Annotated in this window: 36 protein-coding genes and 2 tRNA genes (1 of these 38 cut by a window edge); 25 read left to right on the top strand and 13 right to left on the bottom strand. The window is 40.2% G+C overall.

Annotated elements, in window-relative coordinates:
• Window positions 1–222 precede the first annotated feature (222 nt).
• From AB657_RS01435 to AB657_RS01410, 5 genes are all read right to left on the bottom strand, one after another.
• Window positions 223–1101 carry a pirin family protein gene (locus AB657_RS01435; protein WP_047244873.1) on the bottom strand — a complete coding sequence of 293 codons (879 nt, stop codon included), beginning with the start codon at window positions 1099–1101 and terminating at the stop codon, window positions 223–225.
• Between the two features lie 68 nt (window positions 1102–1169).
• Window positions 1170–1763, bottom strand: coding sequence for a Crp/Fnr family transcriptional regulator (locus tag AB657_RS01430; RefSeq protein ID WP_047244872.1), 594 nt, complete (start codon window positions 1761–1763; stop codon window positions 1170–1172).
• A gap of 144 nt (window positions 1764–1907) precedes the next feature.
• Window positions 1908–3767 (bottom strand): feruloyl-CoA synthase, encoded by a 1860-nt coding sequence (locus tag AB657_RS01425; protein WP_052958592.1) that lies wholly within the window; start codon window positions 3765–3767, stop codon window positions 1908–1910.
• 234 nt (window positions 3768–4001) lie between these two features.
• Window positions 4002–5801, bottom strand: a complete 1800-nt coding sequence (locus AB657_RS01415; protein WP_047244870.1) for a ribonucleoside-diphosphate reductase subunit alpha — start codon at window positions 5799–5801, stop codon at window positions 4002–4004.
• Window positions 5802–7076 (bottom strand): ribonucleotide-diphosphate reductase subunit beta, encoded by a 1275-nt coding sequence (locus AB657_RS01410; RefSeq protein ID WP_047244869.1) that lies wholly within the window; start codon window positions 7074–7076, stop codon window positions 5802–5804.
• 484 nt (window positions 7077–7560) lie between these two features.
• Between AB657_RS01410 and AB657_RS01405 the strand changes: the two genes are divergently transcribed.
• The 22 genes from AB657_RS01405 to AB657_RS01300 all read left to right on the top strand — a co-directional run bounded on the left by AB657_RS01405 (window position 7561) and on the right by AB657_RS01300 (window position 39477).
• Complete coding sequence (locus AB657_RS01405; protein ID WP_047244868.1) at window positions 7561–8031, top strand: hypothetical protein; 471 nt, start codon at window positions 7561–7563, stop codon at window positions 8029–8031.
• Window positions 8032–8077: 46 nt separating this feature from the next.
• On the top strand, window positions 8078–8887 hold the full coding sequence (locus AB657_RS01400; protein ID WP_047244867.1) for a universal stress protein: 810 nt from the start codon (window positions 8078–8080) through the stop codon (window positions 8885–8887).
• A gap of 72 nt (window positions 8888–8959) precedes the next feature.
• The gene (locus tag AB657_RS01395) at window positions 8960–9178 is read left to right on the top strand and encodes a hypothetical protein (protein WP_047244866.1); all 219 of its coding nucleotides are present in this window, start codon (window positions 8960–8962) and stop codon (window positions 9176–9178) included.
• A gap of 291 nt (window positions 9179–9469) precedes the next feature.
• The gene (locus tag AB657_RS01390) at window positions 9470–9817 is read left to right on the top strand and encodes a carboxymuconolactone decarboxylase family protein (RefSeq protein ID WP_047244865.1); all 348 of its coding nucleotides are present in this window, start codon (window positions 9470–9472) and stop codon (window positions 9815–9817) included.
• A gap of 1 nt (window position 9818) precedes the next feature.
• Window positions 9819–11804, top strand: a complete 1986-nt coding sequence (gene ftsH / locus AB657_RS01385; RefSeq protein WP_084696359.1) for an ATP-dependent zinc metalloprotease FtsH — start codon at window positions 9819–9821, stop codon at window positions 11802–11804.
• 62 nt (window positions 11805–11866) lie between these two features.
• Window positions 11867–12241 carry a hypothetical protein gene (locus AB657_RS01380; RefSeq protein WP_047247720.1) on the top strand — a complete coding sequence of 125 codons (375 nt, stop codon included), beginning with the start codon at window positions 11867–11869 and terminating at the stop codon, window positions 12239–12241.
• Between the two features lie 14 nt (window positions 12242–12255).
• A complete protein-coding gene (locus AB657_RS01375; RefSeq protein WP_047244864.1) occupies window positions 12256–13938 on the top strand; it encodes an ABC1 kinase family protein in 1683 nt (560 codons plus the stop codon).
• A 29-nt stretch (window positions 13939–13967) separates the two neighbouring features.
• Window positions 13968–15239 (top strand): MgtC/SapB family protein, encoded by a 1272-nt coding sequence (locus AB657_RS01370; protein WP_047244863.1) that lies wholly within the window; start codon window positions 13968–13970, stop codon window positions 15237–15239.
• Between the two features lie 183 nt (window positions 15240–15422).
• Window positions 15423–15899: a Dps family protein gene (locus AB657_RS01365; RefSeq protein WP_047244862.1), complete on the top strand. Its 477-nt coding sequence runs from the start codon at window positions 15423–15425 to the stop codon at window positions 15897–15899.
• A 66-nt stretch (window positions 15900–15965) separates the two neighbouring features.
• The gene (locus AB657_RS01360; RefSeq protein WP_047244861.1) at window positions 15966–16862 is read left to right on the top strand and encodes a 3-hydroxyacyl-CoA dehydrogenase; all 897 of its coding nucleotides are present in this window, start codon (window positions 15966–15968) and stop codon (window positions 16860–16862) included.
• A 127-nt stretch (window positions 16863–16989) separates the two neighbouring features.
• On the top strand, window positions 16990–17562 hold the full coding sequence (locus AB657_RS01355) for an HdeD family acid-resistance protein (protein WP_047244860.1): 573 nt from the start codon (window positions 16990–16992) through the stop codon (window positions 17560–17562).
• Window positions 17563–17598: 36 nt separating this feature from the next.
• Entirely contained in the window at window positions 17599–18237 is a 639-nt protein-coding gene (locus tag AB657_RS01350; protein WP_047244859.1) for a DUF2238 domain-containing protein, read from the top strand.
• Between the two features lie 220 nt (window positions 18238–18457).
• Entirely contained in the window at window positions 18458–21733 is a 3276-nt protein-coding gene (locus AB657_RS01345; RefSeq protein ID WP_047244858.1) for a WD40/YVTN/BNR-like repeat-containing protein, read from the top strand.
• A 73-nt stretch (window positions 21734–21806) separates the two neighbouring features.
• Window positions 21807–22889, top strand: coding sequence for an adenylate/guanylate cyclase domain-containing protein (locus AB657_RS01340; RefSeq protein WP_047244857.1), 1083 nt, complete (start codon window positions 21807–21809; stop codon window positions 22887–22889).
• A gap of 779 nt (window positions 22890–23668) precedes the next feature.
• A complete protein-coding gene (locus AB657_RS01335; protein WP_084696358.1) occupies window positions 23669–25108 on the top strand; it encodes a TolC family protein in 1440 nt (479 codons plus the stop codon).
• A gap of 9 nt (window positions 25109–25117) precedes the next feature.
• A complete protein-coding gene (locus AB657_RS01330) occupies window positions 25118–28279 on the top strand; it encodes an efflux RND transporter permease subunit (protein WP_047244856.1) in 3162 nt (1053 codons plus the stop codon).
• Window positions 28280–28283: 4 nt separating this feature from the next.
• Entirely contained in the window at window positions 28284–29405 is a 1122-nt protein-coding gene (locus AB657_RS01325) for an efflux RND transporter periplasmic adaptor subunit (RefSeq protein ID WP_047244855.1), read from the top strand.
• A gap of 444 nt (window positions 29406–29849) precedes the next feature.
• A complete protein-coding gene (locus AB657_RS01320; RefSeq protein WP_047247718.1) occupies window positions 29850–32657 on the top strand; it encodes a helix-turn-helix and ligand-binding sensor domain-containing protein in 2808 nt (935 codons plus the stop codon).
• Window positions 32658–32954: 297 nt separating this feature from the next.
• Window positions 32955–36029 carry a SusC/RagA family TonB-linked outer membrane protein gene (locus tag AB657_RS01315; protein ID WP_047244854.1) on the top strand — a complete coding sequence of 1025 codons (3075 nt, stop codon included), beginning with the start codon at window positions 32955–32957 and terminating at the stop codon, window positions 36027–36029.
• Between the two features lie 11 nt (window positions 36030–36040).
• Window positions 36041–37645: a RagB/SusD family nutrient uptake outer membrane protein gene (locus AB657_RS01310; protein ID WP_047244853.1), complete on the top strand. Its 1605-nt coding sequence runs from the start codon at window positions 36041–36043 to the stop codon at window positions 37643–37645.
• 101 nt (window positions 37646–37746) lie between these two features.
• A complete protein-coding gene (locus AB657_RS01305; RefSeq protein WP_047244852.1) occupies window positions 37747–38538 on the top strand; it encodes a glycerophosphodiester phosphodiesterase in 792 nt (263 codons plus the stop codon).
• Window positions 38539–38598: 60 nt separating this feature from the next.
• Window positions 38599–39477: a glycoside hydrolase family 16 protein gene (locus tag AB657_RS01300; RefSeq protein ID WP_084696357.1), complete on the top strand. Its 879-nt coding sequence runs from the start codon at window positions 38599–38601 to the stop codon at window positions 39475–39477.
• 165 nt (window positions 39478–39642) lie between these two features.
• Here AB657_RS01300 and AB657_RS01295 read toward each other — a convergent pair whose 3' ends face one another.
• The 4 genes from AB657_RS01295 to AB657_RS01280 all read right to left on the bottom strand — a co-directional run bounded on the left by AB657_RS01295 (window position 39643) and on the right by AB657_RS01280 (window position 50468).
• A complete protein-coding gene (locus AB657_RS01295; protein ID WP_198146852.1) occupies window positions 39643–41439 on the bottom strand; it encodes a DUF3472 domain-containing protein in 1797 nt (598 codons plus the stop codon).
• A gap of 24 nt (window positions 41440–41463) precedes the next feature.
• Window positions 41464–43113 carry a RagB/SusD family nutrient uptake outer membrane protein gene (locus AB657_RS01290; RefSeq protein WP_047244851.1) on the bottom strand — a complete coding sequence of 550 codons (1650 nt, stop codon included), beginning with the start codon at window positions 43111–43113 and terminating at the stop codon, window positions 41464–41466.
• A 17-nt stretch (window positions 43114–43130) separates the two neighbouring features.
• Window positions 43131–46073, bottom strand: a complete 2943-nt coding sequence (locus AB657_RS01285; RefSeq protein WP_084696456.1) for a SusC/RagA family TonB-linked outer membrane protein — start codon at window positions 46071–46073, stop codon at window positions 43131–43133.
• Window positions 46074–46379: 306 nt separating this feature from the next.
• Window positions 46380–50468 (bottom strand): hybrid sensor histidine kinase/response regulator transcription factor, encoded by a 4089-nt coding sequence (locus tag AB657_RS01280; protein ID WP_157491536.1) that lies wholly within the window; start codon window positions 50466–50468, stop codon window positions 46380–46382.
• A 346-nt stretch (window positions 50469–50814) separates the two neighbouring features.
• On the opposite strand from AB657_RS01280, the gene AB657_RS01275 reads away from it, so the two are divergent.
• Window positions 50815–52182: a Gfo/Idh/MocA family protein gene (locus tag AB657_RS01275; protein WP_047244849.1), complete on the top strand. Its 1368-nt coding sequence runs from the start codon at window positions 50815–50817 to the stop codon at window positions 52180–52182.
• A gap of 376 nt (window positions 52183–52558) precedes the next feature.
• On the opposite strand, the gene AB657_RS01270 is transcribed toward AB657_RS01275, so the two are convergent.
• The 3 genes from AB657_RS01270 to AB657_RS01260 form a co-directional block, all read right to left on the bottom strand.
• Window positions 52559–52633 (bottom strand) — tRNA-Pro (locus AB657_RS01270).
• A gap of 31 nt (window positions 52634–52664) precedes the next feature.
• Window positions 52665–52748: transfer RNA gene (locus AB657_RS01265), tRNA-Ser, on the bottom strand.
• Window positions 52749–52859: 111 nt separating this feature from the next.
• On the bottom strand, window positions 52860–54932 hold the full coding sequence (locus tag AB657_RS01260; protein WP_232304824.1) for an HD family phosphohydrolase: 2073 nt from the start codon (window positions 54930–54932) through the stop codon (window positions 52860–52862).
• A 97-nt stretch (window positions 54933–55029) separates the two neighbouring features.
• Between AB657_RS01260 and AB657_RS01255 the strand changes: the two genes are divergently transcribed.
• Window positions 55030–56205 (top strand): acetyl-CoA C-acyltransferase, encoded by a 1176-nt coding sequence (locus AB657_RS01255; RefSeq protein WP_047244848.1) that lies wholly within the window; start codon window positions 55030–55032, stop codon window positions 56203–56205.
• A 17-nt stretch (window positions 56206–56222) separates the two neighbouring features.
• Window positions 56223–56972, top strand: a complete 750-nt coding sequence (locus tag AB657_RS01250) for a C40 family peptidase (RefSeq protein WP_047244847.1) — start codon at window positions 56223–56225, stop codon at window positions 56970–56972.
• 59 nt (window positions 56973–57031) lie between these two features.
• On the opposite strand, the gene AB657_RS01245 is transcribed toward AB657_RS01250, so the two are convergent.
• Window positions 57032–57671: the 3' portion of a tetratricopeptide repeat protein gene (locus AB657_RS01245; RefSeq protein ID WP_047244846.1), read on the bottom strand. 623 nt of this gene lie beyond the right edge of the window; 640 of the gene's 1263 nt are visible here — the last part of the coding sequence; the start codon falls outside the window, past its right edge; the stop codon is at window positions 57032–57034.

The following is a 57671-nucleotide window of genomic DNA, read 5'->3' as shown; positions in this document are numbered from 1 at the left end:
TTGAAAGCAACAACACCCGTATTACTGTTCTTAAAAACATAAGTTCAATATTCATACATAGTTCCGAACAAAAGAACGATTCAAAGAAATCCAAAATATTGCCCAATGCTATCCCACAAAAAAAAGCGCAGGTCTTGATCTCTCAAAAACCTACGCATTTCTATTTTACTTAGCAGCCCTTCCCTTACGGTAACAGCCTGTTTGCCATACCCTTTTTTATCATTAATCTTCTAAATAGCCAAATTTGCCATTATTAAAATCTTCAAAAGCTTCTTTCAACTCTTCACGTGTATTCATCACAAAAGGGCCGTGGGCCGCTATGGGTTCATTTAGGGGTGCACCGCTCAACACCAATACCACCGCTGTATCGCTTGCCTCTATTTTAAAAGTTTCTCCATCGTTGGCCATAAGGGCCATATGGTCCGTGGGGACCTCTTCTTCACCATTGATCATAATATCGCCTTCCAATACCAGCAAAGCGGTGTTATAATGGACCGGAAAGCTAAAAGTAGCTTTGCCTCCTTTGTTCAACTTGGCATTGAACATATGGATCGGGGTAAAGGTAGCGGCCACCCCTTTTGTATCTTCAAAAGCACCCGCAATTACCTCTATATGTCCCGCATTGTTCGCCAATTGATGGCGGGCAATATCGCTATTTTTGATCGCTTGGTACTTTGGGGCACTCATCTTATCCTTTTTGGGTAGGTTTACCCATAACTGTACCATCTGAAAGTCTCCTCCGGTCTTGCTCCATTCCTCTTCATGGTATTCTTTGTGCAATACCCCACTTGCCGCAGTCATCCACTGTACGTCCCCTTCTCCGATCACACCGCCTCCTCCACTACTGTCGTGGTGTGCCACCCTACCTTTATAGGCGATGGTAACCGTCTCGAACCCCCTGTGAGGGTGTACCCCTACTCCTTTGGGTGTGGGGGAAGGTGGAAATTTATAGGTGGCATTATAATCCAATAGTATAAACGGATTCATCCGTTGCATATCCATCCGATACCCGCTCGGAATAAAATTATGTACCCTAAAACCATCACCTACAAAATGAGGTTCTCTTGGGGCCGCAACCAATTCTACTGTTCTAGTTTTCATATCCTTATCATTTTATACCCCAAAAATACGGTACAACTTTTGGGTATGCATTGATGTATGATAAGAAGCTACCGCTTACTGTTTTTACGGGCCAATTCTTTGCGTACCCTGCTTAAGCTTTCGGGGGTAATGCCCAAATATGACGCTATCATTGCCTGCGGAACCCTTAAGAGTATATCGGGGTACATGGCCACGAACTGTAAATAACGGTCTTCGGCAACGGCACTCAACAATAGATTTATACGATGCTGCTGTTGCCGTATGTGATTGTGGAGCAATCTATTATTAAATTCGGTGAATTTGGGAATTTTCTGTGATAGCCGCTGTATAAAGTCATCGTCTATCAGCACCACATGACTGTCTTCCAAGGCCTGTATATAATAAGCCGAAGGTTGGTTGAAATAGGCACTTTCACGATCGGTCACAAACCAATTTTCGGGTGCAAAGGATAAAATATGCTCCTTGCCACGCTCATCAATGGAATATTGGCGCAACAACCCCTTTTCAACAAAGAACGTATGCCTGCAATGCTCTCCCTTTTGCAATAGAAAGGTCTCTTTATTTACCTGCATTACCCTGCAATTGGCCACCAACGAGTCTATTTCTTCCTCGTCTACATCTAGGTTAGAGGTCAAAAATGTCTTTAGGTGAAGACCGTTCATGTGAATAGTTATATTTTTTTGTTACCAGGCCTATAAAACGCCGTTCGTTGTCGCTATTAAAAATAGGTATTTTATAGTTGTACTACCCTAGTTGCCTATCGCCCTTGTACCTATGGACGAATAATATATTAATGATCCGGCCGATCAGTGTTGGGCCTCCAACACACCCGGCAACAGCGTTTCACTATATATTTTCTCTACATATACCTTTCTATGGGTTAAAATGGAGGCTTGGTTTATAGAACCTTTGTCCGTCACCTCGCCCTTATCGGTAGATAGTTCAAAATCGGCAAATAACGCGCGTTTTATCTTGGTAGAGCTTCCGGTACTATTTTTGCCCATAGTATCCAGCAATTGTTGTAAAAATATTTCTATCTCTTTGCAACAGATCAGTTTCTCCAACGGCAGCTCCTCACCATTATTGACCAATTTTTTACAGCCATGGAAATCGGGAATCAATATGGCACCCAGGTAATCTTTACCGTGGCCGGTGATCACGGCATCTTTAATAACCCCTTGGCCCATGGTAATGAGATGAGACCTTAAAATGCCCACGTTTACCCATGTGCCCGTGCTCAGTTTAAAATTTTCGGTAATTCTGCCGTTAAAGAGCAATCCTGCATTGGCGTCGGCATCATCTACAAATTTTAGGGCATCCCCGGTTTTATAAAATCCCTCTTCATCAAAGGCAGCATTGGTGGCTTCATGGTTTCTCCAATAACCGGGCGTTAAATTACCGCCCTTGAACCTTGCTTCGTACTTATCGCCGTGGGGAACCAGCTTTAGATCTAAACCGGGAACGGGAACATCCAAGGCCCCTGACATGCTCTGGTACCGTATATTGAACATCACCGACGGACTTGCCTCGGTCATTCCATACCCCGAGGAAATAAGGACCTTTTTTCCAGTGGTCATCACGGCCAATTCATCTAACCTGTCCCATACATGCTGCTCCATACTGGCTCCGCCATAAAAAAGCATTTTCAATCTTGAGAAGAACAGTTCCCTGAGTTCCGTATCTTCCTGTAAATGTGGTAATAGCTCTTCAAAACCTTTAGGTACATTGAAGTAAACCGTTGGCGCAAAATCCTTTAGGTTTTTTATAGTCTCTTTAACCCCTTGCGGTGTTGGATTGCCTTCATCTATGTACAACGTACCCCCATTGTGAAGTACCAATCCAAAATTATGGTTGCCGCCAAAGGTATGGTTCCATGGTAGCCAATCTATTAACTGCAGGCCGCCATCCTTAAAAAAGGGAAATATTTGGGTAATCTGCTGCCAGTTGGTGGTAATATTGCCATGGGTGTTTATTACCCCTTTGGGAAGCCCCGTAGACCCCGAGGTAAACAGAATTTTTGCAATGGTATCCTTTCCGATTTTCTTGTTCGCGGCCTCTACATCTTTAGAGACCGGGGTGTCTAAAATAGTTTCGAAGCTGGTGGCACCCGGTAAGGTATTGCTTACGGTTATTAATGGTATAGTTGGTGTTACGGCTTGTATCGCTTTTTCAAAAACAGCCCCGTCCTGCACAAAAATAAGACCTGGGGTCAGCTTTTTTATACAATGTGACAGCTTCTCGTAACTAGTAGATTTTAATGCATATGCCGGACTGATAGGTGCATACGGTATACCCACATGCATGGCCGCCATAGACAATAGCGCGTGTTCTATACTGTTACCGGAAAGTATGGCAATGGGCCGCTCTACAGAGGCATTGCCCTGTAATATATATTGTGCCAAGTGTTGTACTTTTTCCCAAGCTTCGGCATAGGTCAGTTTTTCCCAGGTACCGTCTTTTCCCCTTTGTGCCAAAAACACCGTTTTTGGTGTTTTCTCTGCCCAATACCTTAAACGGTCGGTCATTTTTATTGGGTATGGCTCCAACGCCTCTTTGCATCTTAGGTACACGGTGCCCTCACCATCGACCTTTTTTTCTATAGCTATAGAAATGGTAGGTACCGGTACATAAGGCGTCTCCAACGCTGTTGGTCTATGCTCTTCCATGGGTTTTATTTATCGGACAAAACAATACTTCCTTTTCTATTTTGGCAATCTTTGCCATTTTCATCTTCCGCCAAAAGGGTACCGCTGCTCCAATTTTCTTAAAATACGACTTCGGCTTTTTTTGATAAATACTTTGCAGGACTAAATTTAATGGAATATTTAGTTTTTTGACCACTAATAGAAAAAAGTCCGGCGAAATGCCGGACTTTCTAATTACTCTTCCTCTTTTAGCGATTAAGCTTCGCAGCTTGCACAATCTTTCTTTTGCTTGAATTTTTGTGCAGCATTCATACTGTGTTGGTAGTAAAGTGATTTTAATCCCAACTTCCATGCGGTTACGTGGATCTTATTGATCTCTTTTACCGGCATGTCCGGATGTATGATAATATTTACGGACTGACCTTGGTCTATGTGGTTTTGCCTGTTGGCCGCCTGATAGACAATATCCATTTGGTCTATTTCAGAGTAGGTCTTAAATACCTCTTTCTCTTCATCCGTTAAGAAATCCAAGTGCTGTACAGAACCGTCAAAATCACGGATACTTCTCCATACCTCGGTGGTATTCTTTCCTTTTTTCTCTAAAAGCTCTTCCAAATAAGGGTTTCTGATCGTTGTTTTCACTTTGGCGATATCCTTTACATAGGTGTTGGACCAAATTGGCTCAATACCCTGTGATACCTGCCCTAAGATAAACGCCGATGATGTGGTCGGTGCAATGGCGTTCAACGTAGCATTGCGTCTGCCATATCCTTTTAAAACTTCTGGCTCCCCGAACCTTTTCGCCAAATCTTCGGAAGCACTGTATGATTTTTCCTTTATTGTCTTAAATATTTCACTGTTCAGGTTATAGGCTTCCTGACTGTCAAATGGCAACATTTTTGACTGTAGTAATGAGTGCCATCCCAAAACACCCAATCCTAATGCACGGTTGTCTTTCGCAAAGTTATAGGCGCGCTCCATGAACAAGAAGGTCTGACGGTCTTCGCGACTGTCCGAATCACGGTAGGCCTCCAATTTCTCACAGAATTCGGTAATTACGGCATCCAAGAAGAAAACCATGGTCTCAACGGCATCGGTATCTTTCCATTTATCGTAGTGCAATAGGTTTACGGAAGATAATACACATACGAACGACCAGTTGTCGTTGGATGGCAACATAATTTCCGTACAAAGGTTACTTGCATATATCGGAAGGTCCTTATCTCTATAAACATCGGCAGCACCGTTGTTGGCATTGTCCTTAAAGAAGATATATGGGTATCCCATTTCTCCCCTACGTTGCAATATCTTGGCCCAGATAGATCTCTTTTTAACATCACCGTCCACCATTTCCTGCATCCATTCATTGGTTACGGTTACACCGTGGGTAAGTTCTTGTATCGGGTTACCTTCGGTACCTATTTCCAAGAATTCCTCAATATCCGGATGTTCTACAGGTAAGTATGGCGAAAAACGTCCACGACGTACAGACCCTTGGCTTACGACATCTACCATAGACTCAAAAAGCTGCATAATGTGCACGGCACCCGATGCCTGACCGTTGTTTTTTACCTCGGCACCACGGTGTCTTATCTTACCAAAATACCCAGAGGTACCGCCACCAAGTTTAGACATCATACCAACTTCTGATTGGGTGTACAGAATGTTCCCCATATCATCGTCTATATGCGACCCAAAACAGCTTATGGGCAATCCTCTTTCTTTTCCAAAATTGGACCAGACAGGTGAAGCCAATGAGTAGAAACCTTCGCTCATATAACCATAAAACTTGTCTGAAAATCCTGGAATTTTTAAAATCTGCTCCGCCCTATTTGCGATTTCACGAATACGCTCCTCTGGGGTAACCCCTTTTGTAAGGTATCCTGAGGCCAAGAAATTACGGCTATGGTCGTTTAACCATTTAAAGCCTTGTTCTTCTTTCTCGCTGGCCAAGTTTTTAAGGGCTTCCTTTCTTGCTTGTACTAGTTGTTCAGAACCATTCAATACGGTTTCTTCCTGTAATTTGTTCTCTAAGTTTAATTTTGAATCGTTCATTTAAAATAAGTCGTCGCTGGTTATACTTTGTGTTCTTTTACTATAATTGATAGAGCGTTTTACGAAGAAATCGCCATGTTTTGTTCCGATGATTTCGTCATCAAACCATTCGGTCTGGGCCAATAGCCCCTCGTCTACTTCGAATATCTTATCGATACCTATACTGTTCAACGAATCGTTGAATCTCTTTTTAATAAATTCTTTCACCAATACTTTTGGCAAGAAGTCGAGTTCGCCTGCCTCAAATATCCAATCTATTATATCGCTCTCGGAAGAAAAGGCCTCTTTGCACATACCTTGGATCATGTTATGGTATTCCGCATCGAACCAATCCGGGTTTTCATCTTTTATAATATTGATGATGTCGATACCAAAATCACCATGGATCTGCTCTTCTTTTGAAGTCGCCTCCACCACATTGGAAATACCCTTCAACATATTCTTGTACTTGTTGAAAGCCATAATGATTAAGAACTGCGAAAACAACGATACGTGCTCTATAAACAAAGAGAACAATAAAATAGATTCCGAATATTCTTGATTGTCTTCACTCTTAGCATTCTTAAGGGCCGTTTCCAAATAATGCACCCTTTTCATTATAACAGGTTTCTTCTTTAAGGTCTTAAACTCTTCGTTCAGCCCCAATATCTCCAACAAGTGCGAGTACGCATCGTGGTGTCTTACCTCGCTTTCCGCAAAGGTGGCGCCTACAGAACCTATTTCTGGTTTTGGCATCTTATGGTAGATGTCTCCCCAAAAGCTTTTTACCGCTACTTCTATTTGCGAAATGGCCAACATCGTATTTTTGATGGCACTACGCTCTACATCGGTAAGGCGGGTCTTAAAGTCCTGTATATCACTGGTAAAATTAAATTCTGTGTGGATCCAGTAAGAATGTCTTATGGCAGGCACATATTCGTACAAGGCCGGATACTCGTAAGGTTTTAAATTTACACGCTTTTCAAAAATGTTCGGCTTTCTTTTTTGCGCCTGTTCGTTACGATATAATATGTACGCCTTTGCAACATCGAAAAAACCGCCTTCCATCAACTTGTTCTCCACAAAATCTTGCACCTCCTCAACCGTAGGTTTATATGCGACATCGGCTTTCTTTCTTTCCAAAAGGGCCGCATATACGTTTTTGGAAATTTGTTCCGCTTCTCCCGGACCACCCTGTTCAACAGCGGTCATAGCCTTGAGAATTGCATTTGTGATCTTGTGTAAGTGAAAGGGTTTTGTGGTAAAGTCCCTTTTAATGACTTCGGTTATTTCCATGTTAAAAAAAAGTTAATGATGTTCTTACTAAGAGAGGTATAAAGGTCAAATTTTATAGCCTTCAATGTAAGTTCATGGCCCGAAGTTTTTCAACACTTTTATCAACAATTCTAACAGACCTCTAAAAAAATGTCAATTTTAAAATCAAAAAATACAATAACAAATATTTGATTTTCAGTAATTTACAATAGACTACATAAAGACAAAAATCAGACAAAAAGAAGAAATTAATTTTCGCTCCATCTCAAGAAAATTATTTTTTCTTACAACGATAAATTGCCTCTAAAAATTTTAACATTTTTTCAACGACACCCTACAAAAGTCTTCCGTTTTTCATGCTATATAAGTCGTACAAGGGGCTATCAAAGCTTTTATTAGAATCCATAATTTAGAGATATGTTCATACCATGTTTTGAATATGATTTAGGTCATAGTATTTAATTTTTTCCCCTTCTATCTTTATTACCAACAAAATTACGATCAAATGAAAGAGTTTAGAAACAGACCCAAAGATGGTTACATTCATGAAGCTGATTGGCAAAACCTTTATTCTCTTACCGAACGTTGGAAATCTGACCTAGAATTTTACAATCAAGACCTAAAATTCTTGCATGGTTTAATTGACAAGTTTTTTATGTGGATTTCTAAAAAAGAGAACATAGATATGGTTCAAGAAATAGAGTTGGGACTACTTGACATGGATAAGCGATCTACGACATTGCTTCAAAAAGTGAACAAGCACCTACATCATTTATCTGAATTGATAGACAACCCCTTTGCCTATGATTCCCATAAATTTAGAACTGAGCACGAGCAATTGGAAGATGAACTGGAAACATTTGTAAAGGATTTTAGAAAGAATAGAAAAGAAGTTTTTAAGGTTACCGAGTATACTATAGATACCGAAGAAATGGCCCGTAAATTTCATCTATCGGAAAAATCAAATACGCCATAGAATACCAAACCATACACTACGCATTAAACACCCTACAATAGAAGAAATGAAAAAAATAATAATACCGACCGATTTTTCTAAAAATGCGGAAAAGGCCATCGACTATGCTCTTTTTCTTTTCAAGAAAGAGGTATGTACTTTTTACATTCTACATGCTTACCACAGCGTACCTTCTGCCGATAAAACCAAGTTGGGAGTCCAGGAAGACTTAAACCAATTTGTAAAAAAACTACAATCGCAACATACGGAAGGCAAACATTATTTTGAGGGTATAATGGAATCTGATTCGCTTCTTAATTTAACAAATCGTACCTTAGAAGAGAAAGGTGGGGATTATATTTTTATGGGAACCAAAGGATTATCTACACTCCGCGAAATTTTTGTTGGCAGTAACACCTTGGATCTTATTAAATACATAAATAATTGCCCTATAGTAATGGTGCCCGGCGCTTATGAGTATGCCGATTTAAGAAAAGTGGTTTTTGCTACCGATTTTAAACACACCTTTTCCGCTACAGAACTTATTCCGTTTATGGATATCGCCAAATTGTGGGACGCTACCGTAAACGTCATCCACATTAAAACCGAAGAACTTTTGACCGATGTACAAAAGACGAACAAAGAGATTTTAAGAAAAATATTAAAAGACACTAGACATTTATTTTTTGAGGTAAGACAATACGATTCTGTAGCAAACACATTAGTAGAGATAGAAAAGACCAACCGTAGTATGGGAATGATGGCCTTATTAAAAACGGAACATGGCTTTTTTAAAAAATTGACACGACAGAATATTATAAAAAGTGTAGCCTTTAACACCGAAAAACCATTAATGGTCTTACCGCAAGCTAATTAAAATGTATTTCATGATAATGTATTGTTCAGAATAAAGCATGAAATAAGTAACCTATAATAAAAAGAGAACAAGATGAAAAACTTACAAAAAATATTAAACGAAATTACACAGCTTACCACCCGTATAGAAACAGATTACCCAGAGCTCTACCGTTCTTTGGACGAAAACCCTATGACCTTACCCGTAAGCAAGTATCCACATATGGATAAAGTAGTAATGCAAGAATACCTACAAAGTCTAAAGCAATTATTAGAGCATTATATAGACGAGCACAAAGCAGAAAAACTGTAACACTTACATATATTTCTACAACATAGTATTGCCCATGCACAGCCTATAGCCCATATATATTAAAATACCATACGGTTTCTACATTTTGTCGTATAAACCGCATTACAACAAACGGCATTCCCTAGACTGTGTGGTGATGCCCTACTCCAGTTTGTAACGGATTATTGTAAATTCTTTTGGTCTACTGATTTTAATCATATGACAACTTTTTGATTTAAGATAGTTTTGAAAGGCTTTTCGAATACATCGAAAGATGTTTGAAAGGTAAACCTATCTTAAAGACGTTGCGCCATGATCAAAGACTATTCTAAACACTATAACGACCTAACAAGATTAATAAAGGAACTGGGAGCCAACATCCCCGAAACCATCGGTAGTTTCAACAAGCTGCATAAGGCCAGTACCGCCGAGGGGGCGCTTTCCTCAAAAACAAAGGAACTTATTGCATTGGGCATTGCCATTACGGTACGCTGTGATGGTTGTATCACCTTTCATGTCCACGATGCCATAAAAGCAGGCGCCAGTTCTGCAGAGATAATAGAGACCATTGGCGTAGCCGTAATGATGGGCGGTGGGCCCGCCCTCATTTACGGCTGTGAAGCCTTGGAGGCGTTGAACCAATTTATCGTATTGGAATAGTATGGAACAGAAAAAGAACAACGATACACCAAAAGACCAAAAACAAAGATTTCCTTCCGGAGGATTCAATTACAGTTGGATCTACTTGTTGTTTTTTGGTTTTTTATTGGCATTTTCATTTTTTTCAAGTCCGATTTCGGGAGTGAAAGAAGTCAGTTGGACCTTTTTACAAGATTCCCTTCTGACCCAAAATAAAATTTCAAAAATAATAGTCGTTAACAGAGAGTTTGCCGAGATCTATACAAAAAAAAGTACGACCGACACCCAGAATTCCGAAGATACCGACTCCGGTCTTTTCAGTACTATTGAAAGCCCCCAATACCGAATGACCATTGGTTCCGTAGAGAATTTTGAAAGCAAGTTGGAAAAAGCGCAAAGCAACTTTTCCTCTACGGAGAAAATAGATATAGAGTACCAAAACCGCACCAGTTGGCTCACGGCCATATCCTGGATCCTGCCGATAGCCATCCTAATTTTATTCTGGTTATACATGTTCAAACGAATGGGAAACGGCGGAGGCGTGGGCGGATCCATGATGAATATCGGCAAATCTACTGCCAAGTTAGTGGACAAGGGCACTACAAGTGCTGTTACCTTTGATGATGTAGCAGGTTTAAAAGAAGCCAAGACCGAGGTTATGGAGGTTGTCGATTTTCTAAAACATCCTGAAACGTACACCAAATTAGGTGCCAAAATTCCGAAAGGCATTATGCTCGTAGGTCCTCCAGGAACAGGAAAGACCCTGATTGCCAAGGCCGTGGCCGGGGAAGCACAGGTGCCTTTCTTTACCATGTCGGGATCCGAATTTGTTGAAATGTTCGTAGGTGTCGGTGCCTCAAGAGTGCGAGACCTGTTTAAACGAGCCAAAGAAAAGACACCCAGTATCGTTTTTATCGATGAAATAGATGCCATAGGCCGCTCCCGTGGCAAGGGCAACTCATTTCAGACCAACGACGAACGCGAAAGCACCTTGAACCAGCTGTTGACGGAATTGGATGGTTTTGGCCCCAATACGGGCGTTATCGTATTGGCCGCCACCAACCGGCCCGATATATTGGACAAAGCCCTTTTAAGGCCTGGTAGGTTCGACCGCCATATTTACCTAGAACTGCCTACCAAAGAAGAGCGCGAAGAAATATTCAAGGTGCACCTTAGCCCCCTTAAACTTGCCAAGGATGTGGATGTTACGGCCTTGGCCAAGTTGAGTCCCGGTTTTTCAGGGGCCGATATCGCCAACATCTGCAACGAAGCCGCCTTGATAGCGGCCCGAAAGAAAAAAGACCTTGTACATTTTCGTGATTTTATGGCGGCCAGGGACCGTATCGTGGGAGGCATGGAGCGGAAGAGCAAAATTATATCCCAAAAGGAAAAAGAAACCGTCGCCCATCATGAAGCCGGACATGCCGTGGTAAGCTGGTACCTGAAAAATGTCGATTCCCTGGTAAAGGTCTCCGTTATTCCACGGGGCAAATCGCTCGGTGCCGCCTGGTATTTGCCCGAAGAAAGGCAAATTGTGACCAAATCACAGTTTATGGACCAAATGTGCGCTTCGCTGGGCGGGCGGGCCGCAGAGGAAATCGTATTTAACGAGATTTCTTCCGGAGCCTTGGACGACCTTGAGAAAACGACCAAGCAGGCCTACGCTATGGTATCGTACTACGGACTAAATAAAAAGGTTGGCCCGCTTAGTTTTTACGACTCTTCTGGACAAAACGACCGGATCATCGGTAAGCCCTACAGTGAATCTATGGCGCAACTGATAGACACCGAAGTACAGGCCACCGTTAACACGGCCTATGAAAGGACCAAGGCCCTGTTGCTATCACATAGGGAAGAACTGGATGAGCTGGCCCAACATCTGCTGCAGCATGAAGTGGCCGAGAAAGAAGATTTGGAAAGGATTTTGGGAAAAAGAGGGACACATACGACCGAGAAAAACAACAAGCATGACGACCCCCAATTATCCATCATCAATAACGAAGTATAATTTCACCCATGTATTGGGCGCTTGACAAAAAAATAATAGTAACCCTAATAAATAGTCATATTATGGAAACAACGGTTATCAACAATTCCGATTTACATTTTGAACATAAGCTATGGGAGTCTGAACTTTCTTTTTGGAACGATGAGCTCAAGTCTTTCAAAAACAGGTTAAGCGAACTTGTGACACGCTGGACAGACAAAGAGGTTCTTGCCCAATTGGAACATTTTCAAAACCAGTTTATAATCCATGGTAATGTCATCGCTGAAATACAGGAAACCATCAACAAGCACGAAATGAACATTTCGCAGCACAGCGAATCTATGGATGTTCCCATGGTAAAAACCCATACGGATATTCGTGAAAAAATGGAGACCCAAAGACAAATTTACGCTGACCTGAAAAAAGATTTCTTTCAGTTTCTGTCCAAATACATGTAACAACACTTTTGGTCATGATCACATTTAAGATTCCGAAACAAAAAGAGATCAAAAGGTATGCAACCGTGTTCAACGTCCTTGCCAAATATGGTTTTGAGGACGTTTTGGTAAATAGCGGCATTGCCAAGGTGATTCCGAAAAGTTACTTGGGCGGGCACCCGGACACCAAAAAGAACCTTTCCCTATCTACCTACGAACGTATTCGTATGGTGCTCGAAGAACTGGGGCCAACCTATGTAAAACTGGGGCAAGTATTTAGCAACAGGGAAGACATGCTTCCTCCCGAACTCGTAAAAGAACTTGAGAAGTTGCAGGACCATGCCCCCAACCTAAAAAACTTTGATGTACAAAAGGCCATTGAGACGGAACTGAACAGAGCCCCATCCGATTGTTTTCAGTCCATCGAGCCCGAACCCTTGGCCGCAGCCTCTTTGGCGCAGGTACACCGGGCAAGATTGTTAAATGGAGAAGACGTAGTGCTCAAGATCCAACGGCCCCATATAGACGAAGTTATAGAAAGTGACCTATTAATCATGAAACAAGTAGCCAAGGCACTAGAGAAACACAGTGTACAGGCACAAGCTTTTCAACCGGTTCGCATTATCGACTCCTTTGAACAAAGCATCGGAGAAGAACTGCAGTTTTTACGGGAAATGGGCAATGCGGAAAAATTTGCCAAGAACTTTGAAGGTAATGACATGATCTATGTTCCAAAAGTCTACCGTAAATTTTCTACGAACCGCCTGATCTGTATGGAATATATCGATGGCATCAAAGTATCGGAAACCGATCAGCTCAGGGCAGTCAACATAGACCCTTCTGCCGTAGCAAAGTTCGGTGTAGACCTATATCTGGCCCAAATTCTGGAACATGGCTTTTTTCATGCCGACCCGCATCCAGGAAATATTTTTGTAATTCCCGATGAGGCGCAGATCTGTTTTTTGGATTTTGGAATGATGGGCACCGTATTACCCAACGACAAAGAAGCCCTTGGCGACCTACTACTCTATTTCTTGCGCAAAGACGTCAATAAAATCATCAATCTACTTGAGAAAATTGCCGTAAAAACGGATATCCCCGACCAAAAAAAACTGGAACAGGATCTATATGAACTTGTAGAGGGCGTAAGTAACACCACCATTCAAAACATAAAAGTAGGTACCATCCTTAACCGGTTTAAAACCGTACTGTACGAGAATAAAATTATTCTGCCCCACTATATGTATATGTTGATCAGGGGCATTATAATCATAGAGGGCGTAGGAAGAAGACTGGACCCGGAATTCAATATAACAGCCAATCTAGAGCCTTATACCTCAAAGATTATCAGTAAAAGATTTAGTTTAAAACGACTGTTCAAAAAGAACTTTAACCGGCTTCAAGACCTTAATAATTTGGTAGATACCCTGCCCGACGACATTAACAGCATCCTTAAAAAAATAAAGGACGGCAAGCTGGTCGTGGTACACGAGCACAAGGGACTCAAAGAATTTCAGAACGCCACGAGCAAGTCGGTCAACCGCTTGGTATTTGCTGTAATCATTGCGGCCTTGTCCATTGGATCATCGATTTTGGTCATGGCGCAGATGCCGCCCTTGATCAACGGTATTCCCTTATTGGGCGCCATCGGTTTTGTATTGTCGGCCATCTTGGGGTTTTACATTGTAATATCCATCTTTAGAAACGATCAATTTTAAGAAACGACCACCAACAACCTAACTAACAAATGATAAATTTCGAAGGCACAAATGAATTTACCGACAGCTATATTCTGGGCATACTTATAAGCATGGGCATAGGTTTGATCATTGGCCTTGAGAGAGAATACGACCGGTTAAAGGGGCAAGGTTTTGCCGGCATTCGCACGTTTCCGATCGTAGCGATTTTAGGATTTACCTTGGAAAATCTAACGGATAAATTTACCGTTTGGTTGTTGATAATCGGTTTGGCCGCCTTTATCCTTTTTTTGGCCCTTAACCCCAGTTACCAAAAACAAGAGGAATATGGCCAGGGCCTCACCACCAACCTGGCCCTGATCGCCACTTTTGTCTTGGGAGCTATGGTTTCGGCAGAATATTACAGGGATGCCGTTGCCACATCGGTGATCATTGTTACCCTACTTTCGTTGAAGACCAGGTTCCGCTCCGTGATCAGTAACATCACCTCTGAGGAGCTTTTTGCCTTTATCAAGTTTTCGATCATTGCACTTTTGATATTGCCCTTTCTTCCAAATAAGAACTACGGTCCCAATGACCTGCTGAACCCGTTCGAGATTGGCTCCATCGTGGTCATTGTTTCCTTTTTGAATTTTATTGGTTATTTCTTGGTCAAGTTCGTGGGTTCAAAGCGAGGCATTTTATTGACGGCTATTCTTGGTGGCCTCATCTCCAGTACCGCCGTGGCCTGGAGCTATGCTTCCAGAAGTGAGGAATCGCCCGAACTATCAAAAAAATATGCCGCCGGTATCGTTATTGCCTCGGGCATTATGTTCCCCAGGCTGTCCCTTTTGGTATATATTTTCAATAGTTCACTTTTAACTTATTTGGCCCTCCCCTTTTCACTACTGACCCTAATTTGTTTGGTGGTATCCTTAATATTGATTCAAAGGGACACCAAAGAAACGGACACCAACATAAAAATCGGAAACCCATTGAACATATTGAGTGCCCTAGGTTTTGGAGCTATTTATATCGTTATTCTGTTTGCCGTTTTCTACAGCAATCAATTTTTTGGCGAAAACGGATTGTACTACTCGGCCCTTATTTCCGGATTGGCCGATACGGATGCTATTACCATAAGCATGGCCAAATTTTCTTTGGATTCCGACAAAGTAAAAACGGCCTCTTCAGTGATCATTGCAGCTGTTTTGAGCAACATGCTCGTGAAGCTGGGCATCAGTGTATTCAAAGGCTCTAAAACTACCGGAAAGTTTGTAGGATACTCTTTCGGAACCATTATTTTGATCGGCATTATATTCATTCTTATCTACAGGTCTTAATATCCTCGTTATTTTACCCACTTTATATATGCCCCTCTACACCCCATAGCCCTTTGCTTTGACTATTTTCCATTAGTCCCTAATTATAAACTTATCTTAAAAAGAAGGTTTACTGATTTTCGTCATACTAATTCCCTGTCTTCCAAAATACCTTTATAGAGCAATTCAAAAAATATAATAAAAATGAAAACACCTAACATTGGAATTTCAGCAGAAAACAGACAGGCCATTGCCGATCAATTGGCCAAAATATTGGCCGATGAATTTGTACTCTATTCAAAAACATTGAATTTTCACTGGAACATTGAAGGTCCCGATTTTCATACCGTACACACCTATTTAGAGACTTTATACAACGAACAACAGGAAATTGTAGACACCGTTGCCGAAAAAATACGTGCCCTAGGCCATTATGTACCCGCAACCCTAAAAATGTATTCCGAGCTGACACATCTTACCGAAAAGACAAAAGGAAAGAACGACAGCCAAAGCATATTTGCCGAACTGTTGGCAGACCATGAGAGCATTATTATTTTCTTAAGAGAAGAAATTAAGCCCATTTCTGATAAGTGGCAGGCCGAAGGCATTAGTGATTATATTACCGGATTGATGGAACAGCACGAGAAAACCGCTTGGATGTTGCGTTCACATCTACAATAGGCCCATTCTCTAATTTCCATAAGGGGATTAAAAATAATAGGGAAGAAAAAATAAAAAGCTTACAACATGAACTATAAAAATATTACCATTGCAGGTAGCGGTGTTCTAGGATATCAGATTGCTTTTCAAACCGCGTTTCACGGATTTAATGTAACGGTGTACGATATTAACGATGAGGTGCTAGAAAAGGCAAAAACCAAATTTGACACCCTTGGCGACGCCTACAAAAACGATTTAAACGCCACACAGGAAGAGATAGACAAAACAGGCCAAAATTTAAGTTACACCTCTAATTTGGCGGAGGCCGTTAAGAATGCCGACCTGCTTATCGAGGCCATACCCGAAAATCCGGCCATAAAAACGGATTTTTATAAAAAGCTGGCGAAAGTGGCTCCAGAAAAAACGGTATTCGCCACAAACTCCTCTACCCTATTACCGAGTCAATTTGCAGAAGCTACGGGCAGACCTTCAAAATTTTTGGCCTTGCATTTTGCCAATACCATTTGGATTCACAATACTGCGGAGATTATGGGGCACGCAACGACCGACCCTAAGGTTTTTGATGATCTCGTAGCTTTTGCAAAAGCTATTGGCATGTTGGCCCTGCCATTACATAAAGAGCAGCCTGGATATATTCTAAACACGTTATTGGTGCCTTTATTAAGTGCCGCTACCCGTTTGTTGGTTACCGAAGTGGCCGACCCGCAAACGATAGACAAAACTTGGATGAAAGCTACGGGAGCACCTGCGGGACCTTTTGGTATTCTTGATGTGGTAGGTATTACCACCGCTTATAACATAGACAAAATAGCGGCGGAAAAAACCCAAGACGAATTAAAAATAAAAACGGTAAAATACCTAAAAGAGAACTATATAGATAAAAATAAATTAGGTGTATCCACAGGCGAGGGATTTTACAAATACCCAAACCCTGCCTATAAGAACCCCGAGTTTTTAAAATAAGCGCAAGCCATTGTAAAATAGGAAAACAAGAACTGGTCCCGTTTTTTAACACGGACACTTGGTATGAAAGAGCTTGGCATATCTTATACACATAATTCAGCTCAAAAACTTTAAAATAATAGAAATTATGGCAACAATTTTAGAATCGGCCCAAAGAGCCATAAAAAACTGGTGGATATCCATCTTAATAGGTCTACTGTACATCTTTGTTGGGGTTTGGGTAATGCGTACCCCTTTGGAAAGTTACATATCACTAAGCATCATTTTTAGTGCATTCATTTTTGTATCCGGTATATTCCAAATCGTGTTTTCCATTTCCAACAAAAACGAAATGAAAGATTGGGGCTGGTACCTAGCCGGAGGTATCCTAGACTTGATTATCGGCATATTGCTCTTGGCCCATCCTTTGATGACCATGGCCATTCTACCTTTATATGTTGGTTTTTGGCTATTGTTTCAAAGCATTTTGTCCATAGGACTGTCCTTTCAATTAAAATCTGCTGGAATACCACAATGGGGCTGGTTGTTGTTTTGGAGCATTATAACCCTGTTTTTTTCCTTTTTGCTCTTGGCAAATCCGTTATTTGCTGGCCTCAGTATTGTATACATGACAGCCTTTGCCCTTATAACCGCAGGTATTTTCAGAATATTCTTGGGAATCAATCTTAAAAAACTGGACAAAATGTTTAAGGATCAATGAAAAGTTTAAAAGGATGGATTTTAGAAACATGGATACATGACAAATAGGAATACCATAACCATAAAGAAAGTGTTGTTGCCTTTTTTTATGGTTGTGTTTATAATGGTATGGTCCAATTCCTTCATCGGAACTACAGATGTTTACAATTGGCTCATTGAAAATACCTTAACGGTTATTTCACTACTTTTTTTAATATTTTCGTTTAAGAGATACAGATTCAGCAACTTTAGTTATTTGCTGATCTGTATTTTTTTATGTCTGCACGTCTATGGTTCAAAATATACTTATGCAGAAAACACTTTCGGATTTTGGCTGCAGGATATTTTCGATTCTCCAAGAAACCAGTACGATAGATTGGTACATTTCTGCTTTGGTTTTTTACTCTATTACCCCATGCAGGAATGCTTCTTAAATTGGCTGAAGTATCCTCGACATATTGCCTTCCTTTTACCTGTTGCCCTAATACTTTCGGTTAGTGGACTTTATGAAATCATCGAATGGCTCGTAGCCGATGTTTTCTTTGTAGAACAAGGTATTTCCTATTTAGGTACACAAGGCGATATTTGGGACGCCCAAAAAGATATGGCCATGGCCTTACTTGGGGCCATTTTAGCTTTTTCCATTTTTTTTACACTTTATCAAAATCATTTCATAAAGCGTAAATGTGAGGAGTAATAAAAGCATTCCATTTAAATAATAGAACATCGCCCTAAACAAAGAAAATAGTAATGGAAACTTGGTTAAAAACACCATTCAAAAAAATAAGTTTATCAATAGCGTAAGTTTTTAAAAAAGTAATGCCTTCTCTTTAGGGGTTTTTCATCTGGGTTATATATTTTTATAATACCATTTGGATGTGTATCCAATTTCTAACTAACGACCAAACCGTCTACCTATGTCACGTAAAAATTACCTGTCCATTTTCTTTCTGTACCTATCTTTCCTATTAATTTCTTTGACCGTTACCGGACAGGAAACAGATAAAGAAGCTATCGCCAATGCCGTAAAAGGATTGAAACTTAGATCTATAGGACCCGCACTCATGGGAGGTCGAATATCCGATATTGCTGTTAGTGCGGCCAACCCAAGTACTTGGTATGTGGCTGTAGGCTCTGGAGGCCTATGGAAAACAGAAAACAGCGGTATTTCTTGGAAACCGGTTTTCGACGATCAACCTTCATACTCTATAGGTACTGTTACGATAGACCCCAATAACCCCCAAGTTGTCTGGGTAGGTACCGGTGAAAACGTAAGTGGCAGACACGTAGGTTGGGGCAGCGGTGTTTTTAAAAGTACCGATGGCGGTACCACTTGGACCCAAATGGGATTAAAATACTCGGAACATATAGGTAAAATTTTGGTGGACCCTAGAAATAGCGATATCGTTTTTGTGGCAGCCGAAGGCCCTTTATGGGCATCTGGTGGTGATCGCGGGTTATACAAAACCGCCGACGGTGGAAAAACCTGGAACCTTGTTCTTAAAATTGATGAACATACAGGCGTTACCGATATTGAATTTGCCCCTACGAACCCAGATATTGTGTATGCCGCGGCCTATCAACGTAGAAGGCATGTATGGGGTTTTCTTTCTGGAGGACCAAAATCGGGCATTTATAAATCTACCGACAATGGGGAAACTTGGACCCAAAAAAGCACAGGTCTTCCCAAGGGAGACATGGGAAAAATAGGTTTAGGGGTTACCCCAGCGGACCCCAACCTTGTATATGCTACTATTGAAGCCGAAAATTCTGAGAAAGGATTTTACAGGTCTATGGATATGGGAGAAAGCTGGGAGCGCCGTAACGGTTATATCTCTGGTGGAACCGGTCCGCATTACTATCAAGAAATAGAAGTGTCCAACACAGACCCCGACCTTGTTTATCAGATGGATGTCTTCTTACACGTAACACGCGATGGCGGCAAGAATTTTAAGGTTCTTGGCACTGGTCGTGAAAAACATAGTGACAATCATGCCCTTTGGATAGACCCTAACAACGGAAAGCACCTATTGGCCGGATCCGATGCCGGACTTTACGAGACATTCGACGAAGGGGCAACGTGGCGCCATTTTCCAAATTTGCCCGTTTCACAGTTTTACAAACTTTCACTGGACAATGCCTTGCCATTTTATAATATCGTAGGTGGAGCCCAAGATCTTGGGACCCTGATAGGTCCTTCTAGAACCATGAATACCGAAGGTGTTAGAAATAGGGATTGGTACGTACCCTTGGGAGCCGATGGTTATGACAATGCATTTGACCCCAAAGACCCCAATATCGTATATATGGAAATACAGGAAGGCAACCTTCAACGCTATGACAGAAGAAGCGAAGAAAGTATGGACATACAACCTCAACCCGGTTCTGGTGATATGGCGGAAAGATGGAACTGGGACAGCCCCATTCTTATTAGTCCACATAACAATCACAGACTCTACTACGGTTCACAAAGACTTTGGAGAAGTGATGACCAAGGCAATTCTTGGAAGCCCATCAGCGAAGACCTTACTACCAATGCCAATAGGTATGAACTGGAAATGATGGGCAAAGTATGGAGTATAGATGCCTTATACGACAATGGTGCCATGTCTAAATACGCGACCTTGACATCGATATCCGAATCTCCAAAAGTAGAAGGCCTTTTATATGTAGGTTCCGATGATGGCTTGGTGCATATAAGTGAGGATGGCGGCGACACTTGGAACAAAAGCGGTGCACTGCCCAAAGTACCACAGCGGTCTTTCATAAACGATGTGGAAGCCTCTAACCACGATGCCAATACCGTTTTTGTAAGTGCCGATGCACATAAATTTGGTGATTTTACCCCATACTTGTTTATGAGTACCGATCGTGGACGCTCTTGGAAGTCCATTGTAGGCGACCTACCTAGCAATACGATCGTATGGGTGATCAAACAAGATCCGATCAATGATAACCTATTGTTCATAGGTACTGAGTACGGTATCTATTTCTCCATAAACAAAGGGGGTAACTGGATTCCTTTAAAATCAGGGGTACCCACCATCCCCTTTCGAGATCTTGAATTACACGCAAGGGACCATGATCTGGTAGGCGCTTCTTTTGGTAGAGGTTTTTATATTTTAGACGATTATACCCCTCTTAGGGAAATAGGAACCACTATTAATGAAAAAACAAACAAGCTCTTTTCGGTCCGTGATGCTTGGTGGTACGTACCTTATGCCCCCATGCAGGCCAAAGGGATGCCTACTTTGGGCACCACCAGCTATGTTGCCGACAACCCTCCCTTCGGCGCTCTGTTCACCTATTATTTAAATGATATTCCAAAGACATCAAAAACTATACGTAAGGAAAAAGAAAAATCATTGGAGGCCAAAAGCATGAACATTCCCTTTCCTGGTTGGGAACCACTGACATCTGAGAGCACCGAGCACGAAGCTAAAGTGTTACTTCTGATAAAGAATGATAAGGATCAACCCATTAGATGGGTAGAAGGAAGTAATAAGAAAGGGTTGCACAGGGTAAATTGGGACCTACGTCTACCTGCCCCAAATCCCATAGACCTTGAAGTTCCCGATTTTAAACCTCCGTGGGCAGGCGACCCCCAAGGGCCAATGGCCGCCCCTGGAACATATAGTGTACAACTATATATTCTATTTAACGGTAAACTACAGCCCCAAGGCAATCCTCAGGTTTTTAAGGTAAAACCGGTAGAGACTACGACCGCTCCCGTAGATTATACGGCAATAGCATCTTTTCAAAAAACAACCGCAGAACTTTCTAGACAAGTAGCTACGGCCAGCAAAAAATTAGGAGAGGTAAGCGAGCGTCTTCGCTATCTTAAAACTGCCTTAGTAAATACTCCAAAAGTAGGAGCCGATCTATTTTCCAAATGGGAAGAACTGGACAACAAGTTAAATGAACTGAGAACAGCTTTGACAGGAAACCGTATTAGGCAATCAAAGAACGAAGCTGTACCCCCATCCATTAGATCAAGGGTGGGACAGGTAGCAGGAGCGCATTGGAACACCACACAACCACCTACGGAAACACAAAAAATGAACATCGATATCGCCACAAGGGACTTTAGCATCTTCCAAAAAGAATTAAAAACATACATGATGGAGATAGAAGCTTTTGAAGCTGCCATAGAATCTGCTGGGGGACCCTATACCCCGAACAGAAAATTCTAAATTTGTAAATTAATTTTAATCCGATGTTAGTATACCTTAATAAAAGGCGTACCATCATCTGTTAGTATCTGACGTGAAAAGAAACCTAAGGTATTTTTACAGGCTTTTATGGCAAACATTGTTGTTTTGGGTATGTGCAATGGCCCTTTTTGCCTTTTTTAGATTCTATGGCCTTAACAGTATTATATCTATTTCTTTAAAGGGAGCCGTGGCAAATTTATCTATGGCGGAGATTTATGGTTATTACGTTCTTACAGGCATTCTATTGGGATTTATTTATGCTATCGTCGAATTTGCATTCGAACAGTATAGCTCTAAAAGATTGGCCATCGGTCCGTCTATCGCCTTCAGAACCATCACCTATTTTATATCTACCATTGCAGTTTTTACCATCATAATGGAGTTTATTTCCGATTCTTACGAATTGGACATAGATAACAGCATTGGATGGTGGCTAGACAACAAAGTCTTACACTCTAACTTGTTATATGTTTTTATCGCTTCGCTGGTCTTCTCTTTCCTAAAAATAGCTACAGAAAAATTTGGCAGGGGTATTTTTCTGAAAATGCTTTTGGGAAAATATAAAAAACCCCAAGAGGAAAAACGTATTTTTATGTTTCTTGACCTAAAGGATTCCACGGGAACGGCAGAGGAATTAGGGCATCTAAAATACAGCCAATTTATCCAGGATTTTTTTTATGACCTAAACGAAATAGTTGCTAAATACGACGCAGAAATATATCAATATGTAGGTGATGAAGCGGTATTGTCCTGGCCCTATGACAAAGGTATAGCCAACGCAAACTGTATTGAGGTCTTTTTTGCTTTTGAAAGTAATTTGATAAAAAGAGAAAGTTATTACCTTAAAGAATATGGCATAGTCCCCAAGTTTAAGGCAGGTGTGCATGGTGGCATTTTAATGGTGGCCGAAGTAGGCGTTGTAAAAAAAGAACTGGCATACCACGGTGACGTTATTAACACCTCTGCCAGGATCCAAGAGGAATGCAACAAGTACAATGCGTCGTTATTAGTGTCCGAAACGCTTTTGAACGACCTCGAAAACAAGACTTCCTACAGCTATACCTCTCTAGGCAGTATCTTGTTAAAAGGAAAGCACGAAAAAATAGAAATTTATGCGATTAACAAACGAGATTGAAAAAAACAGAACGAAATTTGGAAAGCTCCATATTTCAACACCGACGAACTTCCATAAAAAGTTATCGCAGACCATCCCATAAATATTCAGAAACCCATCCCAAAGATTAGAATACTCAATTTTTATCTGGGTATTTTTATGAATTTACCAAATTAAACTATGTTAATTGGCTATTCTCTTTTTAACATTTTTTTTACAATTTAATTGTTATAAAAAGTAAAAAAATTGAATTAAAATTATACTGAATTCATACTGTCAGTACTGTAAAATACACTTGTTCGGCAATTATTCCATTCATTTTAAAAGTGGAGTTTTTTCAAAATCGCCGTACGTTGTTTTTACATAAAAACTTGGCTTTCTTTATGTGATATTGGCTTTGAAAACAAGTTTTCGGATAAAGAGGAATGAAAGTTCAAAAATATGTTCTTTTTTATATAGGTAGCGCTACATTTTTAAAACAAGTATTCCCTTATAAAGAATTAAAAAAGTTTTTACAGATATAGAATAGATCTTATTTAATAAAACAATGGGATTCTATTTCGTAAAGGCATGCTTTCTCAGAGAGCCTTGTTTTTATTTTTCAATATATCTGTTTTAAAATAGGTCTACGGAATGTATATAAAGTAGGCCAGTAGTATTTTATAAAAAAAAACGTGAACGGACATTTATTTGGAAGTATGATGTATGACAATTGATAAAAAAGCCAAACAATATATGACACCCCCGAGTAACAAATTAAGTTCTTATGGGTGGATTAAATAGATTATCTAAAAACAAGCATGCATAGAATATTAGTCGCTTTTAAAGACTTTGCCCAATACCTTATTGATCTTGCCAAGGTATTTACCATCATAACTGCAATCATTTCTACTAATGGGTCCTTGGGACAAGACCTAAAATTGCCAGAAGCCATTGAAACAGGTATTGAGAACTATGGAAGCTTAAGGGCCAAGAACAAATACGCCATGGCCTCAAAAGAACGTGCCGATGAAGTAAAAAGAAGCTATTTGCCAGATGTAGGCTTGGGAGCACAACAAAGTTATGGTACAACCAATGGGCAGTATGGCCCTCTTTTTGGTATCAATGGCATTGCTAGCTCATCGGGACCATACCACGAAACCCAAAACTGGAACACCGCTTTTGGCGCTCTTTATTTTGTGAATGTCAACTGGGAGGTTTTCTCTTTTGGAAGACGAAAAAAGAATATTAAAGCTGCTAAAGCAGAGGCTGTTCAATATGGTGAAGATTATGCCCAAGAGGTGTTTCAGCATAAGATTAAAATTGCCAGTGCCTACCTTAATCTATTGGCCAGTCAGCGATTATTACTATCGCAACGTAAAAACTTGGAGCGTGCAGAAGTCTTTTACCAGAATGTTTCGGTCAGGGTCAAAAATGGTTTAATGCCCGGTGTGGACTCTTCTATGGCCGGTGCAGAAGTTTCAAGGGCAAAAATCACCTTAAACCAGGTAAGGGAACAGGTAAAGACACAGAACAATATATTGGCTGAGTATATGGGAGTGCCTCCCCAAGATTTTATAGCCGACAGTACCTTTTTAAATACGATTCCCGGCAGTATGGTCACTAATGTATCCTCCATAAATTCTACAGATAAGCATCCTTCAAAAAAATACATCCAAAGTAAAGTCTTTACCAGTGAGTTAAAACAAAAGGCCGTAAAAGGCGAGTATTGGCCTTCTATTACCGCTTTGGGCGTGTACCAAGCCAGGGGATCTGGAATTAACCCCGATTATGCAACCGACCTTACTTCCTATTCCAGTAGTTATTTGGATGGCATTGACCCTACCCGTCAAAATTATCTATTGGGAGTTGGCTTTGTTTGGAACCTAACCGATATATCGGAAGCACACAAGAGATTCTCGAGCCAAAAGTTGATAACAGAAGGACTTAAGGAAGAAAACAAAAAACTGAATATAGAACTAGAGAACTTGAACGATGCCGCCAACGCTAGGCTGGAATATGCTTTGAGCAATTACCAAGAAGCACCTAAGCAAGTGGAAGCGGCCCAGGCGGCTTATAGGCAGCGCATTGCCCTCTATGAAAACGGACTTACAACGCTAACGGACGTAACCACCGCCCTATATGCACTTAACCGGGCAGAGACCGACCGTGATATCGCCTATACCAATTTATGGCAAGCTTTGTTGATGAAAGCGTCGGCGATAGGAGACATAAACCTTTTCTTAAACGAATTTAAATAGACCAATACCTTGCAGAACCTAATAAAATTTGCTTTATCAAAACCTATTTCAATCCTCGTTTTTGTTGGAGGACTCTTCTTTTTTGGTATTCAGGCGATAAAAGAAATCAAAGTAGATATTTTACCGCAAATGGATATGCCCGTTATTTATGTGGCCCAACCATTTGGCGGCTATACACCAGATCAAATGGAAGCCTATTTTGCCAAAGGATACGTTAAATTAATGGTCTTTAACAATGGGTTAAAATCTATTGAAACCAAAAACATCCAAGGCCTGACCCTAATAAAACTATCCTACTATCAAGGCACCAATATGGCCCAAGCGGCAGCCGAGCTCACAGCACTCTGTAATAGGGCCCAAGCCATATTTCCCCCAGGCACACAACCTCCGTTCATTATTCGTTTCGATTCTTCAACAATACCCATAGGCCAGCTTGTATTGAGTAGTGAGACTAGGACAAATAATGAACTTGCCGATTTGGCCAATGAATATGTACGATCTTCATTTACCTCTGTTCCCGGATTAATGTCCCCCGCTCCTGCAGGAGGTAGCCCTAGGGCCATCACCATAAATGTGGACCCGGCTAAAATGAGAAGTCATAATTTGACTACCGATCAAATTGTTGCTGCATTGACAGAAAATAATAGAACGGCCCCCTCTGGCAATGTTCGTATAGGAAACAAGGATTATATAACCCCTACGAACAATACAATACGAAACTTAAAGGAGTTTGAAAAAATACCTTTGTTCAAAGGTAGTGTGGAGAACCTTACTATTGGCGATGTGGCGACTGTAGGCAATGAAGCGGATATCATAAGGGGGTACGCACTTGTCAACGGCAGACGGTCCGTATTCTTAAGTATTGCAAAATCAGCCGATGCCTCTACATGGGAAGTGGTAAAAAAGCTAAAAAAAGCGATGCCCAAAATTCAAAACAATTTACCTGAAGATGTCAAACTTACCTATGAGTTTGACCAATCAGTTTACATTTTAAACTCCTTAAAAAGTTTGATTACCGAGGGGGTTATCGGTGCCGTACTTACAGGTTTAATGGTTATTCTATTTTTGGGGGATAGACGGGCCGCCCTTATAGTGGTACTCACGATACCCATTTCTATCATATCCGGGGTTCTTTTTCTAAAACTGTTCGGGTTCACCATTAATTTAATGACCCTAAGCGGACTTGCTTTGGCAATCGGTATTCTTGTGGACGAAAGTACCGTAACCATTGAAAATATTCACCAGCATTTAGACATGGGCAAATCAAAGCCCAAAGCCATATTTGATGCATGTTTGGAAATAGCCTTTCCTAAATTATTGATCCTACTATGTATTCTGGCCATCTTTGCCCCGGCATTTACTATGGCTGGCATTCCCGGATCTCTTTTCTTGCCATTGGCCCTGGCCATTGGCTTCTCTATGATTACTTCTTATCTATTGTCGCAAACCTTTGTGCCTGTAATGGCCAATTGGATCATGAAAGAAAACCATCATGAAGTAGCGGATAAAAACCACGGAGAGGTCAGCCGTTTTGATCGGTTCCGTAAAAAGTTTTTGAATGTTATAGACTATCTACTACCTAAGAGGAAAATGGTCTCCATTTTATATTTAACAGTTATTTCTATCATTGCCATAATTTTAATCGGTACTATTGGTAGAGACGTTTTCCCTAAGGTAAACTCCAGCCAATTTCAAATGAGAATTAGGGCTCCCGAAGGAACGCGCGTAGAACAAACAGAACAGATCGCTCTTAAGGCCCTCAATGAAATTGAAGATATGGTAGGACCGGAACATGTGGGTATCTCGTCTGTATATGCAGGCATGCACCCCTCACAATACTCCATATCATCGTTGTATTTATTTATGGCACAACCCCATGAGATCCTTTATCAAATAGCACTCAAAGATTTTTACGCCGACATGGATACCTTCAAAGATTCAATACGGTCAAGAATCCATAAAAAACTTCCAGAATTGAAGGTCTCTTTTGAACCTATTGAAATGACCGAAAAAATTCTGAGCCAAGGATCCCCTACCCCTATAGAGATTAGGTTGTCGGGTATAGATAAAACAACCAATGTAGAATATGGGAAAAAGATAATTGAACGGTTGGAGGACATTTCTTATTTTAGAGATGCACAATTAGCACAATCGACCAATTACCCTGCCCTTAACATAAATATAGATAGAACAAAAGCCGCACAATTAGGTGTGGGTATAAGTGAAATCACCAACTCACTTATTGCCACTACCTCATCATCACGTTACACCGCAAAAAATGTATGGGTAGATGAAGGACGCGGGCAAACGGTTAGTGTTCAAGTACAGGTTCCTATAAGCGAGGTGAGCAGTATCGCCCAATTAGGGCAAACACCTATACGAACGAATACGGCAAGACCCGTTTTAGGAGACGTAGCCACTATTACCCCTTCTACCGTTAACGGGGAAAATGATAACCTAGGAGCCTTGCCCTATGTATCTGTTACAGCCAATATTGACCACATAGACTTGGGTACGGCCATGGACGAGGCCAACAAAGTAATAACAGATTTAGGTGATTTACCTCGCGGATTAAATATTGAACTAATTGGTTTGAGCAAAGTTTTGGAAGAGACCTTATCCAGTCTTCAATCTGGGTTATTGGTTGCTATTTTGGTTATTTTTTTAATGCTTGCCGCCAACTTTCAATCATTCAACGTATCATTTGTAGTTTTGACGGCCGCCCCTGCTGTGGTAATGGGATCTCTTCTTCTTTTATTGGCAACGGGATCTACCTTAAACCTACAGTCCTATATGGGTATTATCTTGGCGGTTGGTGTATCTATCGCCAATGCCGTACTACTGGTATCAAATGCGGAAGAACTACGATTAAAAAATGGTGGTGATGCCCTATTGGCCGCACGGGATGCCGCTGCAGTAAGATTAAGGCCTATTATCATGACCAGTGTAGCCATGATTGCCGGTATGCTACCCATGGCAATTGGACATGGGGAAAGTGGAGAGCAGGCAGCTCCTTTAGGAAGAGCCGTCATCGGAGGCTTGTTCTTTTCAACTTTTGCCGTACTGGTTGTAATACCTATCATATTCGCTTGGGTCAGAAAAAATGCAACCATAGAATCGGTTTCCTTAAATCCAGAAGACAAGAATAGTAAGTTTTATAAAACAGAATAATACTATGAAGAAAAAGATATACACCGTCATTTTAGCTTTAGGTACACTGGCCTTGACCAGTGCCTGCGACAGTAGTCCCAAAAAAGCAAAGGAAAACAGTGCACAATCAAACAATGTAGAAACTTTTAGCTTAAAAAAACAAAAGATACAATCAGAAATATTGTTGCCCGGCGAGCTATCTGGATATAGGCAGGTGGATATTCATGCGAAAGTGGATAGTTATGTAAAATCACTAAAGGTAGATATTGGAGATGAGGTAAAAAAAGGGCAATTGCTCATGGAGTTGGACGCTCCGGAAATATATGCCCAACTTGCCGCGGCCAAATCACGGTTTCATTCTCAAGAAGCCAAATACATGGCCAGTAGCAATAATTACGACCGTATTCTAAAGACCAGTAAAGTAGAGGGCACTATTTCCCAGAACGATTTAGACCAAGCCTTAGCAAGAAAAAATGGGGACTATGCCGATTTACAAGCGGCAAAAGCTGCTTACCAAGAACTACAGTCCATGAAAGAATATCTTAGGATCATTGCTCCTTTTAAAGGTACCGTGGCAGCTAGAAACGTTAATATCGGAGCATTTGTAGGACAGAGCAATACCCCTTTATTATCGATTATCGAACAGAGAAAATTACGTCTTGCCGTATTGATTCCGGATGCGTACACTGGTTATCTAAATTTGGGAGACGAGCTAAGTTTTAAGGTCAATTCGCTTCCTGGCGAGACATTTACGGCCAGTGTTTCCAGAATGTCCGGGGCCTTGGACCTTAAACTACGTTCAGAGAGAGTAGAACTCGATATTAACAACGAGAACAAACGCTTATTACCAGGTATGATCGCCGAAATCACCTTACCCCTATACAGTAAAAATGATAACTTTATAGTGCCATTATCAACCATCATGAACACTACGGAAGGGATCTATGTAATAAAGATAAAGGACAGTAAAGCCCAATGGGTAAAGGTGAATACGGGACTCTCTAACAAAGATTCCATCGAAATTTTCAGCAATAACCTTAATGAAAATGACAACTTGGTATCCTTTGCCGCGGAAGAAATTAGAAATGGATCTATCGTTCATATGGCAAAATCCAACAGTGTATCCAATGAGGCCGTAGGGTTATAACATATGCACTTTTTGATTAGGACTTCAACCAACAACAATTAGGTAAATATTAGAAGTATTACCTTTTGAAACTTCCACGTACTCTCACATTTTTGGTAAGTGAATGTGTCTCCTTTTATTATAAAAAGACCATGCAAAGCCTTGCAAATTCTTACCGGTATCCCCCCAAAAAAAACATTAATTATCCCTCATAGAGCCATTTCCCGATTAACCTATAAAAACCACCCGTTTTATATCCATTAAAGAGCCCTCGCTATTTCCCCGCCCACAAATAGCAAAAACCTTTTTTCTAGATTACAAAATAACATCACAACAAAAAAACGCCGTTATAACAACACAGGTCGTATTTAATAGCGGTAATTATTTACATATTCCTAAATTTGCCCAATGTAAATTATGGGTAATACTATTGGTGGCATGCACTCTTTCTCAAATACTATTTTTATGTATTTATACAAACTTTCAATTGTATTACTATTGGGAATACAACTCGCATACGCCCAAGAAACACCCCCAATCGTTAAATTCTCTCCTTCGGAATATGGGGCCGAAAACCAAAATTGGGAAGTAACACAAAATTTTCAGGGCCACATATATGTAGCGAATAACCAAGGACTTTTGGAATATGATGGTGCAAGATGGACACTGTACCCTACATTACACAACGCCGCCATCAGGTCTATATCTTCGTTTAAGGACAAAATTTTTACCGGTAGTTATATGGAATTCGGCTACTGGACCATAAACAACAGAGGGTCAATGGACTACCACTCTATCTCTGCATCCATTAAAGAAGAATTGTTCGAAGATGAGATTATCTGGAATATAGAGTGGATAGATAAATACGTAATCTTCCAATCGTACGACCGTATTTACCTTTACGATACGGATTCAAAAGAATTAAACTATACTACAGATAAAGAAAACAATTACAGGTTGTTTAAGGTAGATCAGAAAATATATGTTCAGAAATATGATGGTCGTATATTTAATTTAGAAAACGGCACCGAAAAACTCATTGCCAAAATACCTGAAGACTTACAAGTTAAATTTCTTCTAAGTATGTTCATGGTAAATGATGGGCTTGTAGTACTGACCCGCACCAAAGGGTTGTACAAAATAGAAAACCAAACCCTTAAACGGTGGCATATACCTGCAGACAGTTTACTAAAAAATTCAAGGGTCTTTAGCGGTATACAATTAGAAGACAAGAGCTTTATGTTGGGCACTATCTCCAAAGGCATTATATCAATATCGGTAGATGGTGAAATAACCAACGTAATAAACCAGTCTAACGGACTAAGTAACAATACGGTGTTAAACCTGTTCGAAGATACGGACGCCAATGTTTGGGCAGCCCTTGACAATGGGGTAAACTGCATAAACAGGCAGTCGTATATTAAGGAATATAACGACTGGGACGGTACTTTTGGCACCACCTATACCTCTATTGCACATAATAAAAAGCTTTACATCGGTACCAACCAAGGGCTTTTTTATAAAAATCTGGACTCAAATGCCCCACTAAAATTCATTAAAGGTACCGAGGGCCAAGTTTGGTCGCTCTTTTCTGTGGACGGCCAGTTACTATGTGGACATAACAACGGCATTTTTTCAATTACTGGCGATAAGGCTAAGTTAATTGCCAATATTGATGGCGTGTGGAACTTTAGACGCATTCCCGACCATCCAAATAAATTACTACTAGGGCATTATTCTGGTTTGGCCATAATGGAAAAGAACAACGGTTTTTGGAAACTGAGCCATAAAATAAAAGGTTTTGAGATATCATCCCGCTTTGTTGAGATCATAAACACTAATGAAATCTGGGTAAACCATGAGACCAAAGGCGTATATCGCTTATTTCTGAATCAAAATCTACAGTCTTTTGATACTGTAACACTTCTTAGCAATATTGAAAAAAGTAAAGGCTCCGGACTCATAAAAATGGGCGATGATCTACTCTACTCTAACCAAAAAGGAATATTTAAACTACAGCCAAACACTGATAAATTTGTCAGGGATTCTATATTGGCGAAACTTATTCCTACCGAAGAATATCTGTCGGGAAAATTGATATATGACGAAAAAAACGAACGTCTGTGGAGCTTTACCCTAAATAATATCGGTTATGCGCAAAAAGGCCCCTTGACCAATATGGTGGATATCAACAATATTCCTATTGAAAGCAATAGCCGAAAAATGCCCTTGAGTTTCGAAAATATTACCCATTTGGAAAACAACAAATATCTGATCGGTAAAACCAATGGATATTTATTGATAGACTTGGACAAAATACAGAACAAGCCACACCAACTAATGTTGGATAAGGTAAAATTTATAAACAAAGAAAATAGATTTATTGAAGTATCTAAATTCGATAGCGGCAAATTCTCCAACAAGGAATCTACCGTGCATATTACCTACAGTGTTCCCCAATACAGCAAATACACCAATATAAGTTACCAGTACCAGTTGGAAGGATTGAATGATTCTTGGACAGATTGGAGTCAGAACACCTCTGTAACCTTTGAAAAATTACCTTTTGGAGACTACAAGTTCAAGGCCCGGTCTAAAATTGGAAATCAAGAATCTATTAATACCGTACAGTATAGCTTTACGATAGACCGGCCATTCTACCTCTCTAACCTAGCCTTGTTGGCCTATGCCCTATCTTTCTTTGGCCTGGGCCTATTGGTTCATAAATCGTACAAAAGATACTACCGCAACCAAAACAAAAAGGCCGTACTGGAGAGCCAACGCCAAATGCAATTGAAATTTATTAAGAGTGAACAAGAAATGATTCGGCTAAAAAACGAAAAGTTGAACCAGGAAATTGAAAGCAAGAACAGAGAGTTGGCCATATCTACCATGAGTTTGGTAAAAAGGAACGAACTTTTAAGAAGGGTAAAAAAAGAACTTAAGAAGAATGACAAAACCTTTAGCAAATCGCACCCGGTAATAAAATTGATAGACAAGAACCTAAACAGCTCAAAGGACCGTAAAATGTTCATGGAAGCCTTTAACAATGCCGATAGGGAATTTTTGACAAGGGCTAAGGAATTGCACCCCGATTTATCGTCCAACGATCTAAAGTTCTGTGTTTATCTCCGATTAAACCTCTCTTCAAAAGAAATAGCTCCACTTCTTAACATATCTGTAAAAAGTGTAGAAGTAAGACGTTCCAGGTTGAGAAAAAAGCTGAATTTAAAACGAGAAACAAAACTTACCGATTATATCTTATCCATATAAAACTTTTACCCTACCATAATTTCGCCCCTACAATACCACTACAAATAAGTTAAAACACCTCTTTCATAAGGTTTTACGACCACTCACAATAAAATGTTAAAGAGTAAAAAACCTTATAAATCATAAGGTCTCGAAGAATATCGTTGGTCTGCTGCCAGATGTATGTTTTTGTAGTGTTGTATTTTTTACACCTAAAGATAAATCTCTATAATTTGCAACAGCAGGAACTTTATGTTTCCATTTCATGAAATATAATTAACTAAAATCAACTTTTAATTTGAACAAAATCAACACTCTATGATTAACAAATTATTTAACCCAAGGAAAAAGATATTATGGCTTTTGCTTGTTATCTTTTCTGTCGTGACCATGCATGCGCAGGATCGACAAAAAATCACAGGATCTGTGCTTGACCAAAATGGAGTGCCCTTACCCGGAGCTTCGATAGTTGTAAAAGGTACCACTATAGGTACATCTACCGATTTTGACGGAAATTTTACCCTTAACGCCCCTCAAGACGCTACTACTTTAGTGGCTTCTTATATAGGTTACACTACCAAAGAAGTACCTATTTCAAAAGACCCCATAACCATAACACTACAAGAAGACGCGAGTCAGTTAGAAGAAGTTATTGTAGTGGGGTACGGTACCCAAAAGAAAAGTGATGTTGTAAATGCGGTGGCCGTAACCGATATGGAAAAAGCGGTACTCACCCCTACAGCAGATGTAAATGAAATGCTGAGAGGTAGAATAGCCGGTCTACAAGTTGATGTCGGAGGCGGAACCCTAAGACCTGGTGGTACCTCAGACATAATCTTTAGGGGGCAAGGATCCATTGAGGGTAGCGTAAGCGCTATATATGTTGTTGACGGTATTATCAGGGATGGAGGTATAGAAGACATCGATTCTGACGATATAGAATCGGTAGAATTCTTAAAAGATGCTTCCGCACAGGCCATTTACGGATCGCGTGGTGCCAATGGTGTGGTGCTGATCACTACCAAGAGAGGTAAAAAAGGTAAAGTAAGTGTTAGCTATCATGGATACGTAACCTCAAAATCAATTGAACGCAACTTTGATGTATATAGCGGACAAGAATTTGCTCAATTACGTAGAGAAGCCGTTAGGTCCAATATTGCAGATGACACCTACCCCAACGATGAGGATATCTTTTCAGAACTGGAACTGGCCTCGATCGCCAACAATGAATTTGTTGACTGGGAAGATGAACTGGTCAGAAATGGTTATGTGAACAGTCAAGCAATAAGCGTAAGTGGCGGTTCTGAGTTTACCAAGGTATTTGGTAGTATCAATTACTTTAAAGAAGAAGGTATCATTCCCACTTCTAGCTATACCAGAAAAACATTGCGCCTAAACGTAGATCAAAAGATCAGCGACAAGTTTTCCGTTAATTTTGACCTGAACCTTCTTAACGACGATACAGAAAGGGCGGCCAATGTAAACGTAATAACCACTTCTCCCCTCGGAAGGGCCAATGACGAAGATGGTAATTTGACCCAATTTCCCAGCGGTGAAGAATTGTCAGCGGTAAACCCCCTATGGAACTTACGCGAACAAGACAACGACGAAAAAGGGAACGATTATGTAGTGAACGTTACCCCTATTTGGCAGATTACCAAAAATCTACAATATCAATTAAAAACAAACCTGACCAGAAGAACATCTGAAAGAGGACAGTACCAATCTTCTTTGAGCTCTGCAGGAGATGATGTTGGAGGTATAGCCAGAATAGAGAATACGTTAACAGAGTCTTATCTAATAGAAAACATACTAACGTACGACAAGGCCTTTAACGAGAACAACAAGCTTAATGTTACCTTGGTTCAGTCCGCACAAGAAAACAAATACAGTAGAACCTTTACCGAAGGTCAAGGTTTTAGCAACGAAAGTTTAGGTTACGACGGTATTACCAACGCCGTAGGAAACGTAACCGTAGAACGCGACAAAAACCAACAACGCCTATCATCGTTTATGGCCAGGGCAAGGTATAACCTTAACGACAAGTACCTGTTGACGGCAACTGCCAGGGCGGATGGGGCATCGGTTAACTCAGAAGACAACAAATGGAGTTTTAACCCGGCCGCCTCCTTTGCCTGGAAAATTCATAACGAGAACTTCTTAAAAGATGTAAATGCGGTTCAGGAGTTAAAATTCAGGGCGAGTTACGGTTCATTGGTGAATGATCTCGGACGTGCGTATACTTCCTTATTTACTGCTGATGGGCAAAACTATATTTTTGACGGGGAATCATCCTCAGGGTATTCACCCTCTGTTATTTTGCCCAACACAGATTTAAAGTTCGAAAGAATTACCACCTTGAACCTTGGTCTTGATTTTTCTGTATTTAACAGATTTTTGACCGGTACCGTAGACTATTACGATGCCAGAACCACCGACCTGTTGCTTCGAAGAGGGGTGCCTTCCATTACTGGTTATCAATACACCTTTTTTAATGCCGGGGAACTCCAAAATACAGGGGTAGAATTGAACCTAACGGCCAACATTATCAACACCGACGATTTTAAATGGTCTATTTCCACCAATTGGTCCAAAAACAAAAACAAGTTGTTGGAGCTATACAATGATGGGGACGGAAACCCAATTACCAAAGACGATACCTATGGGTATTACGTCGGCCAACCTGTTGGGGTCATTTACCAATACGAGTTTGACGGTATTTGGCAAGAAGGCGAAGACTTTGCCAATGCACCACAGGCCAATCCTGAATCATCGTTGCCACAAGAAGACCTAAGACCTGGTGACATCAAAATAAAGGATACCAACGGTGTGGATGAAAACGGAAACGAAACCGGCATACCCGATGGAAAAATAACTCCTGAAGACAGGGTATTTAAAAGCCCATACCCAGACTGGTTTGGCTCATTGTCCACTTCGGTGGCATACAAAGGTTTTGATCTGTTTGTAGATTTTTATACGGTCCAGGGAATCAGCAAAGTGAATCCTTTCTTATCCGATTTTAATAACGGCGGCACCCTTTCGGGCAAGTTAAATGGCGTAAAGGTAGATTATTATACCCCCGAAAATCCGTCTACATCGTTTCCTAGACCTAATTACGACACTACCCCATTGTACTTGAATTCCTTGGCGGTAAAAGATGCTTCTTATGTGCGATTAAGAACCGTTAGTTTGGGCTATACATTGCCCAATGCCATAACCTCTGATCTAAACCTTGAGCAGATTAGATTTTATGTTACGGGAACCAACCTGTTTACAAATACAGACTATATAGGCTATAGTCCCGAGGTAAACATAAGAAGTACCTATTCAAATGCCGATACCGGCTATCCGGATGCAAGAAGTTTCACTTTTGGTGTAAGGGTTAAATTTTAAAAAAAGAAATTATGAATACCGAAAAACTATACATAAAACTAAAAAAGGGTTTTGCCCTACTGAGCGTAGTCTTTTTAGCCACGGCCTGCGAAGATTATTTAGAGGAACAGCCCAGTACCCTCATAGATTCCGATTATATATATACTACGGAGGACGGATTAAAATCGGGAGTGGTAAGTTTATACAAATTCAACAGGGATAGGTATGACAACGGCACCGAAGATTTTATGGGAGCGGTTCTAATGTCGTCGCGAAGCGATCTCGCCTTCAGTAGAACGGGTTATACCGGATTAATGGGCAGATACGAAAGAGGCGTCTCTCCTGTAGACCAGGGAGCCAATTTTGTGTCTTCTTTATTTTGGAAGCATTTTTATAACATTGCCAACAAGGCAACAGAAATTATCAATGCCGCCGAAACATTGGACGATATAGATGATGATACAAGAAACCAAATTTTGGCAGAGGCCAAGTTTTTTAGGGCCAACTCTTATTTCTATCTATATAGAATGTTCAATAACATCTACGTTACCACCAATACCGTTACGGTAGACAATGCCTTTGATGTTATAAACGACAAATCATCAGAAGAAGAGATTTTTGCCCTATTGGAAAGCGATTTGGATTTTGCAGTAGAAAACCTGCAGTGGAACGATGCCTTTGGACGTGTTACAAAAGGTACGGCCAAACATCTAAGGGCAAAAGTGGCTATGTGGCAAGGAGATTGGGAAGAGGCCAAAGACCAAGCCATTTCTCTTATAGAAGAAGGACCACATAGTTTAATGCCCTCTACGGCAGATGTCTTTTCCGGTGACAAAAACAATGCAGAAGCCTTGTTCGTAGTACAATCAAAAGACGACCTATTGGGCGGGGGCGACAATACCATGATGAGTGCCAACTATGTTGCCCAATACTTTCAGATCTCGGGTATAGAGGCCAATATTGCCCAAGGTGGCAGGGGATTCGCTAGAATACTACCTAACAATTATTTGTTGGACCTTCTTGCCGAAGATCCTAATGATACCAGGGACGATGACACCTATTTTAGGCTTAAGTACTACTATACCTCCGGGGACAGTATAAACCAAGAGATTAAAATTTATAAGCCCATTACTGATTTGGATAACCCTAGTGAAACCTATACTTTATACTACCAAAGACTACATCCGGCCTGTATAAAGTTTGTGGAGGAAGATGACAATCCTAACTCCTATCTTCAAAGAAGCAATATAATGGTGTATAGATTGGCAGAAACCTATTTAATAGCTGCAGAGGCGATGATGCGCTCCGGTGGAGATGGACTACCCTATATAAATGCCGTAAGGACAAGAGCAGGAGCCGCTCCCCTAACCTCTGTAGACGAACAGGCCATTTTGGACGAACGGGCACGCGAACTTGCCTTTGAGGGAGAACGTTGGTTTACCTTAAAAAGAATGGGACAAGAGGTTATAGACAGACAAATTACAAGCTACGCGGGTGACGGTGAATACTATCCGGCAAACCTAGGTACCAAAGATCCACGTACCAACTGGAAGCCCCACTACATCAACTTCCCCATAGCGCAGATAGATTTGGATCTATTGGGTCCAGGTTACCCACAAAACGACGGGTACAATTAAAAATATCCTAAGTACTATTTAGTTGAGTTAGTTGAATTAGTTGAGAAATTTGGGCATAGGCTAAAACCTATGCCCAAATATTAATGTTTAAAATGTAACGTATGAGATTTATTTACCTATTGATTACCACGTTGGTAATCGGTTCTTGTTCCAATACAAAAAAGACACCGAATTTTGCCCAGAACAAAGTGGTAGCCCACAGAGGCGCCTGGAAAACCAAAGATTTACCCGAAAACTCTATAGCCTCATTAAAAGAAGCTATTCGATTACAATGTGCCGGTGCTGAATTTGATGTTCGCATGACGGCCAATGATTCTTTAATAATAACCCATGATCCTGAGTATGCCAATTTAAATATCGAGGAAACCTCTTATCAAGAACTTAGCAAGTTTCCTTTAAAAAATGGAGAAGTACTACCAACTCTAAGAGAGTATTTGTTGGAAGGTCTAAAAAATAATACGTCCACCCGTCTTGTATGTGAGATCAAACCTTCAAAAAACAAGGAAAGAGGCTTATTGATTGCGGAAAAAGTGTACAAATTGATAAACGAGCTAAACGCACAGCACATGGTCGTCTATATCAGTTTCAGCTACGACATTTTAAAAAGATTGGAAGAACTGAACCCTGAAGTGCACACACAATACTTGGACGGAAGCAAGGCTCCAGAGGTATTGAAAAATGATGGTATAGATGGTGCCGATTATCATTTTTCCGCATTTAAAAAACACCCAGAATGGATTACCAGTGCCAAAAAGTACAATATTACCCTAAATGCCTGGACGGTAAATGAAGAGGAAGATATGGATTGGTTGTTGAAGAACGATTTTGATTTTATTACCACCAACGAACCAGAGCTTTTACTAAAGAAAGCAACACAGCCCCTAAAGAAATAAGGCATTTATATTTTTCATAAAAGTCTTTATCTTTTATACACCATAAAATACAAGATACTCATGTTCTTTAATCAAAAATATTTTGTAGCCGTTATTTGTACAACCCTTAGTATTGGCAGCTGCAAAAACAATATTAAAAATACTAAAGACCAATTAGGGAAAGAGCCAAAAAAAGAATTCGTTTTGGTATGGGCCGATGAATTTGACGGTACCGGAAAACCAGACCCTTTAAATTGGAACTACGAAACCGGATTCATTAGAAACAATGAAGCACAGTACTATACCAACAACCCTAAAAACGTTCGTGTAGAAGACGGTTTTCTCATCATAGAGGCCCATAAGGAACAGGTGAAAAATGACGCATTTGTTTCCAAAGAGGATAAAAACTGGATAAAAAACACGGAGTTCGGTGAATACACCTCTGCCAGCCTCACCACCAAAGACCTTAACGAATGGAAATACGGAAAAGTAAGTGTTAGGGCCAAATTGCCCAAAGGTACCGGAACATGGCCCGCCATATGGATGCTGGGCAAGAACTGGAAAGAAGCAGGTTGGCCCAAGTGTGGAGAAATCGACATTATGGAACATGTTGGTTATGAAAAGGATTCCATTTACGGAACAGTGCATACGGAAGCGTTTAACCACATGAAGGGTACCGAAGTAGGCAAGGCTGTTTTTATTGAAAATCCCTACAGTGATTTTCACGATTATTCGATTCAATGGACTCCCGAAAAAATTGAATTTATTTTAGATGGTACCGTTTACCATCAATTTAAAAACATGAACAAAACCGATGCCGAGTGGCCTTTTGACCAAGCTTTTCATCTAAAACTAAACTTGGCCATTGGTGGCAGTTGGGGTGGACTAAAAGGCATTGACAATAGCATCTTTCCCCAAAAAATGATCATCGATTATGCTAGGGTATACCAGCTAAGATAATTTCTTTATAATCTACAACCTTATACTCGTCTTTTACAGGAGTTTAAAGTTGATAACGAAAAAAGGCACGGAAAAATCCGTGCCTTTTGTCAACTAACTCAACCATAAGAATTAAACTGTTATGAAAACATAACTACATGGAAGATCCTTCTATATTGTTAAAAGTTATAAAGCAATCCCTATAGATACCTCTGCCAAAGCGGCGAACCTATCACCATCGAAAGCATCTATAGCTGTCAATTTAAAATATCTAAACATCGCTGGGTCGGACAGTTTTACAACCTGTTCATTTGCACTATCCAACAAGATGAACTCCCCTAAATCTTCCCACGTAACACCGTCTGTACTTACTTCAATACCTAGGGTCTTTATTTTTCGCGATCCATTACGTTGGTTGATCTGAATTCTATCGGCCGTGTTAGAGGTTTTCATGTCAACGACCAGTGTATGCGGATACGCAAAGGTCTCCGTACAACCGTTCCAACAAGAATGCCAATAGGTATCGGAATCCCCATCAATTATAAGGGTCGCCAAACCATTATCGCCTTCCCCTACTTCCTCTTGTGAAGAAAATTCCAAGACTTCCCACGCACTTTTATCGAAAAACTCTATTTCCTCTTCTTCGGGTACGACCACTTCTGGAAGTGCCCCAAAATCTATATTGGGAACATTTCCGGTTCCTGTTCTAGAGAACACACTGCCATACGTAGTGTTTTCATTAAAGAAACCACAATTCTTGAGATAAAAAGTGTTGTTCTCTATTCCACCCTGATAATCTTGTCGAATACCCGCGTTCGCGGTGGCATCATATGTGAAAGTTGCTTCCGTTACCTCATGCCAATTTCCGGCAGTATCGCGTACCCATTGGTTTGTATAGGTTCCTTTTCTGGTTATGTAACCGGTCTTGGTATCAAAATTTTCTAAAAAAGAGTGAAAATTTGTCAAATAGGTATTTGTTTGCGGTCTTCTAAAAGATGCTATCAAATGCCATTCGCCAAGCTCGGGTGCGTAAAAGTAAGCCGTGTAGTCGGTTGAATTAGACCCACTGGGCTCTCCCTTCAACAAAAATCTATACGTGGTATCCGGTTGCCACTGGTAGGTCATATAACTCTGCCCCCCAGAACCCTCGTCTCCAAATTCACCTACGGTAACACCTGTTCCGTTACCAAGTAATGTGATTCTTTGGTCTTCGGGTATCTCTTCTGGGTTGTCGGTCACATAAGGGCTCCAAACAGAGAACAATACCCTACGCTCGCTCTCTCCGTTCACCTGCATTCCAAAATAACCCTCTCCAAAACCATTTGCCATAAAATAAGACCCGACAACATCTTCACCTTCCGGAACGGTCACCTCATTATAAAACCAAACAATATCAGAATCGGGCGTGGTATATTTTAGATGAACCGAAGGCCCTCTTCTACCAAAATAGAAATCCTCCTCGTTTTCTACAAAAGCCACTCCATTGGAGACCGATGTACCCCCGAGAAGTACATTGTTTATATCGCCAATATAGGTTGCCGCCTTTTCCAATCCTTGAATTTCTATAAAATGATACCCGGCACTCGCCAGATCAAACTGACCTATTTCTACATCTGCATAATCTGTATTGGTAATCTCCTTTTCTACAGTTTCGTCACCAACGGTAACCCTGATCTTAGAAGTACCTTCAGGGGCCCTGATATTGAGACCAACGTTCAAGGTTCCTGATGAAGACACCTTAAAATAAGTACGTATCACATCATCCAATTCTATCCAATTATGGATTCCAGAATCATAAATTACGGTATTGTTCTGAGCAATATTATTAACTACCCAGCTGTTCCCGCCCGGGGGAACGGTTACCGAAAAATCAAGGGACCCTTCCGCAGGTTCTTCGGTACTGGCGGGTTCTGGGTTATAAAGCACCACATCGGAATCGCAACCGAACAGGCCAATTATCATGACAATAAATAAAACTTTCATTTTTTTCACGATTCTATATTTGGCCTAGTTGTTCTGAATCAACGTTGGTTGTGCCGCTATTTGAGATTCTGGAATATATTCTATAACACGTGGATCGTCTGGGGTTACCTCATAATACGGATTGTTTCCGTTTAAGTGGGTACCAGGATAACGCCTGTCCATAGTTCTTCCATTTCTAAAAACATCGAACTTTCTATGGCCTTCATAGGCTAATTCCATACGGCGCTCGTCCAATACCACATCCAACACTGATTGTCCTTCAGGAAAATCCGTAGCATCTTGATACGTAGGTATACCCGCACGCTCACGAATAACATTGATATTGGCAAGGACTTCGCCTGTATTTCCCAGTTTGGCATAGGCCTCTGCCCTGTTCAAATACATTTCTGCCAATCTTGAAACCACGGGCGACCATAAATGGGGTACATCTTCTTGCAATGACGTTTTTAAGATGTAGTACTTAGGATAACCGTTTCTCTGTGCCATTTCATAATCACGGATAACGTATTGTTTCGTACCCGATCCATCCATAAAATAGTAAAGGGTTTTACCATCGCTATCTTCTGACAAAACTTCGTAGGTCTGTCCGTCCATTTCAAAAGAAATAGTACCGCCATCTTCGGTTATATACTGAAAAACGTATTGATAATCGTCGTTTACCCAGAATACCACTGGGATCCTTTCTCCATTTTCATCGTATAGGTATTGGGGCTCTATAAACCCTAATCGGCTATCTTCAGGATTTTGAAGTAAAAGATCTAAATAAGTTCTAGAGGCATACATTTCGCCCCAACCAGAACCTTGTATATTGGCATATAAAGAACCTACGGTATACCAACCATGGTTATAATCTGACTCCTCTAAATATTTGAAACAAAATATAGTTTCACTGTTATCGTCCGGATTCAAGGTTATATATGATGGAAGCTGGTCCGTAGAAAGCATGGTAAACCTTCCCGATTCTATAACCTCATCGGCATAGTCTATCGCCAACTGATTTTCTCCCATGTATAGATACACTCTAGAAAGCAAGGCCTGTGCCGCTTCTTTTGTAGCATAGCTATTGGTTTTGTTTATGGTCATTAAAGATTCGGCCTTTAACAAATCCTCTACAATTTGATCATACACTTCACCAACCGTATTTCTGTCGGGAGCATCGGATATATCTGAACTCAATTTAAGTGGTACTCCCAAATTTGAAGTCCCTTGTGTATAGGGTCTACCATAGATATTTACCAATTGAAAATAGGTCATGGCCCTTAGGTAATAATTTTCACCGATCAGCTGGTCCATTTCAGGGCTATCGCCTTCGGTACCCATCTCTATAATACGGTTACACCCTACGATCGCCTTATAACCGGAGGTCCAAAAATCATTAGATCGGCTACCCGTTGCAAGGTTATTATAATTATAGCTATAAAAAAGTGGGTCTGTTGTGGTACCGCTCAAAGACACGTTATCTCCCGGGTATTCTGCCAATCTGTGCAACTGTGGCATAAAGCCGTTACCATCGGCATCTCCCTTTAGCAAGGCATAATTTCCAAGCGTAGCAGATTCGAGTCCTTCTGCATCTTCGAACAATTCTTCCGAAGCAATGGAATCATACGGAAACTTATCTATTTCACAGCCCGTAACCACTAAAGCCAATAAAGCGCTGTATATAATTTTCTTCATGTTATCTTTTTTTAATGTTAAAATGAAACGTTGATCCCTAGAGTAAAACGTTTTGATACCGGATATAGAGAACTGGAATAGCCATCCGATCCTACTTCTGGATCCATACCGGAGAAATCTGTAAAAGTGAATAGGTTATCTCCCGAGACATAGAATCCTAAATGGGTAATCCCCATAGACTCGATAGCTTTGGAAGGTAATGAATACCCCAACTGTATATTTCTTAACCTAAGGTAACTGGCATCTTCCAAATATCTTGAAGACGTTTTATTCGAAAGGTTATTTCCTCCGTACACAAGTTTTGGGTGTGTAGCAATGTCACCAGGCTCTTCCCATCTAGACCAACCATCATACAAAACTTGTTGGTTATAGGTAGGATAAGCGCCATCGGAATCGTACAATTCTCGACTGTAATTATAGATTTTTCCCCCACTTACAAAATTGAAATTTGTAGACAGGCTAAACCCTTTATAATCAAAATAGCTGGTAAAACCTCCATAAAAATCAGGAGACGAAGTACCTACGATCTGTTTAGTAGCTGCGTTGTAATCGTTGGTAACCGATTTTTCACCTGTTTCACTATCAACTACTTCCCAAAGTGGGTCTCCGTTTTCTGGATCAACCCCCATCCATTTTCTCATAAACCATGAGTTGTAGTCCTCTCCTTCTCGTGATACCTTGGTACCCCTATCTATTTCTGCACCTTCGTACAATTCCGTTATTTCGTTTTTATTAAATCCGATGTTTCCACCTAAAGACCAGGTAAAGCTACCTTCATCACCGGTAATGATATCGGCATAAACAGAAGCTTCGAAACCTTTGTTCTTAACACCTCCAATATTCTCCCAATAACCTGTATAACCACTGGTAGAAGGTAGTGTTACATAATAAAGAAGGTCTGAAGTATCTTTGATATAATATTCTGCCGAGAAATTGATTCGGTTAAAGAACCTGGTATCTATACCAAAGTTGGATAGGTACGACTTTTCCCAAGAAAGGTCATCGTTTCCTAATTGTGAAGGTGTAGTGGCCGTGTAACCATCATACACATTGGTTAAGCTGTAAAGGTCGTACTGTGGGTACAAAGAGCTTGGACGGTTACCTACCGACCCATAACTTACCCTAAGCTTTAATTGATCTACCCAGTCCGCTTTAAAAAAGTCTTCGTTGTGAATGTTCCATCCTAAACTCCCAGAGTAAAACGTACCGTATTGGTTATCGGCACCAAAATTAGATGCCCCATCCCTTCTTACCGAAACCTGGGCCATGTATTTAGAATCATAAGAATAATCACCATTAAAGAAATAGGACTGTAGGGCATAATCGTTGGTCAAACCATCTACGGCAGCAGGGGTAGCTGCATTACCCAATATCTCCGTACCGGTTACAATACCGTAACCCGTTGCCGAATCGCTCTCGTACTTATAATCGTTATACTCATAGGCAACCAAAGCGTTTACATAATGTTTGCCAAAATTATTGGAGTATTTAAGCATTTGGTTGGTAAAATTGGTAACTCGCTTGGCATTCGATTTGTTTATGGATCCATTGGTTGCCAATCCTGAGTTCGACGACGGGTCGGTATATGATAATCCGTTGGTGTAATAGAAAGAAACACCGTTGGTAGATATGAACTTCACATTTTTGAAAAGGTCATACTCAAAATCAAAATTGGTATATAGCTCCAGTGTTCTGTTTTTACTGTAGTTCCATTGTAGGTCGTACAGGTAGTTAGATGCATCTCTACCATACCATGTAGTACCCGCTTCTTGAGGGTTTATCACATTACCTTCCTCATCATACGGTTGATCCCATGGCAAGTACGTATACATAGCATACAATGAATGTTGCTGATTGTTGGTCTTTTCATAACTTACCGCGACTCTTGGTTTTAAGGTCAAGCGATCGTTAACATCGTAACTATGGTTTAACCTAAAGGACACCCGATCATAATCATACCCTTTTACCGTTCCTGTCTCGTTATAATATCCTAAAGAAGCAAATGTTTTAGATTTTTCGGTACCACCGGTAAAGACCATACTATAATCTTGTAGCATGCCAGTTTGGGTTCCATTGTCGAACCAATCGTAATCGGTATCCTTTAAACTTTCATCGAACCAAGCAGGAATATTCTCCTGATTACTGTACGATAGGTAATGGTCGTATAATTGGCCCGAATTCATTACTTCAAAGTTTCCTTGGTTTAAATTAGAATAACCTACCCTAGAGGACAATGAAAATGTGGCCTTGTCAGATGTACCTTGTTTTGTAGTTACCACAATTACCCCATTTGCACCTCTAGAACCATACAATGCCGTTGCAGATGCATCTTTTAATACAGAAATAGAATTGATCTCTACAGGGTTGATATTAGGCGTTGTGTGCATGATCATACCATCCACTACCCAAAGTGGGGCCACATTACCATTTATAGAAGACAAGCCCCTTATACTAATGCTTGGTGTAGAACCTGGTTGACCACTAGACTGCACAACCTGTACACCCGATGCCTTACCTTGTAACATTGTTGAAACATTTGGAGTGACAACATCTGTAAGCTCTTCCGCATCTACCGTGGCAACAGATGACGTTACCTCCGACTTGCGTTTTGAAGTATATCCGGTTACAATCACCTCTTGTAACTCAGACACCTCTTCTTTTAATAAAATCTGCAAACTAGAACGGCCGTTTACAGGAATCGCCTTTGTCTCGTAGCCAATGTAACTGACCAAAATAACATCATCGGCATGTACGTTTAACGTAAAATTACCGTCAAAGTCGGTTACGGTTCCCTTTTGTTTTCCTTGGATAACAATACTTGCCCCTGCAATAGGAATTTCGTTATCGGCATCGGTAACAACACCTGTTAATGTGCTCTCTTGAGCAGTGGCCGTAAAATTCACGGCAACAAAAATGAGTAAGAGGGTAAAGCCCCTTAACCTCCTCGAAAATCTATCCATATTCATTTTTTTGAGTTAGTACTAGTTTACTGTTTATCAAGAATGTGCTCCGTTAAATGTTCTACCTAGAATATCTGAACATTTTGTTAACGATACGCAAACACCTTCTTAACGTAGTTTCAAATCTAATCAGCACTATGGGGTATAGGGGGGTGTTTTTAATCGCTTAGGGTAGAATTTTTAAGCAAATCGAAAATAAAGGAGATTTTCTGCAACCTTTTGAACATAATTTTGAAATTAACTCAAACAAATAGACAAAAAGCATCATTTTAAACAAGAGAGGAATGAGCTTAATTTGTAGTGGATTTAAATTTTGATTCCAAGGTCTTCGAGGTTAATTTCTCCCTCTTTCTGTTGTACTTCCTTTTTTAAGGTCGAAGGAGATTTGCCAAATGCTTTTTTAAAACTTTGGCTAAAATATTTGGCATCTTTATACCCTACGATAAAGGCTGCCTCAGAAACTCCATATCCACTTTCTACAATAAGTTGTGCCGCTCTTTTCAATTTTAAGGTCCTATGTAACTCTACAAGCGATTTACCGAGTATTTTTTGGCATTTTCTATAGATTACCGAATAGCTCATATTAAGTGTATTGGCCAAATCTTCCAAACGAAAATCGGGTTCTTCCAAATGTTCGTTGAGCGCCGCCACCAGTTCTGAGATAAATGCATCTTCTTTCGACTGCATTTGATTGGGCAATGGGGTCGCCACCAGTTTTCCCTTTAGTTGCTCCATGGCCTTTTCCCTACCGTTCATTATATTCTGTATGACCAAGGAGAGCTCCCTGAAATTAAAAGGTTTTTGAACATACGAAATGGCTCCGGACTTATACCCGGCAATTCTTGTCTCTGGCGCATCTACAGCCGTAAGCAATATTATAGGTATGGTAGCGGTTAATTTTTCTTCCTGTAGTCGTTCACAGACTTCGATACCGTTCATCTCGGGCATCATTACATCACAAATAATAAGATCTGGCAGTATTTCTTTGGCCAACTCCACACCCTTTTTACCATTATCCGCCAAACATACCTGGTATTTGCCCCTTAATTCATCTTTTAGAAACATTTGCATTTCTACATGATCCTCGATGACCAGTATGGTGTGTCCTTTAGGTTCTTGCTTGGCACCTACAAGACGTCCTCTAACGGGGACCGGGCTATTATCTTTCTTTTCCTTTAGTTCAATGGGCTCGCTTTCCTCGAACAACTTTTCTTCTGAGGAAAACAAGTTCTCCCGTGTAAAAAGCTTTACTTTAAATGTAGCCCCTTTTCCCTGTTTTGAGGCAACACCTATTTCTCCATGATGAAGCTCTATCAACTCTTTTGCCAACGCCAACCCAATACCCGAAGAATCTGTACTTTGTCTTCCGAGATCAGAACGGTAAAACAATTTGAATATTTTTTCTTGATCTTTTACGGGAATACCCGGTCCAGAATCCGATACCCGAAGCTCTACAGACTTTTGTTTCTTATTATATTCTACGCTCAGAGATACTTCTCCCCCGCTCGGGGTAAATTTTATCGCATTCGACAATAAATTGTATATCACATGCTCTATCTTATCCCTATCATACCAAAAAACAATGTCTTCTTTAGGATAATTTTGGTTAAAGTTGAGCTGTTTAAAAGCCGCTTGTTCCTCAAAGGAAACCACCACCGACCTTATGTTGGATATAAAGTTGTTCTTAGTAGCACGTATCTGCAATTTATTGACTTCCTTATCCCTAAGATTGGTAAGTTCAGAGGCTATACGCGAAAGTCTCTTTGCATTGTTCCTAATTAGGTGCAACCTGTTCTTTAGCAATTCATTACCAGAGGCCACTGCCTTGTTCAGCATATCATCTATAGGGGCCAAGATCAGTGTTAAAGGTGTTTGTACCTCGTGCGACATCTTCACAAAAAAATCTACCTTCATGTCGTACATCTCCTTTTCTTTGGCCCCCTTCCACGACTCTTGTTGTAATCGATATCTTAATATCAGCCATTCGTAGATACCATAGAACATGGCAAGCGCCAATAAACCGTAGACTATGTATGCCCATGTAGATTGCCACCACGGAGGTGCAATGTATAGCTTAATCTGTTTTGTGGTCAAATCCCAAATTCCCTTCTTAGAGCCTGCACGGACTTCAAAAACATAGTTGCCATAGGGTATGTTGGTATAAGAGGCTATCCTGTTAGATTTAGGTTCTATCCAATCTTCATCAAACCCCTTTAGCCTATAGGCATATTGGTAATTAGGCGCTAAAATATTATCTAAGGCCGCAAATTGGAATGAAAACGATGTTTGCCCAGCTTCTAATTTCAACTCATCCAGAAACTCTACTCTTTCATTATCCATCGAAGGATAAAAATGTTGAATGGGCTTGTTCAACACCTCTATCTGGCTTATATACAACTTGGCATTGGAATCTTTTTTTTCCATAGATTCCGGTTTAAAGGCACTAACTCCATCGCCTCCTCCAAAGTACAATTGTCCGTCAGAGGACCTGTAGACACTTTTTGTAAGAAAAGAATCGCCCTGTAACCCATCTATACGGTAGTATGATTCCAGATTTTTTGTTTCAAGATCGTAATGATGTATTCCTTGCGAACTTCCCAACCATAATTCGTTATTGGACTGGGTCAAAATGGAAGCTATTGTAATCTCCCTTAATCCTTTTTCTTCCCTTAATGAGATATACGAGCGTTCTACTGGGTCGAACTTTATTAAGAAACGGGATTTTGTAAGAAACCAGAGTTTTCCTTCACTATCCTTATCCATAGCTATTATGGAATAATCTTCCTTATCCAATTCCGGTTCATGGTAAGCTACGGGTTCAAATACGGGATTTTTAAGCCCTTTACTTTCATTGAATCTAAAAAGCATTCCAGGCTCTTGGCTTATCCAAATGCCCCCTTGGTCATCTTCCATCAACCAATCTATGACCTTCCCCGACAAACCGTATTCATTGTTGTCGTATATGGCCAACACTTCCCCTTTTTCATTGTAAATGTTTAATGACGACCTAGAGGCGGTCCACACCCTTCCCTTAGAATCTACAAAAATGGTTCTAATATCGGTTACCCTATGCCCAGCACCATCTCTCACCTCAACTTCTAAGGGCTTGTTGCGTTCACCATGCCTTAAGACCCAAAGTCCGTTTTGGTAGGTACCCACCCATAAATTTCCGAGCGAATCTACCGCCATAGATTGTACAAACTTCCCTTTAAAAGGTATATCTGCACCCTTATCCATAGAATACAATGTCTTGGTCCCATCGACATTCATACCCGTCAGCCCCTTGCCATCGCTACCAAACCACAGAATACTATCCGGGGTTTGCATAATGGACAAAGTCTTAGTGGGTATTTCTTCCTTGCTACCACTATAATAACTAATCGCAGGGTTTACTTTTGGCAGAATATCTATTTGCCCTTCTTTGGTCACCACCCAAATATTTTGACTGGCATCTTCACCTATTTTGGTGATCGTGGCGTTGCTAATGGAAAATTTATTAAGTGGATTAGGTTTAAAATTATCTACCTGACCCGTATCAGGGTCGATTCTAAAAAAACCATCGCCATCGGTACCTGCCCAAATATTTCCCCCACTATCACAATATAAGGCTATGAACATGGGATATTTATCCTCTTCCGAAAAATCAATGTTCTGCGCAAATTGTACAAATTCATTTTTTTGGGGATCTAGCTTTAACAAACCATGCAATTCAGTAGCGATCCATAAATGGCCTTTCTTATCCACTTCCAACTTGATCAGATCGGTACCAAAAGATGTAACGGGAGCCTCTAGCCTGCTCCATAACTTTTTATCGGCATCATAATGGTAGATCGTACCATCTACAAAGCTGGCCCAGACACCATTTTTAGCATCTACCGCGATATCCACTATTGCTGTTTCTCTCTCAATAGTCTCATTCGGCAACACCAAAATGGGCTCAATAGTTTCCGTACTATTTCTATAATAATATAGTTTACCAGTATCGGTACCAAACCAAACAACCTCTTCATTGGAAGAGACTGCTGCTATTTTTTCGTTAATATCAGTATTCAAACCAATTTTAACGACTTCTCCCCTAGTATTCATATAAGATACCTCTTGCAAGGTAGATGCGATCCATAAACGTCTATTTGGGTCTCGATGAAGGAGCACAGGGGATTTATACGAAAAACCATCACCAAAATAGGATGTATAGGGCCTTAGCTCAAAATCATAACCATCATACTTATAAAGACCTTGTGCACCTGAAATCCATACAAAGCCAAGATCATCATAGGTTATCTCTGAATACGCAAGAAAATTTCTGGACAAATGAACAAAGTTGGAACGCTCGTTCTGGGCAAAAAGGCCCATACTGGTAAAAAGCATGCCCATTAGTACAAGCAAAGTGCTCAAACTACATATAAATACTACGTATATTTTGTTTAAAATGAAGTTAATATCTATATTGTTTAATCGTCATTTCCATAATTGGTTTCTACTCCCATCTCTTATCCGCAACAAATCTATCATCGTTCTATGAGAATTTAGTAACAATTAGATAAATTTTATAAGTAAACTTCACCAGTGCAATAAAATTAAGAGCCAATTAACATATTTATTAAGAATCGATAAAAAAACCCCCTAAGATTAACCATTATGTCAACTAAGAACAACACCTAATTGTCTGAAATTTACACCTCATCGAACAAAACAAACTTGAACAAGAAAATCAACAAAGATCTAAATATAAAAGAACGTGATGCAGAATAATCGAAGAAATTTTATCAAAAAAACATCTGCCGCCGGTTTAGGTATGGCAATTTTACCAACCTCCGCGCTTGAGTTTACCACTGGTAAGGATAGTCAAAAATTAAAAGTCGGAGTTATAGGAGTAGGTCTAAGGGGCACCAACCACTTAAACAACCTTTTGTTAAGAGATGATGTAATCGTTACCGCCATATGCGATATCGACCCAAAGAGAATAGAAATCGCAAAAGGTAAAATAGCCGAGAAAGGCAAAAAGAAACCCTTGGTTTTTGATAAAAACGAACACGATTATAAAAATCTGCTGGAAAATGATGATGTAGAAGCGGTCGTGATATCTACCCCTTGGCTTTGGCATACAAGAATGGCAGTAGATGCAATGGAAGCAGGAAAATACACCGGATTGGAAGTATCTGCTGCCAATACTTTGGAAGAATGTTGGGACTTGGTAAATACGCATGAGCGTACTGGCTCTCATCTTATGATTATGGAGAATGTTTGTTACCGACAAGATGTGCTTGCCGTTCTAAACATGGTAAAACAAAATGTGTTTGGCGAGTTGGCCCATTTCCGTTGTGGGTACCAACACGATCTAAGAGGGGTTAAATTCAACGACGGTATAGATCCTTACGGACCAGGAGTCGAGTTTGGAGAAAAAGGTATTTCAGAATCTAAATGGAGAACCCAACACTCTTTATTACGAAATGGCGATGTGTACCCAACACATGGTTTGGGGCCTGTGGCCGTTATGGCAGATATTAACAGAGGTAACAGATTGGTTTCCCTTACTTCGCATGCAAGTAAACCAAGAGGGCTACACGATTATATCGTAAAACACCCAAAAGGGGGCGAAAACCACCCTAATGCCAAACTTGATTGGAAACAAGGCGATGTCATAACCACAACAGTAGAAACGGCCAAGGGAGAGACGATCATAATTACACACGATTGTAACCTTCCAAGACCTTACTCGCTAGGTTTCCGCGTTCAAGGAGTAAACGGCTTATGGGAAGTTGATGGCAATAGAATGTATATAGAAGGAAAATCGCAACCACACCGTTGGGATGATGCAGGTTCTTGGTTAAAAAAATACGAGCACCCTCTTTGGAAAAAATACGGTGATTACGCCAAGGATGCCGGCCACGGAGGAATGGATTTCTTTGTAATGAACGCTTTTGTAGAGTCCGCTAAACAAAACATTGCTCCACCAATGGATGCTTATGATGCCGCCGCATGGAGCTCTATAACACCGTTATCGGAAGCCTCTATCGAAAACAATGGGGAACCACAGGAAATACCAGATTTCACCAGAGGTATGTGGATTAAAAGAAAACCTTACAATTGGATAAAGGAGACCTATTAACAAATAGGTCTTTACTAATCCTTACATAGCAATATACTGTATAAGCGGTTGTAGCCTCTTATACTGGTTGTAAAACTAAACCCCCGACAATTATAAATTGTCGGGGGTTCATAATTTTAAGCAAAAACCATATGAATTATGGGCTACCGCTTCACTTGTTCTTATAGCGAATTCATACTACAAGAATGCAGCTCATTATCTGTACCTTAATGTTCTTAAACCACTTAGAACCCCTATTCCTATACTTAATTTGATAATAGAAAATTAAACAGTGATGTTCTATATATTATTAGCCAATGTTAAAAATCACAGCTTGGTATTTCTTTAAAACAAAAAAACCCGACAATCATAGATTGTCGGGTTTTAAAGTATTATGTCGGGGTGGCAGGATTCGAACCTGCGACCTCCGCGTCCCAAACGCGGCGCGATAACCGGGCTACGCTACACCCCGAAAAGGTTATCTTAAATTTTGAAGAAAATTGCGGAGAGAATGGGACTCGAACCCATGCGACACTTACGCGTCGACAGATTAGCAATCTGCTCCGTTACCACTCCGGCACCTCTCCAATAATTTCTTCAATGAACTTTCGCTTAAAATGCGGATGCAAATGTAAATTTATAAGCATTATTAAACAACTATTTTCTTTATTTTTTTTAAAGTTATTACTACACTCTTATTACTCAGGATATTCCACCCGTAAATGATAGATGTTTGTTAACTTCTGTTTAAAGATTTTCTTGATTATTTCTATTTCTTTAAAGGTTATATCGGCATTTATAAACTGGTTTGCCTTCATTTGCCCTGAAATAATCTTATCAACAAAAGCATCAATAATAGAAAACGTGGGGTCCTTTAAACTTTTAGATGCCGCCTCTACAGAGTCTGCCATCATTAATATCGCTGTTTCCTTGGAAAAGGGCAATGGACCAGGATACCTAAAATCTTCCTCGTTCACCTCTTCTTCCAACTCTTTCTGCTTTTTATAAAAATAATACACAAACGTAGTACCATGGTGAGACCTTATAAAATCTATGATCCTATCCGGTAAATTATTCTTCCTCGCAATCTCTATACCGTTTATCACATGGTCTATGATAATTTTTGCGCTTTCTTTCGGGGTAATGTCATCATGTGGGTTTACATTGGTAATCTGATTTTCGGTAAAATAAGTAGGATTGTTCATTTTACCTATATCATGGTATAATGCCCCTACCCTTACCAACATGGCATTCGCACCAATTTCATTAGCGGCGGCCTCTGCTAAATTGGCGACTTGTAAAGAATGATGAAAAGTTCCTGGAGCCTTATTGGAAAGCTCTTTTAGTAGTTTAGAATTGGTATCGGATAATTCTAACAGAGACACATCCGAGACCAGACCAAAGACTTTTTCGTATATATAAATTAACGGTTGCACAAACAAGGTTATCATTCCGTTCAACAGAAAAAGACCAAGTGAAAACCATGAAATATTATCCAGGTTACCTTCATGGATTATATGAAAAGCCAGGTAGGCCACAATATAGATCAGCGTAATCTGCCCTACGGATATAAAAAGATTGGCCCTTTTATATAGCTCAGAAACCGTGAGTATCGTAACAATACCGGTTATAATCTGAAGAAAGATATATTCGAAACTATTAGGTACCACAAATCCCAAAATAAGCACTGTAAGCACATGTGAAAAGAGCCCCAACCTAGCGTCGAAAAATGTTTTTAGAATCAAGGGCAATATACAGAGCGGCACCACAAACACCAGCGTATCATCATATTTAACTACCATGGTGGTGACAAACACCATAAGTAGAATATTAAAGACAATGAACGTTACCTTTGTATTGTTCTCATATACAAATGGCCTATACCGCTTTAAAAATAGATATAGCATTATCAATACCAAGGCTACCAATACGGTATATCCTATTAATATAAAATAGTAATTGTTTTCTGTCCATAGCTCAGATTCATACTCTGCTTTTAAAGACTCTAAAATCTTTAAATTCTCTCCTTCTACGACCTCTCCTTTTGCTATAATCAGTTTACCCTCATCTACGGTACCCCGGGTATAGCTAATCTTAGAAAGGGCATCTTCCCTACTTTTTTGGGTTAAATCGGCATCATAACTAACATTGGGCACGATAAGATCAAAAAAGAGGGTTTGAAAATCTTTATTAAACCCCTCCAATCCTTTTTCTACAAGCTTCTCTTTAACCAGATTGTCAATTTCGGTAACCCTATAAAAATCAGAAATCCTTACTCTTTCGGCTTCGTTGTTCTTTAGTAAATAAATGGTGGAGCTGGAGCTACTTATCTGTTCTGCACTGCTCCCGATTATTCCATTTTTGTATATCGCACCCAGTAAATCCTCTGCCGTAGTTTTTAAAAGTCGTTTTTGAAAGTCTGAAAGTTCGTAATCACCAAAAATTTCCTCGAACTCCAAATTTAATTCATCGTAAACCTCATCAACTACTTCCTTATTGTACCTAAAATATTGACCACTAGTGTTCTCTATTTCCTGTTTTTCTTTATTAATCTCTTCTTCTGTTTTTTTTATTGAAAAGTCGAAGGGAGCATATAGGGTTTCAAACTGCCAAGGTTTTCCTTTTTGAAACTCATACTTGAACTTACCGCCCTTAGGAAAGAAAAAAACAATAAACCCGATGGCTATAACATAAAGTACATACTTATAGATAAGAGACTGTTTTTTATAAAGATTATCCAATTGATATATATTTAAAGTATGTAATTTCAAAAATAGAAAATATAACCATACGATCAGGAATTGGAGCAATAAGCATACTGTTGCCCCAGAATTTTAGTAATTTCGCTAAACTTAAGATTTTAATAATATGAAAGAGGTTGTTATCGTTTCCGCCGTACGTACGCCCATAGGAAGTTTTATGGGAGCACTTTCAACGGTTACCGCTCCAAAACTTGGGGCAGCTGCTATTAAAGGAGCCTTAGAAAAAATTAACCTTAAACCCCAATCTGTCGATGAGGTATTAATGGGGAATGTTGTACAGGCCGGCACCGGGCAGGCGCCAGCTAGGCAAGCGGCCATTTATGCCGGTATTCCTAATACGGTACCCTGTACCACCATAAACAAAGTTTGCGCCTCCGGTATGAAAGCCGTTATGCAGGCCGCCCAAGCAATATCTTTAGGAGACGCCTCTATTGTAGTGGCCGGAGGAATGGAAAACATGAGCTTAATTCCACACTACGCCTATTTAAGGTCCGCAACAAAATTTGGCCCTTCCTCTTTATTGGACGGAATGCAAAAAGACGGATTGGTAGATGCCTATGACCAAAATGCCATGGGTGTCTGTGCAGATGAATGTGCCAATGAATATGAATTTTCAAGAGAAGACCAAGACAAGTTTGCCATACAATCTTACGAAAGATCGGCAGACGCTTGGAACAATGGCAAATTTAAAAATGAGGTAGTTCCCGTATCCGTTCCCCAAAGAAGGGGCGAACCTGTCTTGGTTTCGGAAGACGAGGAATACAAAAATGTTAAGCTAGAAAAAATACCAAGCCTAAGACCCGCTTTCTCTAAAGAAGGTACGGTTACGGCCGCAAATGCCTCTACTATAAACGATGGTGCAGCGGCATTAATACTGATGAGTGCCGAAAAGGCCAACGAATTAGGTTTAAAACCATTGGCCAAAATAAAAAGTTATGCCGATGCGGCACAAGAGCCAAAATGGTTTACGACAGCGCCTGCCAAAGCACTACCCAAAGCTTTGGATAAAGCCGGCATTACCATAGATGATGTTGATTATTTTGAATTTAATGAGGCCTTCTCGGTCGTTGGCCTTGCCAATATGAAACTTCTAGGTTTAACGGACAAAAATGTAAATGTTAACGGAGGTGCTGTTTCTTTAGGACATCCATTAGGTTGTTCGGGAGCACGTATTTTGGTAACCTTAATCAATGTTCTGGACCAAAATAATGGAAAAATTGGTGCTGCAGCTATTTGCAATGGTGGCGGCGGAGCTTCTGCCGTAGTTTTGGAAAAACTTTAATTTCCTGCAGAAAGCATATGCAATACGGTATTTGTCCTTTAAGTATAGTTCCTCTTAGATATTCGCCCGAAGAATCGTCAGAGATGATGAGCCAGTTATTGTTCGGTGAACATTTCAAAATTTTGGAATCCCGAAAATACTGGTCTAAAATTAGGGTGGCCTATGATAATTGTGAAGGATGGATACCTAACAATCAATTACTTTTTATATCCAAAGAAGAGTATGAGGCCATACAAAACAAGGTAAAATGCCACACTTCTGACCTAATCGGTTATGTTGAACATAACAACAGCATGTTAACACCTATTCTATTAGGTTCTTCCATGAACAATACAGAAAGTTTATGTGTTAAGTTTGACGGAAACAAACTTCAAGGCATGCAGAAAAAGGAAAACCTTGTAAAAACCGCATTGTTATACCTGAACTCCCCCGGTTTAAACGGTGGCCGAACTCCTTTTGGCATAGACGCTTCGGGACTAACACAAATGGTCTATAAGATCAATGGATATGAACTGCTAAGGAATGCTGAACAACAAGCTACCCAAGGTGAAGCTTTGAGTTTTGTGGAAGAAAGTGAAGCCGGTGACTTAGCCTTTTTTGACAATACCAATGGCATTATAGATCATGTAGGTATTATCATGGACAATAATTATATAATACATGTTAATGGCACGGTCAGAATTGACCGTATAGACCATACGGGTATTTTTAATAATGACTTACGAAACTACTCGCATAAGCTAAGGGTCATCAAAAAAATAATCTAAAAAGTAAAAAGGCCCTGAAATTCAGGGCCTTTTATATTTTATGTGTTTTACAAGTTTTATTACTCGCCCAACATCTTTTTAATACGCATAAAGTTTTCGTTATCCCCCATGGCTCCATAGATATTTTTTAATTGCGTTAAAATACCTTGGTTGTCAGGATTTGTTTTTAAGGCATCTTCCAAAACGTTGGCACCTTGCAAGAACAAATCATCTTTCTGCGTTTTTAATTCATCGTATCTGGCTATATCGGCTCGTGAATTACCCAATGAATTCATTTCGTCGATTAGCTTATTACCTTCGTTTACGTAAGTTGTAGAAAGGTTCAAATAGGCATTGGTATAACTAGGATTGATTTCTATCGCCTTTTTGTAAGACTTTCTAGCTTCTTCATAATTTCCTTGTTCCATATTAATAACACCAACATTATAGTGTAAATCTGGATTATCGGGAGCTAGCGCAATAGCTTCTGCCATCAAGTCCTTAAACTTATCTTTATCGCCTAATTTAAAATACAAATTAGCCTCGTTCAAAATAAGGTTAACATCATTGGGATCATTGGCCCTAGCAGCCTTATAGGCTTCTAACGCCTTATCGTCTTGCCCTAATTGAGTGTAAATCAAAGCTGTGTTTTTAACAATTTCCGCCTTTTTAGAAGGTGTCTTATCGTCGACAGGATCTTTATATGCACCTGATTTGATC

It is taken from the genome of Maribacter thermophilus, assembly GCF_001020565.1.
GTDB classification, from domain to species: domain Bacteria; phylum Bacteroidota; class Bacteroidia; order Flavobacteriales; family Flavobacteriaceae; genus Maribacter; species Maribacter thermophilus.
The sequence above is the reverse complement of the archived record's forward strand: the minus strand, read 5'-3'. Positions and strand labels throughout refer to the sequence as shown.

Bases quoted from the DNA above. Each gene is read 5' to 3' on its own strand.
- AB657_RS01435 (WP_047244873.1), bottom strand. From the start codon at position 1,101: ATGAAAACTAGAACAGTAGAATTGGTTGCGGCCCCAAGAGAACCTCAT.
- AB657_RS01430 (WP_047244872.1), bottom strand. From the start codon at position 1,763: ATGAACGGTCTTCACCTAAAGACATTTTTGACCTCTAACCTAGATGTA.
- AB657_RS01425 (WP_052958592.1), bottom strand. From the start codon at position 3,767: ATGGAAGAGCATAGACCAACAGCGTTGGAGACGCCTTATGTACCGGTA.
- AB657_RS01415 (WP_047244870.1), bottom strand. From the start codon at position 5,801: ATGAACGATTCAAAATTAAACTTAGAGAACAAATTACAGGAAGAAACC.
- AB657_RS01410 (WP_047244869.1), bottom strand. From the start codon at position 7,076: ATGGAAATAACCGAAGTCATTAAAAGGGACTTTACCACAAAACCCTTT.
- AB657_RS01405 (WP_047244868.1), top strand. From the start codon at position 7,561: ATGAAAGAGTTTAGAAACAGACCCAAAGATGGTTACATTCATGAAGCT.
- AB657_RS01400 (WP_047244867.1), top strand. From the start codon at position 8,078: ATGAAAAAAATAATAATACCGACCGATTTTTCTAAAAATGCGGAAAAG.
- AB657_RS01395 (WP_047244866.1), top strand. From the start codon at position 8,960: ATGAAAAACTTACAAAAAATATTAAACGAAATTACACAGCTTACCACC.
- AB657_RS01390 (WP_047244865.1), top strand. From the start codon at position 9,470: ATGATCAAAGACTATTCTAAACACTATAACGACCTAACAAGATTAATA.
- ftsH (WP_084696359.1), top strand. From the start codon at position 9,819: ATGGAACAGAAAAAGAACAACGATACACCAAAAGACCAAAAACAAAGA.
- AB657_RS01380 (WP_047247720.1), top strand. From the start codon at position 11,867: ATGGAAACAACGGTTATCAACAATTCCGATTTACATTTTGAACATAAG.
- AB657_RS01375 (WP_047244864.1), top strand. From the start codon at position 12,256: ATGATCACATTTAAGATTCCGAAACAAAAAGAGATCAAAAGGTATGCA.
- AB657_RS01370 (WP_047244863.1), top strand. From the start codon at position 13,968: ATGATAAATTTCGAAGGCACAAATGAATTTACCGACAGCTATATTCTG.
- AB657_RS01365 (WP_047244862.1), top strand. From the start codon at position 15,423: ATGAAAACACCTAACATTGGAATTTCAGCAGAAAACAGACAGGCCATT.
- AB657_RS01360 (WP_047244861.1), top strand. From the start codon at position 15,966: ATGAACTATAAAAATATTACCATTGCAGGTAGCGGTGTTCTAGGATAT.
- AB657_RS01355 (WP_047244860.1), top strand. From the start codon at position 16,990: ATGGCAACAATTTTAGAATCGGCCCAAAGAGCCATAAAAAACTGGTGG.
- AB657_RS01350 (WP_047244859.1), top strand. From the start codon at position 17,599: ATGACAAATAGGAATACCATAACCATAAAGAAAGTGTTGTTGCCTTTT.
- AB657_RS01345 (WP_047244858.1), top strand. From the start codon at position 18,458: ATGTCACGTAAAAATTACCTGTCCATTTTCTTTCTGTACCTATCTTTC.
- AB657_RS01335 (WP_084696358.1), top strand. From the start codon at position 23,669: ATGCATAGAATATTAGTCGCTTTTAAAGACTTTGCCCAATACCTTATT.
- AB657_RS01325 (WP_047244855.1), top strand. From the start codon at position 28,284: ATGAAGAAAAAGATATACACCGTCATTTTAGCTTTAGGTACACTGGCC.
- AB657_RS01320 (WP_047247718.1), top strand. From the start codon at position 29,850: ATGTATTTATACAAACTTTCAATTGTATTACTATTGGGAATACAACTC.
- AB657_RS01315 (WP_047244854.1), top strand. From the start codon at position 32,955: ATGATTAACAAATTATTTAACCCAAGGAAAAAGATATTATGGCTTTTG.
- AB657_RS01310 (WP_047244853.1), top strand. From the start codon at position 36,041: ATGAATACCGAAAAACTATACATAAAACTAAAAAAGGGTTTTGCCCTA.
- AB657_RS01305 (WP_047244852.1), top strand. From the start codon at position 37,747: ATGAGATTTATTTACCTATTGATTACCACGTTGGTAATCGGTTCTTGT.
- AB657_RS01300 (WP_084696357.1), top strand. From the start codon at position 38,599: ATGTTCTTTAATCAAAAATATTTTGTAGCCGTTATTTGTACAACCCTT.
- AB657_RS01295 (WP_198146852.1), bottom strand. From the start codon at position 41,439: ATGAAAGTTTTATTTATTGTCATGATAATTGGCCTGTTCGGTTGCGAT.
- AB657_RS01290 (WP_047244851.1), bottom strand. From the start codon at position 43,113: ATGAAGAAAATTATATACAGCGCTTTATTGGCTTTAGTGGTTACGGGC.
- AB657_RS01285 (WP_084696456.1), bottom strand. From the start codon at position 46,073: ATGGATAGATTTTCGAGGAGGTTAAGGGGCTTTACCCTCTTACTCATT.
- AB657_RS01275 (WP_047244849.1), top strand. From the start codon at position 50,815: ATGCAGAATAATCGAAGAAATTTTATCAAAAAAACATCTGCCGCCGGT.
- AB657_RS01255 (WP_047244848.1), top strand. From the start codon at position 55,030: ATGAAAGAGGTTGTTATCGTTTCCGCCGTACGTACGCCCATAGGAAGT.
- AB657_RS01250 (WP_047244847.1), top strand. From the start codon at position 56,223: ATGCAATACGGTATTTGTCCTTTAAGTATAGTTCCTCTTAGATATTCG.